This window comes from Thalassospira sp. SN3W, from assembly GCF_038070535.1.
GTDB lineage: Bacteria > Pseudomonadota > Alphaproteobacteria > Rhodospirillales > Thalassospiraceae > Thalassospira > Thalassospira xiamenensis.
In genome coordinates, this window is sequence record NZ_CP121124.1 from 3,671,322 (window position 1) to 3,728,992 (window position 57,671).

General features: G+C 54.8%; 51 protein-coding genes (2 of these 51 cut by a window edge). 24 read left to right on the forward strand and 27 right to left on the reverse strand.

Translation table 11 applies throughout. The annotated features are described in order from the left end of the window. Together P8T57_RS16815 and P8T57_RS16820 are read right to left on the reverse strand one after the other, a co-directional pair. Window positions 1-110: the start of an HlyD family efflux transporter periplasmic adaptor subunit gene (locus P8T57_RS16815; RefSeq protein WP_341363748.1), read on the reverse strand. 904 nt of this gene lie to the left of the window's left edge; only the first 110 of its 1,014 coding nucleotides appear in the window; it begins with the start codon at window positions 108-110; the stop codon falls past the left edge of the window. 198 nt (window positions 111-308) lie between these two features. Continuing rightward, window positions 309-1,451: an endonuclease/exonuclease/phosphatase family protein gene (locus tag P8T57_RS16820; RefSeq protein ID WP_341363749.1), complete on the reverse strand. Its 1,143-nt coding sequence runs from the start codon at window positions 1,449-1,451 to the stop codon at window positions 309-311. Between the two features lie 248 nt (window positions 1,452-1,699). On the opposite strand from P8T57_RS16820, the gene P8T57_RS16825 reads away from it, so the two are divergent. After that, on the forward strand, window positions 1,700-2,869 hold the full coding sequence (locus P8T57_RS16825; protein WP_341363750.1) for an EAL domain-containing protein: 1,170 nt from the start codon (window positions 1,700-1,702) through the stop codon (window positions 2,867-2,869). A gap of 35 nt (window positions 2,870-2,904) precedes the next feature. Here the strand turns inward: P8T57_RS16825 and P8T57_RS16830 are convergent, their stop codons facing one another. Beyond that, window positions 2,905-3,213: a Dabb family protein gene (locus P8T57_RS16830; RefSeq protein ID WP_065702192.1), complete on the reverse strand. Its 309-nt coding sequence runs from the start codon at window positions 3,211-3,213 to the stop codon at window positions 2,905-2,907. Between the two features lie 265 nt (window positions 3,214-3,478). Here P8T57_RS16830 and P8T57_RS16835 point away from each other — a divergent pair, with 265 nt between their 5' ends. Beyond that, window positions 3,479-4,966, forward strand: a complete 1,488-nt coding sequence (locus P8T57_RS16835; RefSeq protein ID WP_114095284.1) for a PAS domain-containing methyl-accepting chemotaxis protein — start codon at window positions 3,479-3,481, stop codon at window positions 4,964-4,966. An 83-nt stretch (window positions 4,967-5,049) separates the two neighbouring features. Here P8T57_RS16835 and P8T57_RS16840 read toward each other — a convergent pair whose 3' ends face one another. Next, window positions 5,050-6,369: an aspartate aminotransferase family protein gene (locus P8T57_RS16840; protein ID WP_341363751.1), complete on the reverse strand. Its 1,320-nt coding sequence runs from the start codon at window positions 6,367-6,369 to the stop codon at window positions 5,050-5,052. 124 nt (window positions 6,370-6,493) lie between these two features. Between P8T57_RS16840 and P8T57_RS16845 the strand changes: the two genes are divergently transcribed. Continuing rightward, window positions 6,494-7,390: a LysR family transcriptional regulator gene (locus P8T57_RS16845; protein ID WP_341363752.1), complete on the forward strand. Its 897-nt coding sequence runs from the start codon at window positions 6,494-6,496 to the stop codon at window positions 7,388-7,390. A 532-nt stretch (window positions 7,391-7,922) separates the two neighbouring features. Here the strand turns inward: P8T57_RS16845 and P8T57_RS16850 are convergent. From P8T57_RS16850 to P8T57_RS16870, 5 genes are all read right to left on the reverse strand, one after another. After that, window positions 7,923-9,518 (reverse strand): hypothetical protein, encoded by a 1,596-nt coding sequence (locus P8T57_RS16850; RefSeq protein WP_341363753.1) that lies wholly within the window; start codon window positions 9,516-9,518, stop codon window positions 7,923-7,925. A gap of 4 nt (window positions 9,519-9,522) precedes the next feature. Then, the gene (locus tag P8T57_RS16855) at window positions 9,523-9,861 is read right to left on the reverse strand and encodes a hypothetical protein (RefSeq protein WP_341363754.1); all 339 of its coding nucleotides are present in this window, start codon (window positions 9,859-9,861) and stop codon (window positions 9,523-9,525) included. A 602-nt stretch (window positions 9,862-10,463) separates the two neighbouring features. Then, on the reverse strand, window positions 10,464-10,670 hold the full coding sequence (locus P8T57_RS16860; protein WP_341365380.1) for a Dabb family protein: 207 nt from the start codon (window positions 10,668-10,670) through the stop codon (window positions 10,464-10,466). A gap of 61 nt (window positions 10,671-10,731) precedes the next feature. Beyond that, window positions 10,732-13,821, reverse strand: a complete 3,090-nt coding sequence (locus tag P8T57_RS16865; protein WP_341363755.1) for an FAD-binding and (Fe-S)-binding domain-containing protein — start codon at window positions 13,819-13,821, stop codon at window positions 10,732-10,734. A 713-nt stretch (window positions 13,822-14,534) separates the two neighbouring features. Further along, window positions 14,535-15,833 (reverse strand): pentapeptide repeat-containing protein, encoded by a 1,299-nt coding sequence (locus P8T57_RS16870; protein ID WP_341363756.1) that lies wholly within the window; start codon window positions 15,831-15,833, stop codon window positions 14,535-14,537. A gap of 328 nt (window positions 15,834-16,161) precedes the next feature. On the opposite strand from P8T57_RS16870, the gene P8T57_RS16875 reads away from it, so the two are divergent. Continuing rightward, window positions 16,162-17,364: a LysR family transcriptional regulator gene (locus tag P8T57_RS16875; protein ID WP_341363757.1), complete on the forward strand. Its 1,203-nt coding sequence runs from the start codon at window positions 16,162-16,164 to the stop codon at window positions 17,362-17,364. An 86-nt stretch (window positions 17,365-17,450) separates the two neighbouring features. On the opposite strand, the gene P8T57_RS16880 is transcribed toward P8T57_RS16875, so the two are convergent. Next, window positions 17,451-18,218, reverse strand: coding sequence for an outer membrane beta-barrel protein (locus P8T57_RS16880; RefSeq protein ID WP_341363758.1), 768 nt, complete (start codon window positions 18,216-18,218; stop codon window positions 17,451-17,453). Window positions 18,219-18,504: 286 nt separating this feature from the next. Here P8T57_RS16880 and P8T57_RS16885 point away from each other — a divergent pair, with 286 nt between their 5' ends. From P8T57_RS16885 to P8T57_RS16895, 3 genes are all read left to right on the forward strand, one after another. Beyond that, on the forward strand, window positions 18,505-19,620 hold the full coding sequence (locus P8T57_RS16885; protein WP_341363759.1) for a patatin-like phospholipase family protein: 1,116 nt from the start codon (window positions 18,505-18,507) through the stop codon (window positions 19,618-19,620). A 124-nt stretch (window positions 19,621-19,744) separates the two neighbouring features. Beyond that, window positions 19,745-20,215: a hypothetical protein gene (locus P8T57_RS16890; RefSeq protein ID WP_341363760.1), complete on the forward strand. Its 471-nt coding sequence runs from the start codon at window positions 19,745-19,747 to the stop codon at window positions 20,213-20,215. Window positions 20,216-20,393: 178 nt separating this feature from the next. Then, entirely contained in the window at window positions 20,394-20,954 is a 561-nt protein-coding gene (locus P8T57_RS16895; protein WP_341363761.1) for a sugar O-acetyltransferase, read from the forward strand. Between the two features lie 133 nt (window positions 20,955-21,087). On the opposite strand, the gene P8T57_RS16900 is transcribed toward P8T57_RS16895, so the two are convergent. Beyond that, window positions 21,088-21,621, reverse strand: coding sequence for a cytochrome b/b6 domain-containing protein (locus P8T57_RS16900; RefSeq protein WP_341363762.1), 534 nt, complete (start codon window positions 21,619-21,621; stop codon window positions 21,088-21,090). A 127-nt stretch (window positions 21,622-21,748) separates the two neighbouring features. Continuing rightward, window positions 21,749-22,054 (reverse strand): PepSY domain-containing protein, encoded by a 306-nt coding sequence (locus tag P8T57_RS16905; protein ID WP_341363763.1) that lies wholly within the window; start codon window positions 22,052-22,054, stop codon window positions 21,749-21,751. A 187-nt stretch (window positions 22,055-22,241) separates the two neighbouring features. Here P8T57_RS16905 and P8T57_RS16910 point away from each other — a divergent pair, with 187 nt between their 5' ends. Together P8T57_RS16910 and P8T57_RS16915 are read left to right on the forward strand one after the other, a co-directional pair. Further along, on the forward strand, window positions 22,242-22,913 hold the full coding sequence (locus P8T57_RS16910) for a response regulator transcription factor (protein ID WP_071239865.1): 672 nt from the start codon (window positions 22,242-22,244) through the stop codon (window positions 22,911-22,913). A gap of 9 nt (window positions 22,914-22,922) precedes the next feature. Next, on the forward strand, window positions 22,923-24,323 hold the full coding sequence (locus P8T57_RS16915) for an ATP-binding protein (protein WP_007091808.1): 1,401 nt from the start codon (window positions 22,923-22,925) through the stop codon (window positions 24,321-24,323). A 32-nt stretch (window positions 24,324-24,355) separates the two neighbouring features. On the opposite strand, the gene P8T57_RS16920 is transcribed toward P8T57_RS16915, so the two are convergent. From P8T57_RS16920 to P8T57_RS16930, 3 genes are read right to left on the reverse strand one after another with little or no spacing between them, the layout of a single operon-like run. Beyond that, window positions 24,356-25,576, reverse strand: coding sequence for a GIY-YIG nuclease family protein (locus tag P8T57_RS16920; RefSeq protein WP_341363764.1), 1,221 nt, complete (start codon window positions 25,574-25,576; stop codon window positions 24,356-24,358). Continuing rightward, window positions 25,563-27,626 carry a DEAD/DEAH box helicase gene (locus P8T57_RS16925; protein WP_341363765.1) on the reverse strand — a complete coding sequence of 688 codons (2,064 nt, stop codon included), beginning with the start codon at window positions 27,624-27,626 and terminating at the stop codon, window positions 25,563-25,565. The genes P8T57_RS16920 and P8T57_RS16925 overlap by 14 nt, the downstream gene beginning before the upstream one ends. 2 nt (window positions 27,627-27,628) lie before the next feature. Further along, window positions 27,629-30,424 (reverse strand): DNA methyltransferase, encoded by a 2,796-nt coding sequence (locus P8T57_RS16930; RefSeq protein ID WP_341363766.1) that lies wholly within the window; start codon window positions 30,422-30,424, stop codon window positions 27,629-27,631. Window positions 30,425-30,833: 409 nt separating this feature from the next. Here P8T57_RS16930 and P8T57_RS16935 point away from each other — a divergent pair, with 409 nt between their 5' ends. The 6 genes from P8T57_RS16935 to P8T57_RS16960 are packed head-to-tail and all read left to right on the forward strand — an operon-like array spanning window position 30,834 to window position 36,569. Further along, window positions 30,834-31,874 carry a LacI family DNA-binding transcriptional regulator gene (locus tag P8T57_RS16935; protein ID WP_341363767.1) on the forward strand — a complete coding sequence of 347 codons (1,041 nt, stop codon included), beginning with the start codon at window positions 30,834-30,836 and terminating at the stop codon, window positions 31,872-31,874. Between the two features lie 11 nt (window positions 31,875-31,885). Beyond that, window positions 31,886-32,890: an ABC transporter substrate-binding protein gene (locus P8T57_RS16940; protein WP_341363768.1), complete on the forward strand. Its 1,005-nt coding sequence runs from the start codon at window positions 31,886-31,888 to the stop codon at window positions 32,888-32,890. Then, window positions 32,891-33,820 carry an ABC transporter permease gene (locus tag P8T57_RS16945; protein WP_341363769.1) on the forward strand — a complete coding sequence of 310 codons (930 nt, stop codon included), beginning with the start codon at window positions 32,891-32,893 and terminating at the stop codon, window positions 33,818-33,820. Window positions 33,821-33,822: 2 nt separating this feature from the next. Further along, a complete protein-coding gene (locus P8T57_RS16950; RefSeq protein WP_341363770.1) occupies window positions 33,823-34,641 on the forward strand; it encodes an ABC transporter permease subunit in 819 nt (272 codons plus the stop codon). Next, window positions 34,638-35,714 (forward strand): ABC transporter ATP-binding protein, encoded by a 1,077-nt coding sequence (locus P8T57_RS16955; protein WP_341363771.1) that lies wholly within the window; start codon window positions 34,638-34,640, stop codon window positions 35,712-35,714. Before P8T57_RS16950 ends, P8T57_RS16955 begins: the two co-directional genes overlap by 4 nt. 24 nt (window positions 35,715-35,738) lie before the next feature. Continuing rightward, on the forward strand, window positions 35,739-36,569 hold the full coding sequence (locus tag P8T57_RS16960) for a phosphodiesterase (protein WP_341363772.1): 831 nt from the start codon (window positions 35,739-35,741) through the stop codon (window positions 36,567-36,569). Between the two features lie 29 nt (window positions 36,570-36,598). Here the strand turns inward: P8T57_RS16960 and P8T57_RS16965 are convergent, their stop codons facing one another. Then, entirely contained in the window at window positions 36,599-37,789 is a 1,191-nt protein-coding gene (locus P8T57_RS16965; protein ID WP_341363773.1) for an FAD-dependent oxidoreductase, read from the reverse strand. A gap of 232 nt (window positions 37,790-38,021) precedes the next feature. On the opposite strand from P8T57_RS16965, the gene P8T57_RS16970 reads away from it, so the two are divergent. The 4 genes from P8T57_RS16970 (at window position 38,022) to P8T57_RS16985 (ending at window position 39,601) form a co-directional block, all read left to right on the forward strand. Then, a complete protein-coding gene (locus tag P8T57_RS16970) occupies window positions 38,022-38,348 on the forward strand; it encodes a multidrug efflux SMR transporter (RefSeq protein WP_341363774.1) in 327 nt (108 codons plus the stop codon). A gap of 150 nt (window positions 38,349-38,498) precedes the next feature. After that, entirely contained in the window at window positions 38,499-38,945 is a 447-nt protein-coding gene (locus tag P8T57_RS16975; protein WP_341363775.1) for a hypothetical protein, read from the forward strand. A 68-nt stretch (window positions 38,946-39,013) separates the two neighbouring features. After that, window positions 39,014-39,370: a hypothetical protein gene (locus P8T57_RS16980; RefSeq protein ID WP_037987943.1), complete on the forward strand. Its 357-nt coding sequence runs from the start codon at window positions 39,014-39,016 to the stop codon at window positions 39,368-39,370. A gap of 63 nt (window positions 39,371-39,433) precedes the next feature. After that, on the forward strand, window positions 39,434-39,601 hold the full coding sequence (locus P8T57_RS16985; protein WP_071239857.1) for a DUF3309 family protein: 168 nt from the start codon (window positions 39,434-39,436) through the stop codon (window positions 39,599-39,601). Between the two features lie 14 nt (window positions 39,602-39,615). On the opposite strand, the gene P8T57_RS16990 is transcribed toward P8T57_RS16985, so the two are convergent. Continuing rightward, complete coding sequence (locus P8T57_RS16990) at window positions 39,616-40,575, reverse strand: NAD-dependent epimerase/dehydratase family protein (RefSeq protein ID WP_341363776.1); 960 nt, start codon at window positions 40,573-40,575, stop codon at window positions 39,616-39,618. A gap of 181 nt (window positions 40,576-40,756) precedes the next feature. On the opposite strand from P8T57_RS16990, the gene P8T57_RS16995 reads away from it, so the two are divergent. After that, a complete protein-coding gene (locus P8T57_RS16995; protein ID WP_341363777.1) occupies window positions 40,757-41,518 on the forward strand; it encodes an alpha/beta hydrolase in 762 nt (253 codons plus the stop codon). 43 nt (window positions 41,519-41,561) lie between these two features. Here P8T57_RS16995 and P8T57_RS17000 read toward each other — a convergent pair whose 3' ends face one another. Further along, a complete protein-coding gene (locus P8T57_RS17000) occupies window positions 41,562-42,026 on the reverse strand; it encodes a RidA family protein (RefSeq protein ID WP_341363778.1) in 465 nt (154 codons plus the stop codon). Window positions 42,027-42,252: 226 nt separating this feature from the next. Between P8T57_RS17000 and P8T57_RS17005 the strand changes: the two genes are divergently transcribed. The 4 genes from P8T57_RS17005 (at window position 42,253) to P8T57_RS17020 (ending at window position 47,300) form a co-directional block, all read left to right on the forward strand. Continuing rightward, window positions 42,253-43,158 (forward strand): DMT family transporter, encoded by a 906-nt coding sequence (locus P8T57_RS17005; RefSeq protein ID WP_341363779.1) that lies wholly within the window; start codon window positions 42,253-42,255, stop codon window positions 43,156-43,158. Between the two features lie 191 nt (window positions 43,159-43,349). Further along, entirely contained in the window at window positions 43,350-45,068 is a 1,719-nt protein-coding gene (locus tag P8T57_RS17010; RefSeq protein ID WP_341363780.1) for a phosphoethanolamine--lipid A transferase, read from the forward strand. Between the two features lie 67 nt (window positions 45,069-45,135). Then, a complete protein-coding gene (locus P8T57_RS17015) occupies window positions 45,136-45,768 on the forward strand; it encodes a TetR/AcrR family transcriptional regulator (RefSeq protein ID WP_085646254.1) in 633 nt (210 codons plus the stop codon). A gap of 173 nt (window positions 45,769-45,941) precedes the next feature. Beyond that, the gene (locus P8T57_RS17020) at window positions 45,942-47,300 is read left to right on the forward strand and encodes a P-loop NTPase fold protein (RefSeq protein ID WP_341363781.1); all 1,359 of its coding nucleotides are present in this window, start codon (window positions 45,942-45,944) and stop codon (window positions 47,298-47,300) included. Between the two features lie 17 nt (window positions 47,301-47,317). Here P8T57_RS17020 and P8T57_RS17025 read toward each other — a convergent pair whose 3' ends face one another. The 9 genes from P8T57_RS17025 to P8T57_RS17065 form a co-directional block, all read right to left on the reverse strand. Continuing rightward, entirely contained in the window at window positions 47,318-47,740 is a 423-nt protein-coding gene (locus P8T57_RS17025; RefSeq protein WP_341363782.1) for a secondary thiamine-phosphate synthase enzyme YjbQ, read from the reverse strand. Window positions 47,741-47,782: 42 nt separating this feature from the next. Beyond that, on the reverse strand, window positions 47,783-48,616 hold the full coding sequence (locus P8T57_RS17030) for a class III extradiol ring-cleavage dioxygenase (RefSeq protein ID WP_341363783.1): 834 nt from the start codon (window positions 48,614-48,616) through the stop codon (window positions 47,783-47,785). Window positions 48,617-48,765: 149 nt separating this feature from the next. Beyond that, entirely contained in the window at window positions 48,766-48,978 is a 213-nt protein-coding gene (locus tag P8T57_RS17035; protein ID WP_063093359.1) for a DUF3185 family protein, read from the reverse strand. Window positions 48,979-49,161: 183 nt separating this feature from the next. Next, window positions 49,162-50,796: an autotransporter outer membrane beta-barrel domain-containing protein gene (locus P8T57_RS17040; protein ID WP_341363784.1), complete on the reverse strand. Its 1,635-nt coding sequence runs from the start codon at window positions 50,794-50,796 to the stop codon at window positions 49,162-49,164. A gap of 399 nt (window positions 50,797-51,195) precedes the next feature. Then, window positions 51,196-52,833, reverse strand: coding sequence for an autotransporter outer membrane beta-barrel domain-containing protein (locus tag P8T57_RS17045; RefSeq protein WP_341363785.1), 1,638 nt, complete (start codon window positions 52,831-52,833; stop codon window positions 51,196-51,198). 371 nt (window positions 52,834-53,204) lie between these two features. Continuing rightward, window positions 53,205-53,534, reverse strand: coding sequence for an isochorismatase family protein (locus P8T57_RS17050; RefSeq protein ID WP_341363786.1), 330 nt, complete (start codon window positions 53,532-53,534; stop codon window positions 53,205-53,207). 42 nt (window positions 53,535-53,576) lie between these two features. Further along, complete coding sequence (locus tag P8T57_RS17055) at window positions 53,577-55,424, reverse strand: autotransporter outer membrane beta-barrel domain-containing protein (protein ID WP_341363787.1); 1,848 nt, start codon at window positions 55,422-55,424, stop codon at window positions 53,577-53,579. A 178-nt stretch (window positions 55,425-55,602) separates the two neighbouring features. Further along, window positions 55,603-56,187 (reverse strand): isochorismatase family protein, encoded by a 585-nt coding sequence (locus P8T57_RS17060; RefSeq protein ID WP_341363788.1) that lies wholly within the window; start codon window positions 56,185-56,187, stop codon window positions 55,603-55,605. Between the two features lie 97 nt (window positions 56,188-56,284). Then, window positions 56,285-57,671, reverse strand: the 3' end of a protein-coding gene (locus P8T57_RS17065; protein WP_341363789.1) for a vitamin B12-dependent ribonucleotide reductase. The gene runs 2,327 nt beyond the window's last position; only the last 1,387 of its 3,714 coding nucleotides appear in the window; the start codon falls outside the window, past its right edge — the gene reads right to left on this strand; its stop codon occupies window positions 56,285-56,287.

Genomic DNA, 57,671 nt, shown 5'->3' on the forward strand with positions numbered 1-57,671 from the left:
GCGATGAATTCGGGAAGGGTTTCCTGATTTTGCTGCCAGTAATAGTAACCGCCCCCGGTAATCGCGATGATCACGACAAGGATCGCCAAAGGCACGCGCAGTTTGCTCATTCCGCCCTCCAAGACAGGATTGCCGGGTTTGTGGCAACGGATGTGCCATCGGCGTATAGGGGTTATCGCAAGCAGGTTATAGCTTTAACGCGATAAAGTTTGGGATGATCCTGACCTGAACGGCAAGGTAAATCTTTGATCTTACGCAATTTAGAAAAGTATCAGGAAGGTCGCGAAAGGTATTGTGGTCCAACGCGCTTAGATATCGATATCAGCCCAGATCAGGTGATGATCCGATGCTGCCTGATGTTTCCTGATCAGGTCGGGATAGGTTTCCCAACGCTGCGGGCGTGATCCTGGCCAGATGCCCTTGCGGTAAATGCCGCCCTTGGTGACGCGGTCAAACAGGGCAGGCGATAACAAAAGATAATCGATTTTATCATCATCATTGCCAAGGCCATGCGTGCCGGTCCCGCGGTCGCCATTCCCGGCATTGAATTCGAACTCGGTAAAGCTCGGGTGGGCCGACACATCCCGAAGGGCCGTACCATGCAGCAACGGATCAAGCTCCGGACTGTCGGGGGTATCGTTAAGATCGCCCAGAACCACGATATTTTCGAACCCCTCGGCGATCAGACGATTGTAATAGGCGGCAACCGCCAATGATTGCGCCAGTCGCTTGGCGCGGCTTGCCGGGTCATTGCCGCCATATTTGCTTTTGAAATGGTTGGGCAGAACCATGATCTGCGCGCCCGATGGTGTGATGATTTCATATTCCGGGCAATCGCGGCTGAAAATCGGGGCACCGTCGGGTTTCAGGTCATCGACGTGGCTGCGCATTTCGCCAATCGGGTAACCTTCGTGGGTAGCAAGGCCGACATCAATGCCGCGCCCGTCATTGCCATCAATGATCATCATATGGCGATAGGGCACCGGCAAAACGCCCTTTTCGCGCATGAAATCCTGAAACGCCAACAATACCGGGCGACTTTCGATCTCGACCAGTGCCAGAACATCTGCCCCGATATCACCGATCATGCGCGCGGTGTTGAGCATCGCGGCCTCGTCCACCGACCCCATGCGAAGTTCACACCAGCCAACCCAATCATCGCGGCCATCGGCCTTGATATAAGGTTGTTTTGGCGGGCGCGGGCGTGAAATCAGCTGGCCACGGATTTTGCGAATGCGGGTAAAGGGGCCTTCGTCGCCGCGCAACATGCCCAGTTTTGTTATCAGCGTTAACATCCGTGCCCTGTCGGCATCGCTGTAAACCAGCTTTTCGAACAGCTTGTTCAGTTCTGCATGGGCATCCAGCACATCGCGATGGGCTTCGGGGTTTTCATCGTTAAAGACTTTTGCCCGGTCAAACAGGTTTTCGACGTTAAACGCAGCAATCCGCATGACGTGCCCCGATGCTCATGTCGCCGTGGCGTGGTGAAGGATGAAATTCTACCACAGGTATTATGCGGGCGTGGCGTCAAATATGAAGTGTCATGTTTGTGACGATATCGGGAAGGACGGGCGATTTAGTCCCCATATGGGGATGTTTTGAAATCCCGACCCGCCATAGGGTCCGGCATGTAACGGGCGATCGGTTGTGTGAAGCACTGCGGGATCGCGTTCTGCTTCATCGGGAAGGCTTTGCAAATATGAACAACGTTAACCCCTTCAAACCGACCGTCGTTTTTGTCGATGATGACGAAAATCTGCTGCGTGGCGTTGCGCGGGCCCTGGGGCAGCGTTACAACGTGGTTTCCTTCTCCGATCCGGTCGAGGCTCTTTCATGGCTGCGCGATAATCATCGAAAAGTTGACGTGATTGTTTCGGATCTGGCCATGCCGGGCTTTTCCGGCATGCGGTTGTTACGCGAAATGGTCAGTATTGCGCCGAATATCCCGCGTGTTCTGCTATCGGGGCATCTTGATAATTCTGCAATGAACAAGGCCATCAACACGGCTTTTGTATCGTGCATATTATCCAAGCCCGCATCGATTGAACTGATCCGCAAATCCATCGAACAGGCGCTGAGTTCGCGGGCGATTGATCTGGCCGGGACCCTGATTACACCGGGGCTGGTCATGCGGGCGATCAAAAATAACGGTTATTCGATTGTCTTTCAGCCGCGCATCGAGACAAAGACCGGCCTGGCCTGCGGGTTTGAAGTCCTGATCCGTTTTCCGAACCTTCAGAAACGTTTCCTTCTTGAGGAAATCATTCTGGCCTGCGAAGGGCATCCGGCCATCAACCTGCTGACCACAGCGGTGATGAATGAAGTGCGCAGGCAGGCCAAGGATATCCGGTCCCGGTTCGATTTTTCGCCGACCGTCTCGATCAACTGTTCGCCCTATTCCATTCGCAATAATTGCTTTCTCGAAGAAATCCTTCATTTCCGAAGCGATATGCTGCTTCGCGATATCAGGATCGAAGTCGAAATCACCGAACATAGTGACATCGTCAAAGATCCGGCATTTCTTGCCAATGCCAAAATGCTTAAAAACCGGGGTGTTGCGATTTACATTGATGACTTCGGCTCGGGCAGCAATTCGGTGGAGCTTCTGGAAACCGGTGTTTTCGCCGGGGTCAAGATTGATCGCGAATTCATCGCAACAGCAAACGGGGATTGTCTCAAATCATCATTTGCCGCGTGGGTTGTGAAAGCTTCGCATGATCTGGGCCTGCGCGTTGTCGCCGAAGGTGTCGAAGACGCCAATGTCGCGCAAAGGATGCAGGCGCTTGGTGTTGAAGAAATGCAGGGTTTCTTTTTCGCAAGGCCGGCAGCGCTTGATAAAATACCGACCGGTGCTTTTGCCCTTTGCTGAAAGCTGTTTTACCTTTGAACGGCTAAAGCTGCTTCTTACATCTCCAGATCAAACACGATCAGCCCGGAAATCTCGCCATCGGCGGCTTTGACCAGTTCGGCACCCAGCGCCTGATGTGCCGGATGCACGAGATAGGCATCGCGCGCCCTGGCATCGTCAAAATCGATGCAGAAACCATGCGTGAAACCCTGTTCGAGTTTTTCCGGGCTGACCGATACGCCGCCATCAAATCCGCGCATGCCTGCGATCTGGTTGCCAAGTTCTGCCAGTGCATCAAACAGGCTGTCAATCACGGCCTCCTCAATACCGGGTTTGAATTTGATCAGGACGATATGACGGATCATGGCGGGGCCTTTCATTTGGCGACGGAAACGCTTGATTGAACCGGTATATCGCGTTGGGTGTCAATAGAGGGGATCAGGCTATTATGCGTAATGGCATAATGGTTTATCCAAAAGTTGTGGTTGAAAAAATGTGCCATACCGCACTTCTGTGAATTTTTCCTCTTGAAATATAGTATCAAATACATACTTTAGGATAGGTTTGGTTGCGCGGTATAGGTGTTTTTCCCTTGCGCAGTCGTAATCGGGTGAAAAGGGGATAGGTGCAATGGCTTTCAATATTTTCGGGAACAATGGATCTTCACAAGGACAGCAGATCTATGAAGCCCTTGGCAGATCGATGGCGGTGATCGAATTTTCGCTGGATGGCAAAATCCTGACGGCCAATGCCAATTTCCTTTCGACGATGGGCTATGAGCTTGGCGATATCGTCGGCAAGCAGCATGCCATTTTCGTCACTGCCGATTACGCAAAAAGCCCGGAATACAAGCAGTTCTGGAAAACCCTTTCGGATGGAAAATTCGTCGCCGATGCATTCCAGCGTGTGCGCAAGGATGGGGATACAGTCTGGCTTGAAGCGACCTATAACCCGATCCTGAATGCGGCAGGAAAGCCGGTAAAGGTCATCAAATTTGCGACCGATATCACCGCACGTCGCAAGGAACGGGCGCTTAACGACGGCGTTCTGACCGCGATTGACCGATCCCAGGCGATGATCGAATTTGATCTGACGGGCAAAATCCTTAAGGCCAATGCGAACTTCCTGAAAACCATGGGCTATTCCGAAGGGGAGGTTGTCGGCAAGCATCACAGCATGTTTGTCGCCCCGGGCTATGCCCAATCAACCGAGTATAAGGATTTCTGGGCCAGCCTGCGTCGGGGTGATGTGCAGGCCGCACAGTTCAAGCGACTTGCAAAAGGCGGCAGGGAAGTCTGGCTTGAGGCGACCTATAATCCGATTTTTGATCAGAATGGCAAACCTGAACGGGTGATCAAGCTCGCTACCGATATTACCGAGCAGGTGCAGCTTCTGATCGACCTGAAAGCGATGATTGACAACAATTTCACCGAAATTGACAGCAATATCGCAAGCCTTGACGAGGCCGCCCTGAGCGGCACATCCGCCGCGGCGCAAAGCTCCAACTCGGTCCAGACCGTTGCCGCCAGTGCCGAGGAACTCTCGGCATCAATTGCCGAAATCTCGCGCAGCATGGCGCAAAGCCGCGATGAAACCGAACGTGCGTTCTCGCAAACCGTCAGCGCCAACCAGTCGACCCAGAAAATGGCCGATGTGGTCGCCGCAATGACCGGCATTGTCGAAGTCATTCAGGGCATCGCCGGGCAGATCAACCTGCTGGCGCTTAACGCAACCATTGAGTCCGCTCGCGCGGGCGAGGCTGGCAAAGGCTTTGCCGTGGTCGCCAACGAGGTCAAAAACCTTGCCAATCAGGCGGCCAAGGCCACCGATCAGATTTCAGCCGAAATCAGCGGGGTTCAGGAAATTTCAAACGAAGTTGTCAGCTCGCTTGAAACCATTCGCGGTTCCATCGAAACGGCGCGCGATAGCGTGACCAGCATTTCGTCCTCGGTCGAAGAACAGAGTGCGGTGACCGAAAGCGTGTCGCAAAACATGCAGACAATGGCCGTATCGGTCGATGAGCTTGTCCGGCGGCTTGACGAAATCCGCACGATTTCAAGCGGGGTTGGCGGATCGGTCAAACGTACCCGCGAAGCTGCCGAAGTTCTGACGCGCTAGGTCCGACGATATCCGATACGATAAAAGCCCGGCTGGTTATGGGATCAGCCGGGCTTTTGTTTTGAGGAACGAGGAAGGGGCGATTAGCGGCCCGACAACGCGCCTTCAATCGATTTGCCAATGATCGACAGGCCAAGGTCGAGCTCCGCGTCGCTAATCGTCAGCGGCGGGGCAATGCGGAACACACCGCCCATGCCGGGCAGCTTGACGATATTCATGCTAAGCCCGTTTCTGAACGCCTCGGTCGCAATCGCGGCCCCCAGATCATGATCGGGTTCCCGAAACTGTCCATCCGCGCCACGTTTGACGATCTCCACCCCCAGCATAAGCCCGCGCCCGCGCACATCACCGATACAGTCAAAGCGGTCTTTGAGCTTTGACAATCCATCAAACAGCTTCTGACCCGATATCCGGGCGCGGTCGACCAGTTTCTCGTCGCGCACCACGTCAAGCACCGTCACACCGACCGCGGTGGGCAGGGGATCGGACACGTGGGTGGTGTAAAACAGGAATCCCTTTTCATGGGCGGCATCCTCGATCTCGGCGGTGGTCATGACGGCGGCAAGCGGCAGGCCGGCACCGATGGTTTTCGATAACGTCATGATATCGGGTGTCACGCCATCGCGTTCAAAGGCAAACATATCGCCGGTACGGCCCACGCCCGTCTGGGCCTCGTCCAGGATCAGCAGCATGCCGCGTTCAACGCATTTCTGTTTAAGGGCGGCCAAGTATCCCTTGGGCAGCGGCAACATGCCGCCCGATGACAGGATCGGCTCGGCAATAAAGGCGGCAAGATTGCCGGTCGACTGGCTGTCGACCAGATTGAAGGCGTCATCAAGCTCCGTCTGCCAGTCAAGCGACCCGTCGGCATGTTTGAAACGCGGGCGAAAGGCATTGGGCGCGGGAATGGCGAATGATCCGACCGCGGCTGGGCCATATCCCTTGCGCCCGGCACTATAGGTTGCCGATGCGGCAACGCCGGTCATGCCGTGCCAGCTTTTGGAAAAGGCGACGATTTCATGCTTGCCGGTGACAAGCTTTGCCATGCGGATCGCGGCCTCGTTGGACTCTGCCCCGGTCGATAGCAACAAAACCCGATCCAGCCCCGGTGCCAGTTCCGCCAGGCGTTCCGCCAATGTCACCACCGGGCGGGACAACATGCCGCTAAACAGATGGGCGACCTTTTCGACCTGGCTTTGCACGGTTTCGACGATCTTCGGATGGCCGTGGCCCAGAAGGGCGCTCATCTGACCGGATGTGAAATCCAGTATGGGGCGGTCATCGGTGTCATAAACGAACGATCCCTTGGCGCGTTCGATGATGGCCGGTTCGAACGTGCCGCCATAGCGGATCAGGTGTTTTTTGGCGGCGTCCCAGAATTTCGGATCGGCGTTGCGTGACATGATGGGCTCCCTGCAAGCATGTGTCTTTTGGCTGATCCTCATCGTATCTGCTGGCGCGCCACCCGTAAAATTGATAGTTATGGCATTCTGGTATTGGAAAAATTGATATAGTGCTGGTGCGGCCATGCAGACCCTGCTTGATCTCAAACTGCTTGCGACCTTCGTGCGGGCCGCGCATTCCGGCACGCTCAGTGCCACGGCCATTCAGGTGGGCCGCACCCAGTCAACCGTGACGATGCAGATCCAGCGGCTTGAAGAAACGCTCGGCCAAAGCCTGTTTCACCGAAGCGGCAGCGGGGTGAGCCTGACCGGGGCGGGGGAGCGGTTTCTGGGGTATGCCGAGCGGATATTGCGCCTGCATGACGAGGCCGTTTCGGCCTTTTCCGACAAGGGGCTGCATGGCTCGATGGTGTTTGGCTGTCCCGAGGATTACCTGATCACGTTTTTCCCGGCCCTGCTTAAAAGCTTTGGCACCATCCACCCGGATGTCGAGATCAAGGTGGTATCGGCCCCGACGCCGGAACTCCATAAAATGCTGCGCGCCCACCAGATCGATCTGGCCCTGACCTCGGTCGCCGATCTCGATGCCCCTGACATCATCCGCACCGAACAACTCGCCTGGGTCGGTGCAAAGCCAACCCTTGATCTGCATGATTTCGGAACAGGAAGCGGGGAGGGGGCCAGTGACAGCCCGACACCCGCTCGCACCATCCTGCTGGCGCTTCCCGCCTCAAACGCGCTCGATCACAAAGCCGCCTGCGACGCGATGAACGCAGCCCTTATCCCCTACAAGATTTCCTATGCGAGTAGCAGTCTGACTGGCCTGATCGCGGTCGCCCGTTCCGGCCTTACCATCAGTGTGATGATGCAAGAGGCCGTGCCCAATGACCTTTACATCCTCAAGGCCCCGCTACCGGCCTTGCCCAAGCTGGGCCTGAAAGTCACCGCAGGCGAGGGCACCAAAAACCCCGCCACAACCGCCTTCGCCGATCATGTCAAAAACATGCTGCCGTTTTTGTGATTTTCTTCCGGAAAGGTGGTCGGGAAACCGGCCTGCCAATCCTGTTTTCCGACGGCGTGCAAAAAGAGCCCTATCGACCTCAACTGCTTTGTCGCTCTCACATCCACCAACCACATCAAGCTGTATGGCATGTACCCGCAAAAGGACACGATTACGATTGGCTTGGACGCCGATCTAGCCCTTTGGGACCCAAATAAAAACGTTAGCATCACCAACGACATCCTGTAACAGGGCTGCGTTGGCAGCCCCAATGACGGCCTCGAAGTCAAAGGCTGGCCCGTGCACACCATCGTGCGCGGCAAAACTGTGGTGAAGGATGGGGAGGTTACGGGGCAAAAGGGCGACGGCAAATACCTGCCAAGGCAGAAATCAAACTTGGTGACGTCAAGGCCCAACTGACTAAACGGGCTCAATCTGCCCCATCATGAACAGTCATTGGCACAAAGGAGGGAAACTCTAACCTCCTCAAACAAAAAGAGAAGGCAGTTCCTGAAGTCGGCGCTCTACTTTTTTTTTGATGTAGAATGTTATTTCATTTTCTTTTTTTTATTTTTCGCGATTTATATTTTCTTGAGGGGTGTGCCTTGAATAATTTATCTTCTTCGGCGTCAGGTAGTGTTTGTGCTCTAGAGATGATGCGGGATACTCTAGCCATAGCAAGGTTGTGTTCAGTGTTGTTTAGTTCTAAATTCTCTTGTGTTATGCCATACTTGTTATTCGTCTCCATAGGAGAAATTAAGCAGTATGAAATTATCTTGCATGAGTTTCCAAAGCCGATTTGATGGCTCATTTCAAAATTTTTGGGGTTGTTCTCTTTAGGTTTCCATTTTATCATTTCTCGTTGATTGACAATGTAGCTTGGTACATTCCAAGCTCTGAGTGTTTGATCGTAAATATTATTTAGAATAAATTGACCCGACTGTTTTTTTATTGATTCAATTTCTTTGCGTAGCCAGTCAAACTTTTTTAGCGTGCTAGATTTTGTCTCTTTCAAGGATTCTAGTAAAGCACGTTCTAGTGTTAAAGAGCTTCGAGATAAACCGTTTATGATTCTATCGGCTTCAAATGGGGTGTTCTCTAATGGAGAAAGGTATTCCCGAAATTCTTTAGGGGCGGATACTTCTCCAATTGCGATTCTATACATCATATCGGTTAGTATGGCGATTCTTGCTGGGGTTTTGGAGTGCTTTAGAGTCACTAATTTTCGCTCTCGCGAAACCGACAGGTCTTCAGTGAAGTGTCTTAAAAGTCTTAGTTGTTCTATTCCTTCAAATATTGAAAATAGGGACATAATTAGTTCCCCAAGTGTAATTTTGAAATTGATGCATTGTTCAATGCAAGCGTATAATCCAATTAAGTCTGAAAAAGATTCTTCAATTATTTGTTCTTTTAATTGATTGAATATTTTTATGTATCGGCTTTGTCTTGTCGCCGTGGTGTGTAGCTTGTCTTTGTATATAGTGTACTCCATATCAAGGCCGAAGTGGTGGCTGAACCAGATGTTTGGTTCATCATCAGAGGACCGTGTTTTCTCTGTTCGCTCATATGAATCTCTAATGGCGGAAATAATACGTTCATGGTTATCTCCGTAAATATGGTGTCCAAATTCGTGGCCAAAAATAAAAGAAGGGATGACGTGTTTTATTATTGGGAGTGAAGCCTCCAGGCCTTCGACAGAAAATGGTCGAGGAAATGTTGTGTTATTCCCATGATGTTCCGCATATTTGCGCAAGTGCGAAATAGTAACCTGCGAAAGCCTGATAGCTGCTTTTGTTCTATTTTGTCCTAGCAGAAGCTCGGAGGCCCTTATGTTAAACTCCACAAAATGGAAGATAGGGGCTTCTAATCTGATGCGCTGCAAGAAAAGAAAATTTACGGCGTTTATTTGTTCGAAATCGATGATGATAATTCGCGAATTTCCAGACGTTCGGTATTCGCTGGTCCAGTCAGTGGAGCTAATAGGTAAAACCTTTAGCTGTTCTGTATCATTTGGAAAGTATTTGTGTGCAAATTCAATTTGGCGCCTAATAGAATTTCGATTATCAAGTGACAACTTAAAGGCAGTTTTCCTGCCCATTCGTGCCGCAGTACTGCGCCGTAGTGATGGCCCTAGTTGCCATTTCAGCATGACCTTAATCCGTCTTGTCTCTGCGTGCGTGATCTTTCAGCACTTCGACAATCTTCTGAATATCTTCGGCTGACATGTTTTTAAACTTGTACTTTCCGACTTCTACCTCACCTTTTCGTGCCACCAAGTAACCCAGAACGGCGGCAATCAGGGTGCTGCTGTGCTCGTACAGTGGTATGACCCATTCAGTTAGAGCGTTTGCATCAAATCGCTCACTTTGCTCAGGATTAACTAAATCTGTTTGCAGGTTATATCCGGAAGAAATCCGGATTTCTTTCCAAAATTGTTCGAATTCATGAGTGTGCTCTGATGGAATGCGAACTATTGCAAATAAATCACTCATTGTGCGTCCCTAACTATGCAGTGGATAATTAAGAAGAGAAGTGTCAAAAGTATATGTATAAAGGTCTATTTGTCGATGCTCCTGATGAATCTGCCTTGGCGCTGGTTGTCATTTATTTATAAAATGTCCTTGGCATTTTTCTTTCATTTATTTATTGCCGAAATTTTTCTGTTATGATCCTGTTTGAGCTTAGGCTGGTAGGGTATTGCCCTATTTTCACAAACTATTATTTGTAACAAAAGAGCGGCATGATTCTCAGTTCGCGAGTGATTAGGAATGTCTCTCGTCTAACCCTGCTATTTATATGTTTGTGGTTGTGCCTAGTACCTCAGGTACATTTTCTCAAAATTTGTTTTATGAAGTCGTAAGTGGTTCGCGTAAAAAGTGTATAACGTGCTTGAAAGTATGCCCACGTTTTTTTTCAATTTTCGGTAATTTGGTTGAAAAAATGCTGCTTCAGGAAAAATAAGCGCACAGCCCCTTCTCTGAGCAGTCAGTTTTTTCTGACGGAACGTGAAATACGCAAATTGAGGTTGAAATTGCGCGATTACGAAGACCCACCGACAACCAGATCAAACACCACCAACCCGCCCACGCCACCTTCAAACAACGAGACCAACTGACCGCCCATGGCCTTTTGCTCGGGCCAGATAGGCATCGCATGCCGCCGCATCGTCAAAATCAATTGAAAATCCATGCCGGAAGCCTTGTTCCAGCCCCTCTGGGCTGACGGAAACGCCGCCATCAAAGCCGTGCATGCCGGGGATGTGGCCTTGAAGGTCCGCCAGTTTGGCAGACAGGCTGTCGATTTCGGCCTTTGTGGCTTAGGCCTTGAATTTGGTCAGAACGATGTGACGGATTATAGGGTTCCTATACGACAAGCTTCGCCAGATACTCCACCGGATGCCTAGGCTTCACCCCTTCAAACCGGGCGACCTGACAGCGGCAGGAATAGCCGGTGACGAGCATGTTATCCAGGCCCCTCGCATCGACTTTCTTTTTCCAGCTTTGGTCATAAAGCGCGCGGGATGTTTCCTGATGGCGGGTTTCGTGGCCGTAAATGCCGGCCATGCCGCAACATCCGGTTTTCTCGGTCGCGAGTTTGATGCCGAAGGCCTCGAAAATCTTTTGCCATTTGACGCTGACATCGGGGATCGATGTTTTTTCAGTGCAATGCGGGAAGAGGGTTGCCGGTGCCGCAACCTCTGCATTCCCGGTGCTTGCGGGCAGGGTAAGGCGGTTTTCCGTGATCTCGGCGGCCAGCCATTCATGGAACAGATGCACGCGGTAATCAGGACGGTCCGTGCCAAGGCGCTGGGCGTATTCCTGCCGATAGGTGAGCGTCACACTGGCCTCGATCCCGATCAGGGGGACGCCGGTTTTCGCCAGTCGGCCATAGACGATATCGTTTTGCCGCGCTTGATAATCAAAGCGTTTGAGGAAGCCCTTTACATGCAATGCCTTGCCATTCGGGCGATAGGGCGGCACGAAAACGCGGTAGCCAAGCTTTTGCAGAAGGTCGATATGGGCGATGAAAACATCGATGTCATAGTGGCTGGTGAAGCAATCCTGCAAAAGCACCACGGATTTGGCGCGATCGGCATCGGAGAGTGCCTCAAACTCGGCCAGTTTGAACGGGCCGATGCCGCGTTTGCGCAGGGCCGAACGCACGCTTTGGCGGCTGAGTTTCGGTAAATCGGTCAGGCCGATCAGGCTTTTGAAAATCCACGGCAGCGGCGGAATTGACTGTAAAGCATTGAAAAGTAACGGGGCCTTTGCCATCAGGGGCGCGATGCTTTCAAGCTGTGCAATCACATAGTCCTTTACCGGCCGTTTGTAGCGGGTGTGATAGGCCTCCAGGAACCGCGATTTCATTTCCGGGATATCAACTTTGACCGGGCATTGCCCCGCACAGGCCTTGCACGACAGGCAACCGGCCATCGCATCATAGACATCGTGCGAGAAATCCCGCGCATTGATCACGGCAAGATCCTGATTACGCGGATCGGTGCCGACCGAAAGCTGCCGGATCCATTCACGGACCAGGCCCGCCCGGCCCTTGGGCGAATGAACGCGGTCGCGCGTGACCTTGTAGGACGGGCACATCGCATCCATCAGGTCCCAGTTAAAGCAGGCACCGTTGCCGTTGCACCGCGTCGCGTTGAGGTATTCATCGCGCAGCCTGTCTTCGATCTGGCGGTCAAGCTGGCCGCGCATCGGGGCCGCGTCAATCGCGGTGATCTGGGTGTTTTTCGAATAGGGGGAGGCGATCTTGCCGGGGTTTAATTGTCCTTCCGGATCAAAGGCTTCCTTGATGCGCTTGAGGACATCATAAAGCTCCGGCCCGAAATAGGTTGGCGAATATTCACCGCGGAAACCCTTGCCATGTTCGCCCCAGATCAGGCCGTTATATTTTTTGGTCAGGTCAACGACCCTGTCGGACACACGGCGCAGGCGCGCTTCGTCCTGCTCGTCACACATATCAAGCAACGGGCGGACATGCAGACAGCCGACATCGACATGGCCAAACATGCCGTAATCAAGGCCTTCGGCGTCGAGCAAAGCGCGGAATTCCGCGATAAAATCGGCAAGGTTTTCGGGCGGGACGGCGGTATCTTCGACAAAGGGGGTCGCGCGGCGCTTGCCCTCCAGATTGCCAAGCAGGCCAACCGATTTCGCCCGGATTGACCAGATGGCGGCGATTTGCGTGGGGTCGGTTGCCTGCACAAAGCCGATGGGGGCGTGATCTGCATCCGGATGGGCGTCAAGATGGGCGCGAAGTTCGGCCTGTTTGCCCGCGACGTCTTCGGGGGTTTCGCCAATGAATTCAACGACATTGAAGCCGCGTGTCGGCACGGTGCTATCCTCGGTCCCGAGCAGTTTGCCCAGCAGATGCCAGCTTTCATCCTGCTTTGCCAGTTCCATGACCTTGTCATCGATGCTCTCAATCGCGACCGGGTCAAACTGCACGAGGGTGCCGACATGGCGAAGCGCACTGTCGAAGCTGTCATAACGCACCACCGTGACCGCCTTGTGCTTTGGCAGGGGAATGACACGCAGCGTGATTTCCTTGACCATGCCAAGGCTGCCCTCCGCCCCGGCGATCAGGAAGCTTAAATTCATATCCCCTTGATCCGAAACGGCTTCCTTGAGGTTATAGCCCGTAAGCCCCCGGTTCATTTCCGGGAAAATCGCGTTGATCTGATCGCGGCGCGGCATGATTTCGTCGTGGATTTTGCGATAAAGCCGACCGGTGCGGTCATCGCGGTTCATGATTTCGGCGGCGTCCGTGGCACTCATCGCGTGGGTGCGGAAATCGGTGCCGTCGATCAGAACTGTGGTCATGTCATTGATATAATGGCTTGTTTTGCCATAAATCCGCGATCCCTTGCCGGAGCTATCGGACCCGATCATGCCGCCAATGGTTGCCCGGCTGGCGGTGGAAACGGCGGGCGGGAAGAAGAAACCGTGCGGTTTGAGCCAAGCATTGAGCTGATCAAGCACCACGCCGGGTTCGACATGGACCAGCCCCTTTTCGGCATCAAAACCCAGTATGTTATTGAGATGCTTGGATGTATCGAGCGTGATGGTGGTGTTGAGAGACTGGCCATTGGTGCCCGTCCCGCCGCCGCGCGGGGTGATTTTGACCTCGCTGAATTCCTCGCGCCCGGCCAGTTCCATCACAATGTTGATATCATTGCGGTTTCTGGGCTGCAGGACGGCGGTTGGCATCACCTGATAGACGCTGTTGTCGGTGGCATTGATCAGGCGGGACGGGAAATCGGCATGGATTTCACCGGCAAATTTGCCTTCTTTTTCAAGGGTTTTGAGGAAACCAAGTGTCAGACTGTCAAGCGACCGATCCGGGGTCAGAACCGGCAGGCGGTTGAAGCGCGAAAAGCTGCGGGGGGCGGGTGTCGGCTTGGCGGTCGGCTTGGCGATTGGGGCGGGCGCGGTCATGATGTCTCTCTGGGCTTTTGCGGCGCGGGCGGCGTTATTTTCCCCATTTGACAGGAGGTGGATTAAATAGACAAATTTAAAATTCCGAAGGATTATTCATTTTAGTGAATAATCCGATTTTTCAACCCGGTCGGCAACCGCATGCCGACCGTGCCGAGGGGCAAAAAGGGCTTCGGCGTCGGTTTTGTTAAAGTCGTATTATATGATTATAATGAATTTTGTATAAATTATACCGCTGTGTTGGCATGCAGAATGGTAACGATCCATCAGGAAACCGGCGGTGTTCAGAGCATTAAGGCGCCGTCGGTGCGGGAAATTATAAAAGTATTATCATATGATTTTTGTTGATACTGTTTGAGCCACATTTCCGCCCCTGATTCTGGCCTCGACCTGTCCCCGGCTTGGGTCCCGGTTCAGGTCCCGAACCGGTCACGGCCTGACATTGCCACAAGACGAAATTGGATGCCTGTGGTGCGATGGCGACCGGGCCTGTGCCCGGAAGGGCGGGTGGGGTGAACCGGAACCGGGGCGGCGAAGCACCGACATGATCGCTTGTGCCAGCTATCGCGGCCGCTTCCTCGTTCCGCCCCTCCCGCATCGGCGGGAGTTCGTGGGGCTGCGGGCTCGGTGGCGATTTTAGTCGATGCGGCACAAAGGACGGGATTCCCGCCTTCGCGGGAATGACGGGGTGGGGCGATTGACCGTGCCGCGCTTTACAGGCGGAACCGGTTGCGCAGGCCAAGGCCGATCAGGAACAGGAAGACGAAACTGAGTACGCCTTGGGTGATCATGAGGGCGTCTACGTATGAGCTGGAATCTGTGTCGTATAGGGCTTTTAGGGCACCTGTACGTAATTCGCGCGATTGCGGCAGGAAGGGCAGGCTGTTGCTGGCCGAGAGCAGGGCAGCTTGCACCCAATCCGCCCAGCCATCGGTTGCGAGCTTTGGTATCTGCTTGGCTTTGTAGGCATACATGCTTAGGGCAAAGATGACGCCAAGCCAGAAAGAAGGTCGCAATATGCTTTGGCCGTAATTGCTGAACGCGCTAAAGGCCATATCGAGAACCGAGCCAAACCACGAGGTTTCAATCCAGCGTTTCGCCCGGTTTTCGTCGGCGGAAAAACGTAACGCGGCCTGATGATCCTTGTTGGTTTCGGCGATTTCTTTGAGGCGGCGTAATTTTGGACCATCTTGTGGGTCTTGTGCCACTTGGGAGAGTTTCAGCGGCCAGCCAAGTTTTGGTGATATGCGCGGGAGTTTGACTTTCAGGTCGCTGAGTTCGACCTGATGGGAGTATCGGGTAGCGCGAAAGTCCGGGATGATGTTGAGGTTGCCTTTAAGCGTCAGTGGGCCGTCAAAAGATGCGCTCAGCAGTTTAAAAGATTTTAAGGCGCTTGCAGACTGGGGCAGATCGAAAATGGCTCTGCCTGTTATTGATAATCCCTCGGCTTCGAAATAACAGGATCCAATGGCTTTAGGCTTAAAGTACAAGTCTTTGATGCGGGTTTTAGCGAAGTTTAGGTGGATTTTGTCAAAAGTGGATTCAGTGAAATCAACGTCGCCATCGCCCAAATTGGTTCCAGAGAAGAACACCTCACCTTTGCCGAAAGTTACTCTTGTGAAGAACACGTCACCTTTGCCAAAAGTGGCTAAATGGAAGTATAGGTTGCCATTGCCAAAAGTGGCATTGGAGAAGTTTAAGTCGCCGTCGCCGAACGTAATTTTAGAGAAGTCGATGCTGCCGTCACCAAAAATAGCATTGCTGAAGTCCACGTCGCCGTTGCCGAACGTGGTTTCAGAGAAGTCTATATTGCCTCGTCCGAAATGATATCCCGCGAAGGAGAGTACTCCATCAGAAGTCCATTCCGTTGAGAAATCAACACCCCTGAAACTGATGTCCCAACCTGGATGCTGATCAACCCAACTGTTCCAAGCCTCTCGCCCCTGACGCCAAAGGTCGAGAGCTGCTTTACCTTCCAGTATTCGTATTGTCGGTGTTACTTCTTCCGTCATATCCCTGAATTCATTCTCTGTTTTGTGCGGGTGTGATTGCGCGTCAGAATGCCCTTTAAAGTAGCGTTTGGCGATATAAAACCGGTGGGGGCGGGAGAGGTTTTGTCGTCGGCAAGCTCATCCCCTATCCGTCATTCCGGGCGAAGACCCGGAATCCATCTTGCCACGGGCACGGTTTTTGACATGACCGGATGAAGTGGATGCGGCGCGTGAGGTGGGCTTTGGGCGCGGTTTGTCGCGGGGTGAGCGGGCGCATGCAGGAATAGCTGCACAATCGGCGCGTTACCCGTTAGTGTTGCAGTCCGGTCAACCAGTTAGCGGATGAAACATGCTGTCTTCCATCAGTTTGCGCCATATGCGGGTTTTTGTGGCGGTCGCCGATCATGGCACCTTTACCGCCGCGGCGGAGGTTCTGGGGCTGACGCCGTCGGGATTGACGGCGACGATCCGGCAGTTCGAGGATGTGGCGGGCACGCCGCTTTTTGATCGCACGACGCGGCAGGTGACGTTAAGCGCCACGGGCGCACGGTTTTTACCCACGGCGCGTCGGTTGATCAGCGAGTTTGAAGAGGCGCTTGGCGATCTTGATGCGCTGTCCAAGGGGATTGGCGGGACGATCCGCATTGCCGCCGCGCCCTCGGTCCTGACGCGTATTCTGCCCGGCGTGATCAGCCGGTTTGTCGATGAACATCCCGATGCGCGGCTTCGCCTGGACGAGTTGAACGCGGGCGAGGTGCATGAGGCAGTCGCGCGCAACGAGGCGGATTTTGGCATTGCCGGGGAATGGCATGCCCTGCCCGATATTGCGTTCAGCCCGCTGTTTTCCGACCGGTTCGGAGTGCTGTGCCGGTCAACCCATGCCTTTGCCACGCGCCGCGCGATTGCGTGGTCGGAACTGGCCGATCAGGCCTTTGTCGGGCTGGGCCCGGAATCGGGCACGCGCGCGATGATGGCGGCACAGGGAAGCTTCGCCGGTGGTGCTGGTGGTGCCGGTGGTACTGGTGGGGGTGGCGCGGGAGAGGTGCCGGTGGACCCGGCGGAGGTCGCGGCCTCCGACGTGCTGAAACGCGCCGCGGCCCTTGGCCTGCCCGAGGCGCAAACGGCCCTGCGTCGGGCGAATGCCAGCGAACGGGCGATTGAGCGGGTGGCGAAAATGGCGAAACCCCGACAATCGGATGCGGTCCAGAACGGCGGCGGCGGCGGGGCCAAGGACGGGCCGGGCAGTGCGATGATCGATCCGGTCGCGCAATTGCGCCCGATTGTCGAAACATCCAATACGCTGACACTGGCCGCGATGGTGGCCGAAGGGGTGGGGATCACGGTCCTGCCGGAACTGGCCGCGCGGGTTGCCGACCTTGCCGCACCGGGAAAACTGGCCTTCGTGCCGCTGTGCGACCCCATCCGCAAACGCCCGATTGGCATCATCACGCGGCAAAGCAGAAGCCTGTCGCCGATTGCGCGGATCTTCCTTGCGATGGTGATGGAACAGGCTCCGAAAATGGATTTGCCTGCGGCGATTGAGTGGGGGTGAGGGGCGGTGTTACTCGCAAAGAGAATGCCGCACCAGAAGGCGGGCGTGGTGTGGCCTTCTGGTGCGTTTTGACTTTGGCGCGTGCTCTAGAAGCGTTTGATCAGGCCAATGCGGATATTATGGGATTGGAAATCCGAGTCATATTTGAAATCGTCGGTGTTTGCATTGTCCAGATTGTCGCTGCCATCGGTGATGTCCGGATAGTAGCTGAAGACATAATCGCCGCGCAGGGCCCAGCCATCATCAAGCATATAACCCGCACCGATCGCCGATGAAACGCCGATGGCGGTTTTCGTATCGGTGAAGGTCATGCTGTTCGGGGCTGCGTCGCTGAACCGGTGTGTGGTTTTAAAACGGCTGATGGAAGGGCCCAAAGAGGCGTAAAGCTGGACCCTGTCCTGCACATATCCGATTTTTGGCCGCAGGCTTAGCGAGAAGTTTGTTTCAATGGTTGTGCTGCTGCTAAACGCGTTGCCATTTGTGTTGTAGTTTCCGCTGAAATTCTCGGTTTCAGAGAAATCCATCACGCTGACATCGCCTTCAAGCCCGTAGGTGATGTTGCCAGTTTGCCAGTCATACCCTGCCAGTAACGAGCCGGTGACATCCCATCCGTCGATCTTCCGTTGCAGCAACGGGTCAAGCTGTGTCTTGTCCCCCGCGAAGAAATAGGGCGACACGATAGCGTTTGAGTCCGGATTTGCGGCACTATAGGCACCGCCCAGTGCCAGACCGCCATAGAGGCCCTGCCAGTTCTGCGCGGATTTTGCATCTTCGGCAAATGCCGGAGTGATCCCCGAAATCATTACCGTCATTGTGCCAAGCATCAAGGCCGCAGCCATTCTGCGTGTGTTCATTTCCCCACCCCTATATGTGAATATCGCACTGAAACTGTTCCTGAACTTTTGGGGAAAATCGTTGAGGGAAGCAAGCATATTCGTGTTTTTATATATTTGAAAAAACGCGGTAAATTGACAGTGGGATGTATCTGGCGGTGTGCCATTGGTTTGCACCGCGTGGGGTGGAGGGCAAACTGATCCGGTTCCTGGCCAATTTTAACCCTTCCAAACTGGCAATTCTTCGCATGTGCAACATATCATGAGGGTGGGCGTGGCCCGCGTGTGAGATGGCGCAGGAGTTGGCATGAGCGAGAGTGCGAAGAAACCGACGGCGAAGAGCAAGGTGAACGGGCGCGGGAGCGCGAACGGCAAAACCAACGGCAAAACCAATGGCAACGGCAAGGCCAAAAAGCCGCGCAAGCATATCAGTCTGGCGTTGCAGGGTGGCGGGTCGCATGGGGCGTTTACGTGGGGGGTGCTTGACCGGTTGCTGGAGGATGAGGAAATCACGGTTGAGGCGATTTCGGGCACCTCGGCTGGGGCGATGAATGCCGCGGTGGTGACGTCGGGCTTTGCCAAGGGCGGCTATGAGGGGGCCAGAATGGACCTTGAGACTTTCTGGCGTGCGGTATCGGAAGCCGCCCGGTTCAGCCCGCTTCAGCGCAGCCCGATTGATATCCTGTTTGGCAACTGGTCGCTTGAAAATTCGCTGGCTTATATGTGGCTTGATATGAGTGCGAAGATGTTTTCGCCCTATGATCTGAACCCGGCGGGGGATAATCCGCTGGCGGCGATTTTGAACGAGGTTGTCGATTTCAGGGCGATCAATGAAAGCCCGGCCAAGCTTTTTGTCACCGCGACCAATGTTGAAACCGGGCAGGGGCGGGTGTTTCGCAACCCGGATATCACGGTGGATGTGCTGTTGGCATCGGCCTGTCTGCCGACGATTTACAAGGCGATCGAGATTGACGGGGTGCCGTACTGGGACGGTGGATATTCCGGCAATCCGAGCCTTGGGCCGCTGGTGCGCGAATGCGGATCGGATGATACGGTTCTGGTGCAGATCAACCCGGTCAAACGGCCCGGTGTGCCGAAAACATCACGCGATATTGCCAATCGGCTCAACGAGGTATCGTTCAATAGCAGCCTGATGAAGGAATTGCGGATGATTGCGATCCTGCGCCACGATGCGCCGACCCATGCGTGCGAGGCCAGCAAATGGGGGGCGATGCGGATGCATTGCATCGCAAGCGATGTGATGCTGGAGCTTGATCAATCCTCCAAACTCAATGCCGAATGGGATTTCATGACCATGCTGCGCGACAAGGGGCGCGAGGCGGCGGCGAAGTTTTTGCGCAAACATCGCGGCGATATTGGCGAGCGGCCGACACTGGACCTTGATCTGTTTGCGCCGGATTGACGGGAATTTGGCGGGTTTTGAAGGGACCTCTCGCGCGGCTCTCCAAGCTGTGATCGGGGCTTGATTTCCGGTTTCGGGCAAAGGCGGGTACACCGGATGGAAAGATCAATCCGGAGAGAAGCAGATGTTGAAATCGGTTGTTATGGGTGGCGGGATTGCGATGGTGATGCTGGCAGGGTTTGCCGCCCCGTCGCAGGCCGCCCCAAAGGTTATCGAAATCACGCAGGTGCCCTGCCAGTTTCTGGAGCCAGAGGGCACCAACCATCATTACACCAGCACCAAGAAAGCCGATTGCGTTGCGATCAACAAGGAAAGCGGTGATCAGCGTGTGGCAAAGGCCGGTGAAATGACGCTGCCGCCCGGTGATTACATTTTCCGGGTCGCCAACGATGGCGTGCCCTATGAGGTCGGTTTCTGGCTGCGTGACAAGGATTACGACTGGACCGACAAGATATTGAGCAAGAAGATTTCGGTGTCGGGCGGCGGATTGCTTAAGGGCAAGACCAAGGATTACGCGGTGACGCTTGAGCCCGGTGAGTATCTGTATAGCTGCCCGCTTAATACCACGCCGAATTACAGGCTTGTGGTGAAGTAAGCTTTTTTCTGCCGCCTCCCTGACGACCCGACTGGCAGGTTTGAAGACGTCTCCCCCCTGATCTGACCTGCCGTAAAACCCGCATATGCCCCCACATATGCGGGTTTCTTTTGTTTGCGCGAGGTGCGGGCGGGGCGTAGTCTGGGCCCCGCCATCATCAACAACGCCCCGGATCGAGATGCCCCAAAGCGAGCTTGAAAAAATGAAGGCAGGGCAGTGGTATAGCTGCCTTGACCCGGAACTTGATGCCATGCGCGCACGGGCCCATGAGGCGGTGCATGAACACAGCACCCTGCCGCCATCTGATCGTGGCAATATCGCGCCGAAGCTGCGCGCGCTGTTTGCGCAATGTGCTGAAGACGCGCGGATCGAAACGCGGTTTCATTGTGCATACGGGGTCAATATCCGCCTTGGGCGTGATGTGTTCATCAATGTCGGCTGCACGATCCTTGATACCGCTTCGGTGATCATTGGTGATCATTCAATGCTGGGCCCGAATGTGCAGATTTATTGCGCGCAGCATCACAAGGACCCGGAGCTTCGAAAGCAGCATCTTGAAATCGCGCTGCCGGTGACGATTGGCAGGAATGTCTGGATCGGCGGCGGGGCGATCATCCTGGCCGGGGTCAGTATCGGCGATGATGCGATTGTCGGGGCCGGTGCGGTGGTGACCAAGAATGTCGCACCCGGTGTCACGGTGGTCGGCAATCCGGCACGCGTGATGGGCGATAGGGCGTAACACGCCCAGCGTCGGCGCACAAAAAACGGGCGGGGATAAACCCGCCCGCAAGGTTCGGCTTCGTATCCGGCAAGAAATTCGAGGGAAAATTTCAAAGGATTTTTCAGGCCGCTTGGGAGATCGCGTTCGTCGATCAGGAAATATCGTCAGACCCGGCAACCCGTTTGCGGCCATTGATCATGGCGCGGACAAGGTTTTCGTGGTGGCGCAGGCTTGCCAGCAGCACCCCGCCCATATGGACCAGCACAAGGGCAAGCAGCGCATTGGCAAGGAATTCGTGGGTTTCTTCGACCCAGTCCACCCCCCAGAAGGCGTCGGTTGTGTACATCCAGCCCGTAAGCGCACAGCCGATCACGCCGATGATCAGGGCGACAATCATCGCCGCCCCGGCCGGGTTATGGCCGATATAGCGGTTTTCGCGGCCGGTGATGATATCGCCAAGATAGGCCATCACGACCGACGGGCGGCGGATGAATTGCGAAAAACGGGCATAGCGCGACCCGATAAGCCCCCAGATCAGGCGAAAGGCAATCAGGCCGCCGGCGGCATAACCGGCCCAGTGATGCAGGGCATCCCATTCATCGGCGGTGATCCAGGCGAGGGCGAAACTTGCCGCCAGGCCCCAGTGAAAAATACGGACCAGCGGGTCCCAGACTTTAACCTGCATTGATCGGGTTCCTTTTTGGCGGGGTGCCCCGGGGTGCCCCGGTGATCTTCGGGGTGGGGAGCATCATGATCACCGGAGCGGGGGCAACGGGGTGCGGTTCGAGAAGATCGGATTGGAAAGAGTGGGATCAGTCTTCTTTGGTTTTGACGGCTTCGAAGGTTTTCGGGTTGAAATAGGCTTCGACCCGCTTGCCATCCGGGGTTTGGGCGTAAACTTCGTAGCAGCCGTCTTCGGTTTTGATTTTCTTGACGGCCCAGCCATCGGCCGTCAGCTTGGCCTCAAGGTTTTCCATCGGCTGCCATTCGGCTTTGGGGACGTTGCACAGATCATCGCTGGCGCGTGCCGGGGCGGATTGCAGGGTCAGGGCGGCACCCGCCAGAAGGGCGAAAGTCAGTGCCGCAGCAGAGGCCGTCGGGAAAAGCGTTCTTTTCATTGTCGGGGTCCTTTAAGATCAATTTGAAACAGTCAAGGTTGGCGTATCGAATGGGGTGATCCTGACGCGGTTTGCTGACAGGAAGCTGAACGGGGTTTGGTCCGGCCTTCAGGTTGTTGTCAGCTTTGCACGGCATATCTGCCGGTTTGGGATCGTATTCGAACGGGAAACGGGGACGCGGGGCGCGATGCGGATTTTGCTGGTGGAAGATGAACGTTATCTGGCCGAGGCGGTGCGAGACCATTTGCTGGCGTCGGGGGATGCGGTTGACATGACCGAAAGTGTGGTCGAGGCCGAGATCATGTTGCGCGGCACACCTTATGATGTGCTATTGCTTGACCTGAACCTGCCCGATGGCAAGGGGATTGATCTTTTGCGCGCCCTGCGGCGGGCGGGCAGTGTGACGCCGTGCATCATCCTGACCGCGCAGGACCAGATTTCAGACCGGATTGCCGGGCTGAATGCCGGGGCGGATGATTATCTGGTCAAGCCGTTTGATTTGCATGAGCTGTCGGCACGGTTGCTTGCCGTCGCCCGGCGGTATTCGGGCAACCCGAACCCGTTGATCCGGCTTTCGGGGGATAACGGCGGTGCGATCGAGGTTGATCTTGCCAGCCGGTCGGTTGTGATTGACGGGCAGCAGACCGATCTGACATCGCGGGAATGGGCGTTGCTGGATCAATTGCTGCGCCGTCCGGGCGCGACATTATCCAAGGCACAGCTTGAAGAAGCGCTTTATGAATTTGGCGCGGAAATCGAAAGCAATACGGTCGAGGTTTATGTCAGCCGCCTGCGGCGCAAGCTGGGCAAGGCGGTGATCCATACCGTGCGCGGCGTTGGTTATCGCATTGAAGGATGATCCGAGCTTATGAGCAAGATGGCCAAAAACAGCCTGCAATTCATGCTCGCCCGGCGATTGACGGTGACGGTCAGTGTTTTCTGGCTGACGGGGTCGGTTCTGGCCGGTTACAGCATGTATCACGAAATGCAGGAAGCGTTCGATAACAGCCTTGTCACCACGGCCTATCGCTATGCGCCGCTGATTGATGATTATCTGCAACGCCATGACGGCGGCAGTGCGCAGGAAGTGCTGCCAAGCCCGGCCAAGGGCGAAATCCGCACCGAGGACCACGGGGATGGCGACGGGGACGAGGAACTTGGCGAGGATTACCTGATGTATCAGGTGCGCGAGGGCGGGGGCGGGCTTTTGCTCCGGTCCTATAACGCGCAGGAAAATCCGTTTGAAGCGCCCCTGATCGAAGGATTTTATAACGAGCAGGATTTCCGCATTTATACCGCCGTCCTTCTGGGGGGCACGCGGATCATTCAGGTGGCAGAGCCGCTTGAACACCGGCGCGAGGCGCTTTTTGAAAGCGTGATGGCGCAGTTCCTGCCGATTGTGCTGCTGATCCCGGCGGTGATTATCGGGGTGATCGTAGCACTCCGGCGGGGGTTGAGCCCGGTGTTGCGCGTCCGCGATGCGATCGAGGAACGCGGCGAGGGTAATTTGCAACCCCTTGAACTCGACGATGCGCCCGAGGAAATCAGCACCATCGTCACCGCCGTCAACCGGCTGATGGAAAAGCTTGATGCGGCATTGAGTGCCGAGCGGACCTTTACCGCGCATAGCGCGCATGAATTGCGCACCCCGATTGCCGCGGCATTGGCGCAGACGCAAAGGCTTGTGCTCGAACTGCCCGAAGACCATCCGGGGCGCATCCGGGCCCGGCAGACCGAGGAAAGCCTTAAACGGTTGTCGCGGCTATCAGAAAAGCTTTTGCAACTGGCGCGCGCCGAGGCCGGGGTCGGCACCAGCCCGACCGGGGAAAACCAGAAACTGGGCGCGACACTGGGGCTTGTGATTGATGATCTGGAACGGGTGGCCGATGGCGCGGGGCGCATCGCCTTTGACGCCAGATCGGCAACCGCGCTTTCGGCCAATATCGATCACGATGCCTTTGCGATCTGCATGCGCAACCTGATTGAAAACGCGCTTAAACATGGCAGCGATCAGGAAAAGGTGATGGTGGAAGTGATTGGCAGCGACACGGTCAGGGTTTCGAACGCGGGCGATGCGGTGCGGCCCGAAGACCTTGATGACCTGACATCGCGGTTCAAACGATCCAATACCAAGGCCAGCGGGGCGGGGCTTGGCCTTTCGATTGTCAAAACCATCGTTGGCAATATCAATGGGGAATTAACGCTCCATTCCCCGCGCCCCGGCAAGCCGGATGGTTTTATGGCGGAGTTGCGGTTGCATCAGAGTTGAGGGGGGGGCGGTATAGGCGGGTTACAAATGCTTTACGCCATAACCAGTTTTGCCTGCTTAGGATCGTATATCAGGTCGGTAATTGTGCCATCCTGAATGCGTTCGACAGCCTCATCAATAACGAAACCGGGTACGAGATACCATTCTTTGGGGCGCACCGGATTTCCAAAGCGATCCTTGATTGCAATGTCAAAACGTGCCGGTTCAAAAACCCGATGCAGGATGCGTTCAAGTTTGGTGCGGTTAATGTTGTAGAGGTCATACACCGCAACGATCTCGACATCAGCCATTAAATAGGTCGGGTCCTTGCGTGCATTGGCGATGCGCTTTTTTACATCGCCAGTCGTGACGCCGATTTTATGGATCACAGTGCGGTTTTCTGCAATTTCCGGCAAATCAGATTTGCTTTGCAGGACATAGATTTTACCAGACGAGGTTTCATCTTCTTCCGGGGCATCGCGACTGAAAAGAGGACCTGCATCTGCATCGGTTATACGACGGCCTGTTTCATCCTTATAAAGAGCACGTTGCAGGGAGCGCAGCAAAAGATTGCTCTCTGTTCCATTGGAATAGATGACGCGCAATCGGGCATCCGTCTCGCCATTCGGGGCCTTGGTCCGTTCGCCCACATTGGCAACATAGGCAACTTGCCCCCCAAGGATAAAGAACTGTCCTTGTTTAATGTCAGCCTTGAGGAAACCGGCATCTCTGACAAACGGACGTGTTGTTCGGGTTTCGTTATCAAGGTCTTCCTGAACTTGCTTGAAAAGTGGTTTGAACTTCTCAAAATCCTCGCATTTCTCGCGGTTGGCGATTTCTTCGGCGGCGCGTTTTTCCGCCTGCGACTTTACGTGCGTCAGTTTGGTGATGTCGCTTTCGCTGCCATCAACAGATAGACCAAGCGATTCAAGTAGTTCTATATCGTCAAGATCGTCGGTATCTTTGCCGGTTTCTTGGGCTGTGTCATGATCTTCATTCAACAGGCCCTGATGATCCATATCGCGCAACACATCGCGGCATTCGGCCTGCTTGCGGATTTGATCCAGTCGCACCGCATAGATGCGTTCGAAAATGTCGCGGTCTGCACCCTGCATCGGTTCATGACCATTTTCTTCGACAAAGCGTTGAATTTCTTCGAAGCCAGCGATGATACGTTCCTGACGTGGCGTGAGTGTAGCCTTTTGTTCCGGCTCGGTACTTAGGCCCAGTTCTTCGAGCAGGGCCAAATCACTTTCAAGGTTACTGGTTGGCATTTTTGGCCTCCATCACCTTACTGCGAAACGCGGCAAGCCCCTTTGCCAGTTCGCGTTCCCATGGATCACTTGAGGTCATTTCTGGCAGTCTTCCACGTTCCTGCATGAATTTTTTGGCGCGCGCCGCGTATTCGCGGGCCTCGTCGAGGGAAAGGCTCATTTTTTTGCTGGTAATGATGGCTTCAATTTCTTTGAGCCGTTCGGCATTCATGGCCTTGGACAGGATTGCGTAAGCTTCGCTAAACGGGTTTATCTGATCAATCAGATCAATGTCGAGTTCGCGCACATGCAAAGCAAATCGACGTGCGCCGTCAATCAGGGCCGTATTACCAGATTTTTCCGGGTTTTCTTCATCCATTGCGACGGCATGTTTTTTCGCCTGTTGGGTGAAGTTCAAAGCGGCAATCGCATGCTGGCGGATTGCTTCCTGATCACTTTCATCAAGGTCAGGATATTTTTCACGAATAATACGACCGACCCGGATTTGGGTGATTTCTTCGGGAACCATTTCGGTATCAAAAAGCCCGCGTTCAAGGGCTGTTTTATCCTGAACAATGGCGGTGACGACTTCGTTCAAATCTTCGCGGCAAATGCGTTTTGCGACGTCGCTTTGCGGTTCGATCAATCCTTTTATTTCAATCTGGAATTGACCGGTTTCTTCGTTAAAGCCTATGTTTTCGCGGTTTTGATCATAGCCACCTTCGCCGTAATCATAACCCTCGGACGGAACATTATCCTTGTTTTTGGGAACGAAATTAAATTTCGGGACCAAAACCTGTTCCATCAAAAGGCTGGCGGCAATCGCCTTTAGGGTATCGTTGACTGCTTCTGTCACCAGTTCTGATGATGCATCGGGTTCGGCGATAAGGTTGGTAAAGCGTGCATGAGTTTTCCCAACCGCATCGCGGGTGGCGCGGCCAATAATCTGAATGATTTCGGTCAGGCTGGCGCGATAACCAATTGTCAGCGCATGCTCGCACCAAATCCAGTCAAAACCTTCCTTGGCCATACCAAGGGCAATGATCATATCGACATGGTCGCGGTTGGCGTTGGCTTCTGGCCGTTTGAGTGCAGAAGCAACTTTTTCGCGCTTTGAGGAATCAGGATCAACCAGATCGGCTATTTTAAGCAGTTTCCCATCCGCTGTGCGCACAAGCTGAAATCCGGTATCGGGATCTGTTCCTTCCCAAGTGCCGAGTGATCCAATGATATGTTCGACTTCGCGGAATTTGTCCTTGGTGCTTTCGCGTGAATTCACGCTTGGAATATGGATGATGGTTTTTTCATCGGGATCAAGAACCCCCATAATGTCATCAGCATATGAATCCGAATAAAAATAATAGCCGATATCAAGGGTTTTCAGGTGTTCATAGCCGTTGAGTTGTTCGTAATAGGTATAGGTGACTGTGTCGAATTTTGCTTCGTCTTCTGGCGACAGAACGGCCTCTGCATCGCCGCGAAAATAGGACCCGGTCATCGCAATGATATGGACCTGATTTCGGGCAATGAAGGCCGTCAACTGGCTGCCTAGGATATTGTCGGGGTTTGCGCTGACATGGTGAAATTCGTCAATCGCAATCAGGCGGTTGTCAAACGCAGCCGTGCCGAACCTTTCAACTGCGAAGCGCAGGGTGGCATGGGTACAAACCAGAATTTGATCATTGCTATCAAGGAATGCCTTGACCGAATTGACTTTGCCACCATCTTCGCCCGGTGCGTTGCACAGGTTCCATTTCGGTTCGACAATCCAGTCGGCCCAAAAACCGTGATTTGAAAGTGGCGTGCTGTTGAAGCTTGATCCGATGGATTTTTCAGGAACGGCAATAATCGCCTGCTTCAAGCCCTGATTATGCAGTTTGTCGAGGGCGACAAACATCAAAGCACGACTTTTACCCGATGCCGGGGGCGATTTGATCAAAAGATATTGTTCGCCGCGCTTTTCAAAGGCGCGTTCCTGCATGACGCGCATGCCCAGTTCATTCGATGATTTGGATCGTCCGGTTTGGTTATATTTCACCGAAACCGATGGAACGGATTTGGGGGCTGTCATGATCAGGATGCCTTTTGTTTTTTGGCTTTCGCTTTGATTTTTTGGGCTTCTTCTTTGGCAATCATTTTTGAATAAAGATCAAACAGCTTTTCGAGCCGTTCGGTATCATTTTTAAATCGGCGACCAATATAAATGCGTTCCAGAACTTCGTCATTGGCGTCGTGCGCCTTGCGCAGATTTTCCGGCATGGTTTCGGGATCATAAAGGTCGGCAATGGAAGCAGGAAAATGAATTTCTCGCGCCAAAAGAATATTCTCTGCGCAACGGGACAAATCTTCTTTGTGCTTTTCAGTTAATGTTGGAAGCGGGAAGGTATTCCAGCCGAGCGTATTTGAGTAGCGAAAATCGGTTTTCATTTTTCCACAGACTGTCGAAATCCATACCAAATGTAATCGGGAGGCTATCAAAGCCATATTCCAGATTGGGGCATCATATAATGCAAATGCGAGATTGGTAATTGTTGAGCGATTATCCAATAATCCAACAGGCAGAAAATTGCGATTTTCCGACGAAACACTGGGAAGAACTATTGTATGTTTTAAACCAATATTCATTTCTCGCATCTGATGCGGGCGCTGAGATAACTCATTGGCGCTTTTGTCGCGGCTTTCTAATCGTATTTCCCGAACTCTATCTACGCGTTTCTTAATTTGCGGCAATGAGAGAGCAAATTTTAGATCTTCATCGGTAATCCAAAGGCAATACCGTTCAAGCCCTCGAATAAACTCTGATGATCCAAATATACGCCGGGTAAATCTGTCTTTTTGGTGTTGCGAAAGTTTCAGGTTTTCCATTTCATTTTTAGTAAGTAGAAGATTTCCTCCATCTACGGGTTTATTTCCGAAGCTCATTTGATTTTTATTGTTGAGCGCTCTGGATGATTTTTTTATTATAATATTTTGCCCGGAAACAAGGTAGGCACTAATGCTTTGAGTGCGTTGAATATTGACATCGCCATCATTTGTAGTTGTGTATATATTATTGTTGCTTTTTATATCGGCAGACATCCCAACAATTACAACTGTTACGCCTGCCTTATTACTTGCAAGATTTTCCCATTTAAAACTGGTATGGGCAAAATGAATTTTATTTCCGGTTTTAAAAATTTCGGGCCAAAGAATGGCGACTTGTTGTCCTTGGCAGATCGAGTTCGTTGACACAAAAGCAGCGGCTGCCTTTTGGGAAATATTATAGTCCGCAGCTTTCATGAACCAGCCTGCAACATAATCTAATAATTTCCAGTTTTTCGTTCTTTTGTCGAAGATCTGTTTTAGATCATCCTTTTGTTGCTTAGATTGCCACGTGCTCCCCAAATAAGGTGGATTGCCGCAAATATAGGTTTCAACTTCTAAGTTGGCACTTTGATTGACGCTTTCCAGCGCAAGTCTACCCGTTGGGCCACCAAGGTCGTGTTCTTCGAGCAAAGGTTTGGTCGCCGGAGGGCAAATCTCCAGCCAGTTTTCACGAAGGGCATTGCTGCGTTTTACGCGACCGGTTTTGCGGAGCGGAAGGACAAGGGCGCGGGCTTCCTTTTGGCCGATAAAGCGAACATCGCATTGGAATTCGGCGATCAGAAGGGACAGACGGGCCACTTCGACCGCGAAATCCTTGATTTCTATGCCATAGAAGTTTTCAAGCTTGATCCAAGAACGGTCGTGGGTTTCTTTGCGGCGTTTAAGAATTTCGGCCTCTATCTCGCGCAATTGGATATAGGCGATGACAAGGAAATTTCCCGATCCGCAGGCCGGGTCAAACACGCGGATATTGGCGATGCGTTTGCGCAGGTTTAAAAGTTTGCGCGGATTGTCGCCTGCTTCTTCAAGCTTTTCACGCAGATCATCCAAGAATAGCGGGTTTAAGACCTTCAGGATGTTTGGGACGCTGGTGTAATGCATACCCAGCTCGCCGCGTTCACCATCATCGGCGACGGCCTGAATCATTGAGCCGAAAATATCGGGATTGATATCCTGCCAATCGAGTTTCCCGACGCGCAGCAAATAGGATCGTGCGATGTTGGAAAACTTCGGGATTGGGCAGCTTTCATCAAACATGCCACCATTGACATAGGGGAAGGCGTCAGCCCACGGGCGCAAATTGGCAGCGGCCCGGTTTTCAATCGGTGTGGCCATGGCGCGGAATAATTCGGCGAGTACCTGATCGGTGTTGCCAGATTTTGCGTCGCTCATTTGTTCGAGTGTGGCGGTGAACAAATCATCGCCGTTGAAGATGCCTGTGTCTTCGGCGAAGAAGCAAAAGATCAGGCGCGCCATGAACTGGTTCATATCATGGCGGCGTTCTTCGGTGGTCCAGCCTTCATTGGTTTTCAAAAGTTCGACATAAAGCCGGTTGAGGCGGTTGCTGGCCTGAATATCGATCTTGCTGTTGGTGATTTCCCGAACGGTGGTTATGCCCGCCAAGGGCAGGAAAAAGGGGAAGTTTCCCGCGAAATCCGGATAATTGCAGGCAAGAATATCGCCAGTGACAAGATATTCTGCACTGAAGCTAATGCCGTCGGTTGCGATAATGTATTTAACCTTCGCCGAGGCGGTTTTCGGGCTTTGGCGCAGGGCATTCAGGGTTTGCTCAACCATGCCCTCGTCACAGGTGGCGAGGTGAAGGTGAAGGCGTTGCAAAATACCGTTTTCAACATCCGATGCGTTGGTGTTGCCACTACGTAGCCGTTTGATCGTGGTTTCCTTGTTACCGAAGGCCTCCAGAAACGCGAAGGGAAATTCTTCGCGGTCAAAGGGGGCGTCGGCAAGGTCTGCAAGGGCTTGTTCGATTTCGACGGCGTTCATTCTTGGAAACCTGTTCTTGGCGTATGCAGGAATTAATTGATCGGAATGTCGTGATCAGGTGGCGGACAATTTAGGACATTGGGTGCGGCGCACGCAATGTCCTTTAAAGAATAGCAGTGCAAAAGGGGATTGCATTTTAGATTCCGGCTCACGCGAGGGGCGCGTCGTGGGCGGGGCGAAGGTTGGCTGTGTGCGACGGGCGGGATATTCGGGCGGTGGCTGGCGGGGAAAAACAAGGGGCGGGGCCATGCCGGGGCTTGGGATGTCGGGTTTTGGGGTAGGTCGTGATTTTGTGAAATCGCGGTTTTCTGCCGATGTAAACGTTTCAAATGTTCATAAAACGGCAACAAATGCGTTATCAGACTGACTTGTAACTTGCCTATGGTGGGGGCGTTACAGGAGTTCTGGTATGTCGTCAAAACCCACCATGCGCGATGTGGCGCGCAAGTCCGGTCTGTCGATTGCGACGGTATCGCGGGTGATCAATTTCCCCGGCGAGGTTCCGGCGGAGACCGCCGAAATCGTGACTGCGGCGATGCGGTATCTGAATTACCGGCCCAACATCAATGGCCGCCGGTTGAAGATGAGCCAGACCCGCACGGTCGGCGTTCTGGTGCCGACCCTTGCCAACCCGGTATTTGCGACATCGGTGCAGGGGATCGAGCAGGAAGCCAATGAAGAGGGCCTTACGGTTCTTCTGACATCATCGAATTATGATCCCGAACGCGAAATGGGGGCGGTTTCAGCGCTTTTGAACAATCGCGTCGATGGGTTGATCTTAACGCTCGCCAATGCCGATAACAATCCGGTGGTGGATTTGCTGCTGGCCGAGAAAATCCCGTTCGTGTTGCTGTTTAACCAACCGGAACGCGCCGATATCGCCGCGATCAGTGTTGATAACGCAAAGTCGGCCTTTGACATCACCAACGCGATGATTGCCAAGGGGCACCGGTCGCTTGTGATGGTGGCCGGCCAGTTTGAAAGTTCGGACCGGTCGCGCCAGCGCTATGACGGGTTTTGCCGGGCGCTGGATCAGGCCGGGATCGAGAAAAAGCATCTGGTGCAGGTGCGGTTTGGTGAGACCGATCTGGTGGAGCCATTACGTGATTTGCTGTTGGGGCCGGATCAGGTCACGGGGATTGTCTGTTCGACCGACATGCTGGCGATTGCGGCGATCAGCGCGTGCCGGGCGCATGGGTTATCGGTGCCCGGTGATGTTTCGGTTGGCGGTATTGACGGAATTTCGGTGGGTGGGCTGATCACGCCAAAGCTGTGTTCGGCAGTTCAACCCACCCAGGAGATGGGCCGGCAGGCGCTTGCATTCCTGCGCGGCCTGATCAAGGGGCAGACAAACCCGCAGAGTTTGTTGCTGCCTCATCATCTAAGCGACGGGGACTCCATTGGAGCATTCCGAGGGGATTCCCGACGCCGTTCATCAACCCGAGTATAGGAAGATCAAAAGTGCGTTTCAAACAACTTGTCATGGGTGCGGCGTTTGCTGTTGCGGCTGCGCAGCCTGCCTTCGCCGAAGATGTTGCGATTTGCTATAACTGTCCGCCGGAATGGGCTGATTGGGGCGGGCAGCTTAAAAACATTGCCCGCGACCTTAAGATCGATGTGCCGCAGGATAACAAGAATTCCGGTCAGACTTTGTCGCAGCTTCTGGCGGAAAAGGACAATCCGGTTGCCGATGTTGCCTATTACGGGGTTTCGTTTGGCATCAAGGCCAAAGAGGAAGGCGTTGTTGCCGATTACAAACCGGCCAATTTCGACAAGATCCCGGCGGGCCTGAAAGATGAAAACGGTGCGTGGTTTGCCATTCATTCCGGCACAATCGGGCTTTTTGTCAATACCGAGGCCCTTGGCGGGGCACCGGTTCCGCAAAGCTGGTCGGACCTTCTGAAGCCGGAATACAAGGGCATGGTGGGCTATCTTGACCCGTCAAGCGCGTTTGTCGGTTATGCCGGTGCGGTTGCGATCAACCGGGCGATGGGTGGATCGCTTGACGATTTCACGCCGGGGATCGAGTTTTTCAAAAAACTGAAAGCAAACGACCCGATCGTGCCGAAACAGACCGCCTATGCGCGGGTTCTGTCGGGCGAAATTCCGATCCTGATCGATTATGATTTCAATGCGTATCGGGCGAAATACAAGGACGAGGCGAGTGTTGCCTTCGTCATCCCGACCGAGGGTACGGTTGCCGTTCCCTATGTCATGAGCCTGGTGAAGAACGGGCCGCATGCGGACAATGGCAAAAAGGTTCTGGATTATGTGATGTCAGACGCGGGGCAGGCCCATTGGGCCAATGCGTTCCTGCGCCCGGTGATTGCATCGGCGATGTCGCCGGAAGCCTCCGAAAAGTTCCTGCCGGCCGCGGAATATGAGCGTTCCCAGCCGGTGGATTACGCCAAAATGGCCGAAGTTCAGGCCGGTTTTGGCGAGCGTTATCTGTCCGAGGTGCGGTAAGTGTCGTCGGTTGAACATATCAAAGAGGGGCGTTCGCGCCCTTCTTTCCCATGGGCTTTATCGTCTTTATTATCCCGTGTTTTGGGGCGGGCAACACCGGGGGCGGGAAGCCCGGCCATTCTGGCATTGTTGATGTTGCCCGGCCTGATCATTGTCGCGGCGTTTTTCATCATTCCGATGGCGCTGGTGGCGATGCGGGTGGCGGATGGGCCGGATGGGCTTGCGACCTATTTCGTGATCCTGACAAATGATCGGTATCTGGCAAGCCTGATCCAGACGCTTGTGATGTCGGCGGGCGTGACGGTGACGGCCCTTGTGCTGTGCGGGATTTGCGGGCTGTTTCTGGTGCGCAACCGGTTTGCCGGGCGCAATGTGATTACTGCCCTTTTGACATTGCCGCTGTCGTTTCCGGGCACGGTGGTTGGGTTCATGGTGATCATGCTGGCCGGGCGGCAGGGCGTGATCGGGTCGGTCACGGACGCGCTTTGGGGCGAGAAGATTGTTTTTGCCTATGAGATCACCGGGTTGTTTGTCGGCTATCTTTATTTTTCGATCCCGCGGGTGATCCTGGCCGTGATGGCATCGGCCGAGAAGCTTGATCCGCAGCTTGAAGAAGCGGCCCGGTCACTGGGCGCGCCGACATGGCGGGTGGTCCGGGATGTGATCCTGCCGGGGCTTATGCCCGGTCTTGTGTCGTCGGGTGCGATCTGTTTTGCGACCGCGATGGGGGCGTTTGGCACGGCCTTTACGCTGGCAACCGATATCGATGTGCTGCCGATGGTGATCTATACCGAATTTACCCGAAACGCCAATATCGCGGTGGCAGCGGCGCTCAGCATTGCGTTGGGTGCGATGACATGGGCGGTTCTGGCCGCGGTGCGTGTTTTCGTTGGCAATGGTGCGACATCGGGCACCGGTGGGGGAGCGTGATCATGCGGCGTGACTGGAAATTTTACAGCCAGCTTGGCCTGACGATTGTGCTGTGCCTGTTTATCGTGGTGCCGGTGGTGATGTCGGCGCTTGCCGGGGTGACGGTCAATGTGTTCAAGGGGCTATCGTCGGGATTGACGTTGCGCTGGGTGTTCGAGGTCTGGGACCTTTATGCGCAAAGCATCCTGTTATCACTTGGCATTGCGATGGCGTGTCTTGTGGTGACATTGGTGGCCGGTGTGCCGCTGGCCTATGTGCTGGTGCGACGACCCAGCCGGATGATGCGGCTGTTTGAGGAATTGCTGACGCTGCCGGTAGCCATACCGGGGCTGGCATTGGCGCTGGCGTTGCTGATTACCTATGGCGGGGTTAGCGGGTATCGGTCGAGCTGGCTTTTCATCCTGACCGGGCATGTTTTGTTTACCCTGCCATTCATGGTGCGCTCTGTCGCGGCGGTGATGGCGGCGATGGATATGAAGATGCTGGAAGAAGGGGCGGCAAGCCTTGGGGCAGGGTTCTGGCGGCGGTTCTTTGGCGTCATCGTGCCCAATGCCAAGCCGGGTATTCTGGCAGGTGCGCTTATGGTGGTGACGCTTTCCATCGGGGAATTCAACCTGACCTGGATGCTGCATACGCCGTTAACCAAGACATTGCCGGTCGGTCTTGCGGATGCCTATGCATCCATGCGCCTTGAGATCGGCAGTGCCTATACCCTGATTTTCTTTGTTTTGATCATGCCGTTGCTGATTGCGATGCAGGCGCTTGCCAACCGGGGCAAGGGCGCATCGAAGCGCATCGATACGGCGGAGGATACGTTATGAGTACGCAGATCAGACTTCGCAATTGTGCGAAAACCTTTGCCGATGGCACACGCGCCCTGGCCCCCTTTGACCTGACGATTGAGGGCGGGGAAACGATTGTTCTGCTGGGTCCGTCGGGATGCGGCAAGACGACGATTTTACGCATGATTGCCGGGCTTGAATTCCCTGATGCGGGTGGTGTGATCAGCTTTGACGGGGATGATGTCACCCGCCAGTCGATTGAAAAACGCCGGGTTGGCATGGTGTTTCAGTCCTATGCGCTGTTTCCCAATATGACGGTGGCGGAAAACGTTGCCTATGGGCTTAAGGTACATGGGGTGCCGGGCAAAGAACGCGATGCGCGCGTCGATGCGATGCTGGAAATGATGCATATCGATATGCTGGCGGATCGTGCGATTGATCAGCTTTCGGGCGGGCAGCGCCAGCGCGTGGCTTTGGCGCGCGCGATTGCGGTGCAGCCGCGTGTCCTGTTGCTTGACGAGCCATTGACCGCGCTGGATGCGAAACTGCGCGTAAGGTTGCGGACCGAGATCAATGCGCTTCTGCGCAAGCTTGGCATTACCGCGGTTTACGTCACCCATGATCAGGAAGAAGCCATGGCGCTGGGGGATCGGATCGTCGTGATGCAAAAGGGCGAGATCGCGCAGATCGGCACCCCGCGCGAGATTTACCGCAAGCCGCAAAACCCGTTTGTTGCCGATTTCGTCGGGGCGGCCAACCGGATGACAGGGCAGATGCGCGACGGGCGGCTGCATATCGGGGCCCATGTTTTTGATGCGGTCGATGCGTTTGATCCGCGCCACGGGGCGATTATCGATCAGGGCCCGGTGGAGCTTTATTTCCGGGCGGACGGGCTTTCGCCCTGTGACCTGAGCGAGGCGCATTTTACCGGCCGGGTCGAGGCAGTATCCTACCTCGGCGAACGGTTGCGTTTGACCGTGTCGGGGATTGGCCCGCAGGCGATCACGATGGATACCCATGCCGATGACGTGATTGAAGCCGGGGCCGATGTGCATTGCCGGGTCAATGCCGACCGGCTGACGGTTTTTCCCGCTGTTGCGGCCCAGTCATAAAACAAAAGAAAGAAATCAAAGAAAATGCTGATTGCTCAATTGACCGACCTGCATATCGGGGCGGGCCGCAGGCTTGCCTATCGCAAGGTGGATACCGCAGGCGCGCTTGAAAAGGCGGTTGCCCATGTGATGGCGATGGTGCCGCGCCCGGATGTGGTGCTGTTTACCGGCGATATTGGGGATCTTGGTGCGCCGGACGAGTATGCGCTGGTCGCCGAAATCCTTGCCAAATTGACGATCCCCTATTTCATGGTGCCGGGCAATCATGACCGACGCCAACCGCTGCGGGCAGCCTTTCCCGATGCCTCCCCGGTTGGGGCCGATACCGGATTTGTGAATTATGTGGTCGATGATTTTCCGCTTCGCCTGATTGCGCTGGATACGCTTGATGAAGGCAAACCGGGTGGCGTTTTGGGCCCCGAACAGCTTGACTGGCTGCGCGATGTGCTTCTGGACGGGGATGGCCGGGATTGCGCGATTTTCATGCATCATCCGCCGATCCGGACCGGGATTGCGCATATGGATGCGCAAAATCTGGGCGAAGGGGCAGAAGAACTCGCGGCAATCGTTTCGGTGCATCGCGACCGGATCAAGGCGATTTTCTGTGGCCATGTGCATCGCCCGATTCATACGATCTGGGCCGGGGTGCCGTTGATGATCGGCCCGTCGGTCGCCCATCAGGTGGCGTTTGATTTACGCGCCGATGGACCATCGGCCTTTGTCATGGAACCGCCCGCGATGCATCTGCATGTGTGGGATGCTGGGCAGCATAATTTGATGACGCATCTGGCCTATCTTGACCGGTATGACGGACCACATCCGTTTTTCGGGCCGGATGGGAAGCTGATTGTTTGACTGTTTTGGCGGAACCGGGTGGGGCTAAGTTATTTCCCCACCCCGACCTTGATCGCGAGTTTACGCAGCGGGCCGATGCGGTTGATGGCGGTGAGACCCGCATAGCGCAGATCGCGCAGTGTTCTGGGTTCGAACATGGAGGCGCGATTGAGCAGATCAATGCCGCCAACGCGCGCCAGCGTTTTGGGAAGCTGTTTGCGTTCGTAGGATTTAAGCAACGTGGTGGCCCCGATATCCTCGCCCCTAAGCTTGGCCTTTGCCATCAGGTCGGCCAGGGTTTCGATGTCATGCAGGCTCATGTTAAGCCCCTGCGCGCCAATCGGCGGGACGACGTGGGCGGCTTCGGCCACCAAGGCCAAACGGGCCGAAATCAGGCGTGACGGGACTTGCGAGATCATCGGCCAGATCGCGCGCGGGCTTGCGACCGTAAGCGGGCCGAACATCGACATGGTGTCACGGGTGATTTCAGCCGAAAGGGTGGCGTCATCCATGTTGTAAAGCTGTCGGGCGCGGTCGGCCGGTGTCATCCAGACGACGGATGAACATGGTTTGCCATTGAGATCGGGCATCGGCACCAGGGTCAACGGCCCGCCGGTGCGGTGGATTTCGGTCGAGATATTGTCGTGCGGTTTGTCGTGGGTGACGACAAAGACCAGCGCACTTTGATCATAGGCCCAGCGGCGATGTTTGATCCCGGCAAATTCGCGAAGCGATGAATTGCGGCCGTCCGCCGCCACGACCAGCTTGGCGCGCACGGTTTCACCGCCAGACAGGGTGGCTTCGCCGTAGCGTGACGTGCCGGTAAAGCCGGTGACGGTTGTGGAAAAGCGGAAATCGACATTGGGCAGCGTTTCAAGTTTCGCCATCAGCGAAACACGGGCGGCCTTGTTCGAGACATTCCAGCCAAAGAAGCCCTGATTGGTTTCGGCCCCGTCAAAATCGGCGGTTTCGCGCGGGGTCATTTCATTGCCCCCGGCATCGACGATGCGCATGACGCGAAGTTCGGCACCCGTCGGTTTGATCGCGTCCCAGACACCGGCCTTTTTAAGGGTTTCGATACCGGGTTGCAGGAAGGCGGTGGTGCGAAGGTCCGTCCCCTCGCCAATGTCGGCGGGGGCAGGATCGACAATCATGATCCTGTGGCCGTCGGCGGCAAAGCGGGCCGCCGCACTCATGCCGGCGATGCCGCCGCCTGCAATCAGAATATCGGTTTCGATCATGTTTTTATCCCTGTTTTATTCGGGCTTCAAATCCGGGCGCAGTGTCGCATGTTGGTGGCCGGGCCGCAATGTGCCCGCAATGTGCCTTGGCGTGCAGTTATACGCAATGGCTTTGGCAGGTGGTTTGATGCAGATCGGGGCAGGTCGAAAATTATCGCGACGGATGGCTTGCCCCGCGCGTTGGTTTTGGCCATTTTGGGCGCACAAATCTTTGACCGTGAAGGGGTTGGTTATGCGGGCATGGGTTTATCTGTTGGGCGCGATCTGCCTTGAAGTGGTCGGGACGGTGTCGCTTAAATTTTCCAACGGTTTTACCGATTGGCGCTTTGCGGTTTTGAGCCTGTCGCTTTACGGGGTCAGTTTCTGGGTGCTGTCATTGACGTTGCGCACGATCCCGGTCAGCACAGCCTATGCGGTGTGGTCGGGGCTTGGCACGGCGGCGGTGGCGGTGATCGGGATGATGTTTTTCAAGGAACCGATGAGCGTATTAAAGGCGGTTTTCCTGTTGATGATCATTGGCGGGGTGGTCGGGCTTAACGCGATTAGCGGCAAGCATTAGGATTTCAGCACGATTTTCAACAACAACCCTAACCTGCATCAGTCCTGAAAATACAATTGGCGACTACAATATCCGACAGGTGTTTCTTTTCCAGCCCCAGAGTATTTCGGGGGAACACTTCGGGATCGGTCTGTCTGGCCGAGCCGAACCGTGCTGGTCAAGGGGCTTGTTGTGGCGCATTATTCCTCGTCTATCGGTCTTGACACAAAATACGACCAGTTCCTGCAAATGCCGGTTGGTGATGACAGCAAAGGGACCAGTGTTACGGTTCTGTCGATGCTGGCACGGCTTGGTGTTGATCCGTGGCAGGAGGCATCCGACCTTGCGGCGCTGCCGAAAAAATCCGCGTGGGAACGGCTTGACGGGCTTGTTGCGCGCTTTACCGATGTGCCATCGGTGATTGCCGAACGTGCCGACGCGGTAAGCCGAATGATCGCATCCCTGCCTGGCGGGGAGCTGGCGGATCGTACGCGTCAGGCAAGCGCAAGCAGAGGCACAGGCACAATACTGCCCGATATCCTTGGCAACCGGCTTTATCTGATGGTCGCGATTGCGTTTCTGGTGATTCAGGTCGCCGTTTTCTGGTTCGGCAAATAGAAACCCCAGCCGCCAGACCGATCTTTGTATCCCGGATTTATTCCCAAATTGTGCGCAAAGGCCAATTGATGACAGACAAAGACGATCTATGGGTGCTTGAAAAGAAGTTCTGGACCGAAGGGGCGGATGGTGTTCATCACCTGACGGCCAAGGGGGCGATTGCGGTTTTGCCCTATCCGGCGGGTATTCTGGTGGATGAGGCGATCTGGCGCAACAACGCGGTCGCCCAAAGATGGCGGACGGTGGCATTCAGCGATCTTGCGATCACGCGCAAGGGCGATGTTGCGGTTCTGGCCTATTGCGTCTCGGCGGAACGGGCCGAAGACCCGATTTACGAAGCACTTTGTACCTCGACCTATCTGAACGATGACGGTGTGTGGCTGCGGTTGTCGCATCAGCAAACGCCGTCCGGCCCGCATGATTAAAGGCGGTCGCGATGGGGCTGATTTGCCTTTCAGATTATTTTCAACATAGCAGGAGACGACCAAATGTCGTTAGTCGGTACCATTCTTGTCGTATTACTCGTGATTTTCCTGCTGGGCGGGTTTAGCGGCCGCTTTGGCGGGTATGGCTATGGTTTTGGTCACACCAGCATCGGTTTGCTGGGCGTCGTGCTGATTATCGTGGTCGCGCTGGTATTGCTTGGCCGGATTTGATGGGGGGCTGATCCCTAGGCTGCTGCGGAAACCCCGCAGCAGCTTTGCAGGTCACGCGCGATATCGGTATGGCGCGGTTGCCAGCCGAGTTCGCGGATTGCCTTCTGGCTGGTCATGCGGTGGCTATGCGCAAGGCCACGCGCCCATTGCCCGTATTCGCGGGCGATGTCATCGGGGCTGATATGCTCGATCTCGCAATCGGCCCGGCCAAAGGTTTGCGCGATCTGACGGGCAAGATCGCCGGTCGCGATACCTTCGATGCCAACCCCGATATAGCTTTGACCGCGTTCGCCGTTTTCAAGCACCAGCCGATAAAGATCGGCCAGATCATCGGCATGGATCAGCGGCCAGACGACTTCATCCCCCGGCCCATCGCCAACAATCCGAACGCGGTTTTCATCGCGCGCCCTGCGGGCCATGTCATGAAGCGCCCCGCCCGGCAAGGTCGGGCGGGTGCGAGACGGCGGATCGGTGCGATAGACGGTGGCGGGATGGATCACCATGCCATGCAGGGCCGGATCGGACAGGATTTTGGTGAGCCCTGCGACCATCCATTCAAAACCCGGCACCGGGGCAAAGGGCGTTTTTTCATCATGAATGTCGTCAGAAGATTTCATCGCGGGGTAAAGCCAGCTTCCGCCGGTATAGATGAAGCGTGGCAGGGCGGGGGCCTTTGGCCCGGACTGGCGATGCAGAACGTGCAGCAATTCGATCAGCATCCCGGCATCAACCGCGCCCATATCGGCGGAAAAATCACATGCGGCATGGATGACGGCATCGACAACGGGCAGTTTATCGCACCACGGGCCGGGATTGTGAATGTCGCCGCGGATCGGCCATGCGCCCATGACGGCAAGATGGGCGGCACTGTTTTCGTTGCGTGCCAGGGCAAAGACATGATGCCCGGCCGAAACCAGATTGCGCACAATCGCCGCCCCGATCAGGCCGCTACCACCCAGAATAAAAACACGCATCGCCATTCTCCTGAATTCGTGATGCGTTTGTTCATAGAACCTCAAGTAAGGGTAAGGTCAAGGGGGAATTTTGGTTGTGGCTGAACAATGAAATCGCCGGGCAAGATTCTGTTTTGGGTTGTAGTCTGTTTGTGGTCTGGGCATCCTTGATTGTGGTGTTCTCTAAAACAGGAACGGTAGAATGAAGCTCGCGATTGTAAGACGGCTTATCCCGGATTGGGGGACGACCTACGGCCCGGCAGGCGACGGGCCGTTTCCTGCGGTTATGTTGCTGCATGGGTCGGAGGGTGGTTATTCGGGCTGGAGCCATCGCAATGCTGTCATGTTGGCCGCGCACGGTTTTCTGGCATTTCCGTTTCCCTATTCCAATGGCGGGAACGCGTGGAACGCAGGCAGCATCATCGATGTGCCACTGGAGCGGACAATGGAAGCATTCCGCGCGTTGCGTGCATTTGCGTTTTCGGACGCGAAAGTCGGGCTGTTTGGTGTGTCGCGCGGGGCAGAACATGCGTTGCTTGTCACCTCGCTTATGGTGCGCGATGGCGAAAGCGGCCTTCCTGATGCGGTTGCGGCTCTGGCGCCGCCGGATGTGATTTGCGGGGCGTTTGATGCGCGACGTTTTCGCGATTCAGGCGATCCGGGGTTTCAGGAATGGGACCCTGCGGAGCGGGCCTGGACGTGGAAGGGGGCGTCGGACTGTTTGCTGCCGACCACACCGATTGCGATAGAGGATTACGACGGGCCGCTTTTTCTGGCGCATGGCAAAAAGGATAAGGTTTGGTCATCGCACATGACCGAAAGATTGACTGCGCGGCTTCGGTCTGCGGGGCGTGCACCGGAGGTGCATCTTTATGAAGGGCAGGGGCATGTCCCCGATAGCGCGGGCGAGAATGTTTTCAATGCCGATCTGATCGGATTTTTTGAGCGGAATCTTGGCCAATAAGCCGGGCATGTGCCCGGCTTTTGGATGTTTGCGAAGGGCGTATTTACGCGACTTCGAAGATGCCGTCGATTTCGACCGCAACGCCGAGCGGCAGGGACGCGACGCCAACCGCAGAACGCGCATGTTTGCCGACCTCGCCAAAGATTTCGACCATGGTGTCGGATGCGCCATTAACAACCTTGGGCTGATCGGTGAAGGCGGGGTCGGAATTGACGAACGCATTCAGTTTGACGACGCGTTTGACGTTATCAAGATCACCGATGGCAGCCCGGACCTGTGCAATCAGGTTGAGCGCGCAAAGCCGGGCGGCTTTCTGGCCGTCTTCGACCTGATAATCGCGGCCAAGTTTGCCGATGAATTTCAGTTCGCCGTTTTCCATGGTGATCTGACCCGAGACATGCACAAGATTGCCGGAACGGACATAGGGCACGTAATTGGCAACCGGGGCGTTTGCCTGGGGCAGGGTGATGCCGAGTTCGGCAAGGCGGGCGTCGATTTTTCCGGCCATGGATTTGATCCTCTTGATTGGGTGTGGCGAAAACGGTTCCAACTTATCGGCCTTGGCGCGCAAACAAAACCATTTCTTTTGTGTGAAATGGTGCGGTGGGGGAGGCTTGCATCAGCAATGCTGATCGATTGATGAGAAATTTGGATTTGTCATATACCCCAATCCGTCGCACAAGAAAGCCAAGCCGTAAACGGATGGCATAAAACAATCAGGGGACGCGGACGAAATGGGATCAGGACGGTTTAAAATTGCCGATTTGCACGGTGCGTGGCTTGTGCTGATCGGGGTTCTGATCATCAGTCCCGATGCGCTTCTGGTCAGGCTGGTCAAGGCCGATGACATGACAACCGCGTTCTGGCGGTTGCTGATTCTTGGGTCGACGCTTGCCCTTATCGCGTTCTGGCGCGGGATGCGCCGCCGTCAGTCATTGCGCCATGCGATGATGCCGACCCGCGATGAAATGCTGGCCGGGCTGTTTTATGGCGGGACAAGTGCGTGTTTCATCCTGTCGATCCGCAATACCGATGCGGCCAATACATTGGTGATCATTGCCGCGACCCCGTTATTATCCGCCCTGATTGCGGTATTTGTGTTCAAGCGCGTTCTGGCCGCGCGGACATGGATTGCGTCCGTCGTGGTGTTTGTCTCGCTTGCGGCGATTGTCGGGGCAGGGTTTGGCGGGGCCAATACGCTTGGCGATGTTCTTGCGCTTGGGACGGCGATCTGCATGGCGTGTTATTTCAATGTGGTCGGTACGCGCATTCATATCGATGCGGTGCGTGCGATGATGGTGGGGGCGTTTCTGGCGACATTGGTGATGGTGCCAAGTGCCAGCCCGCTGGCGCTTGAGCCACTTGATCCGATTTGGCTGATCCTGCTGGGCTGTGTGGTGTTGCCGCTATCGTTTCTGTTCATTACCGCCGGGGCCAAGAAAATCCCGGCGGCCGAGGCCGGCCTGATCATGCTGAACGAGGCGATTTTCGGATCGCTTCTGGTGTGGCTGGTGATTGACGAGGTGCCCAGCCGCACGACGCTTATTTGCGGATCAATCGTGATCGTCACACTGGCGACGCACAGTTACCTTGGACTTCGGCAAAGCAGACTGCGCAAGCGGGCAGCCAAAACCGCCTGACCCCTTTTCCAAAGGCAGGAAAGCACCGTTCAGGTTGCTGTCAGTTTCGATTGATAGCAATCGGGGGCCGGTTGGTTTGACCGGTTGCCCCACGTGATCGGGTTGATCCCGGCATTGTTGGTCCGGTTGCCAAACGCGGACACATATTGCAGCGCAGACGTGGGGCATTTGCCCCTTTTGTGCGAGTGCCGATGTCCCGTTTCAGCCTTCCTGTTCGCTTTTTTAACCGGATGCGATTGCGTTTTTCCCCGATTGATTATCGTTTTGTCATTGTCGGGCTGGCGGTTTATTTCGCGCTTGTCCTGAACTGGAAGGTTCTGGGGCATTTTTATCAAATTCTCGGGCAGCTTGAGGCCTATGACCTTGGCTTTGCGGCCAGTGCGCCGTTTGTTTTGCTGCTGGGGTCTATCGTTTTATTTACGCCGTTTTCGTTCAGATACCTTTTGAAGCCGTTTTTTGCCCTGCTGATTTTGACCGGTGCGCTTGCGAATTATGCGATGGTCAAATACGGCATCGTGTTTGACCGCGGCATGATTGAAAATGTGGTCGAAACCAATTCCGCCGAAGCGTTTTCGTATCTGAATATGCAATCGGCGATCTGGTTTATCGGGACCGGGATCGTGCCGGTGATTTTGCTGTTCCTGCTGCCGGTGCGCTATCCGCGCAGTGTTTTGCGCGGGTTTGTGCAACGGGTGGCGATGATGGCGGTGCCGCTGGTGCTTTTTGGCGGGATTGCCGGGCTTTATTTCAAGGATTACGCATCGGTCGGGCGCAATCACAAGGTGCTGGGCAAGGAAGTTTCGCCGGTCAATTACGTGACGGGCAGTATTCAGTATGTCAAACGGCGCTATGTATCGTCATCGATGCCATTCCAGACGGTCGGCAATGACGCCCATCAGGTGGTGAAGGTCGCGGGCAACGGCAAGCCGACCTTGATGTTCCTGGTGATCGGGGAAACCGCACGGGCGCAAAGTGTGCAGGCCAATGGCTATGCCCGCCCGACATCAGAATTCACCCAGAAAATACCGGGGATGCTGGCGTTTCAGGATGTGCGGTCCTGCGGGACGGCAACGGCGGTTTCGGTGCCGTGCATTTTTTCGAGCATGGATCATGCCAATTACAATGGCGAGGTCGCCAGCCATAGCGAAAGCCTGATGGATGTGGTGGCGAAGGCCGGTGTTTCGGTGTTCTGGAAGGAAAATGACGAAGGCTGCAAAGGGGCGTGTGACCGCATCCCCAATGTTGACATCAAACCCGAAGATTTCCCGCAATATTGCGGCAATGGCACCTGCCATGACGAGGTGATGCTGGACGGTCTTGACGAACAGATTGCCGCGATGACGGGCGACCGGCTGGTGACCCTGCATCTGATGGGCAGCCACGGGCCGACCTATTATAAACGTTATCCCGATGAACATCGCTTTTTCACGCCCGACTGCCCGCGCAGCGATATTGAAAACTGCACGCAGCAGGAGCTGATCAATACCTATGACAATACCATCCGCTATACCGATTTTGTGATTTCAAGGCTGGTGGAACGGTTGCAGTCCTATCAGGACCGATACAATACCGTGCTGCTGTATGTGTCCGATCATGGGGAATCGCTTGGCGAAAGCGGCATGTATCTTCATGGCGCGCCATACATGTTTGCCCCGGACGAACAGACGCGGGTGCCGATGTTTGTCTGGGCGTCGGACGGGTTTGTCGCCGATCACGGGATCAATCGCGTCTGTCTTAGCGATCAGGCCAGAACCGGCAGCTTTTCGCATGACAATGTGTTTTCAACCGTACTGGGCGTGATGGGGGTTGAAACATCGGTCTATCGCAAGGGGCAGGATATCTTTGCTCCTTGCGAAAACGCCACCTATCAGGCCGAGCTTGAAACACATCCCGAAATGACAGGCAATTGACAGCGGCAGGCATCAGGTTTAATTGAGTATGCTCATTGAGTGTGCTCAGTTAAACAGGGGATGTCTTATGCAGACCGGTGTGAACCGCCGTGCGACCAAACGCGAACAGACGCGTGAAAACATCCTGATCGCGGCGCGCAAATGTTTCAACGCGCAGGGTTATGACGGGACATCCACGCGCGAAATCGCAAGGGAAGCCGGTGTTGCCGAAGGCACGATTTTCAGCCATTTCCCGACCAAGGAAGAATTACTGATTTCCAGTGTGGGTGACCATCTGGCTGATGCGATCAAGCAGGGGCTGCATACGATGGAGCCCGAATGGTGCTTTGTCGACAAACTGATGCATATCGCATCCTATCGCTTTGCGCAGATCGCGTTGCAGCCGGGACTTTGGCAGGTGATTTTGCAGCAATTGGTGTTTTCACCGCGCAAGGGGGCGGTCAAGGAACTGATGCGCGGTAGCGGCCTGATTGATGCGGTGATGCGCCTGATCGAGGATGCGCAGCTTGACGGGGAGCTGAACCCGGCAATCGAACCTGCAGCAATCCACAAAACCGTTATCGCGCTGTTTTTATTCACCATCCATGAACATGTCGGGGCGGAGAATTACGATTGCGAAGACATGTGCGCGACATTGCGCGACCTGCTTGATACCCAGATCAGGGGCATCTGGCTGCGTCGGCCGGAAATGGCGGCGTGAACCAAGTTTTTTGCTATTGTTTTGACTGTTTTTTCAGGAAACGGCCTATTTGAAGCGTGCCAACGAAGTTGAATGAATGTCTATCTAGATTAGTTTTATTTGTTTTATGATCCAAAGCAGATGCTAAGATAATTTCTATCTTACGTTGTTGTTTCTGCTTAAAAGGTAGCCCCATGCGCTTGAAGCTGGATCAGATTCCTGACGAAATTGGGTTCAGTGATGGTGCTGACCTCTTTGGGTACGAGGAATTCAGCAAAAGATTAACTCGAGTCATAGAAAAACTAGAGCATCCAACGACTTGGGTTTTGGACGGTCCGTGGGGGAGTGGGAAATCAACATTCTTGCGTCAATGGCGCGCCGAACTGAAGGTATCGCAGCATCCAGTAATATTTTTCGATGCATTTGCGAACGATTTTTTTGACGAAGCTTTTGTGCCTCTTTCTGCAGAGATAATCCGTCTGACGCAAGAGAATATCGCAGTTTCACATACTGTAATGGAAACAGTAAAGAACAGTGCGGAGAAAGCATTTCTCACTCTTGCGCCTGCTTTGGCTAAAGCCGCTGTTCGTGCAGTCTCCTTTGGCGTTATTGACTATGCTGACGTCAAGGACGGAACTGAAAAGGTATACGACGCCATTTCAAACGCTTTTGAGGATGTTGCAGAAACTGCTGCTCGTGAAGTCTTAGATCGGGCTTTGCAAAGCGGAGCAGTTTTTCAGAAGTTTCATGACGACCTAGAGGCATTGATAGAGCTTTATCGTAAGAATAGGCTTGAAGCCGGGTTACCTGATTGTCCAGTCATTTTTGTAATTGACGAACTTGACAGATGTAAACCGACCTTTGCCTTGAATTTGGTCGAGCGAATAAAGCATCTGTTTGCTATTGAAGGGGTTGTATTTTTACTTGTCACTAACCTGGAACAACTAGAGGCCGCAGTCTGTAGCGCATATGGAGACAGGACGGATGCGACAACTTATTTGGAAAAATTTTATGATTTGAGGTTGTCGCTACCCGTTGTTGACGGAAAAGATCAAGTCGTCGAGTACGTTCAACATTTGAAAAATAATCTGAGTATTGTGAACGGTGAAAGTGAATTTAATGAGAGCGTTAACTCTATCTTGGTGGAGTTTTTACGCCACCAGAATGTGAAGCTGAGAACGATAGAGAAAATATATTCTCATATAGTAATTAATATAGCTTCTCTAGGTGAGGGAACAACTCGCCCTGAACCTATGATTGTGGGCTTGTGTATTCTTCGTCATCTCCGGCCTGACTTGTTCCAAAAGGCTAGAATGAAGAAGTTAACTTGGGAGGAAGCTTCAGATTTCTTCAAGTTTGCAGATTGGATTGAAGAAAAAGATTGGACGCCATTTTGTCGAGATTCTTGGAGATATTTGACTCAAGAGTCAATTGATCGCCGCGAGGAATGGGCCTTTGATATTTCTCAATATTTTAGACGTTTTGGGGCTCATAAACCTCAAGATTTTCTGGCCCGAGGGGCGCAAAAAATTGCTGAGTTTGATATTCAGTAATTCTAATGAGACTAGTTCTATTCTCCGATCAGATGCAGGGTGATCTGGCGGTGATGCGGGGCGTGGCGATGTTCGAACAGATAGATGCCCTGCCAGGTGCCCAGAACCGCACGACCGTTTGTGACCGGGATGGTCAGTGATACATCGGTCAGCGCAGCCCGGATGTGGGCCGGCATATCGTCCGGCCCCTCGGCGGTGTGGCGATAGAGGCTGGGGTTTTCTTCGACAAGTCTTGCAAAGAAGGTTTCAAGATCAAGCACGACATCGGGATCGGCGTTTTCCTGGATCGTCAGACTGGCCGAGGTATGGCGGCAATAGATTGTGACCTGACCGGTTTTGATGCCGGTTTGCTGTATCCAAGACTGGACCTGATCGGTGAATTCAAGCAGGCCCTGTCCGGTGGTGCTGATTTCAAGGGTGGTCTGATCCTGCGTAAGCATGGCATCCCGCTTTGTTTCGGGCGGCCCGTATGATCGGTGTGATCAGGCCGCCGCCGTTGCGCTTTGGGGATCGTAAAAGCGCAGGGCCGTCATGGCAAGGTTGCCGAATTCAAAACTGTCATGCAGGGTTTTGGGCATGAAACCCTCGTCCGCCGCACCGAGTGCCACATAAAACGGCATCAGGTGATCGTCTTCGGGGTGGGCCATGGCGGCGTGCGGGGCCTGTGCGCGGTAATCGAGCAGGGCATCGATATCACGGGTGGCCAGTTTGCCCAGCATCCAGTTGGTGAATTCCTGCGCCCACGGATCAATCGGGCCTTCGTTGCGGTCAAGGGCGCGCAGATTATGGGTCATGGCACCACTGCCGATCACCAGAACGCCCAGATCGCGCAAGCCGCGCAGCTTTTTACCCAGTTCATAATGATCCGCCGGGCTGCCATGGGCCAGCATGGAGAGCTGAAATACCGGGATATCGGCGCCGGGGCGGGCGATGATCAATGGCATCCATGCACCGTGATCAAGGCCGCGCGCGGCATCGGTGGCGGCCCCGATCAGGCTGGCGATTTCGGATGCCAGTGCGGGATCGCCCGCAACATCGTAATGCAGGTCATAAAGCGGTTTGGGAAAGCCGTAAAAATCGTGGATGGTGTCCGGGCGGGCTGCGGTCGAGATGGTCGGCGTGGCGGTCTGCCAATGGGCCGAGACGATCAGGAGGGCGCGTGCGCCGTTGAACAGATCACCAAGATCGCGGGCAAAGAAATCAAAGGCCGGGGTGCTTTGGCGCGCGACCAGCATCGGTGATCCGTGCGAGATGAAGATCGGCGCAAGATTGCCCTGCGGGGCGGCAGAAACAGAGGGGGCAACGGGACTGGTCATGGTGGGGCACCTCGACATTCAAACAACATTGATTGCGAATATGTGCCTGTTTGGTCCACCTGACCAGTCACCGTTCGTCAACAGTGTGTTGCCATCACCCGCGAAAGGGCGTTTTGGGGAAACAATGACAACAGCCGGATCGGGAAGGATCAGCGGGCCTTGGCACCAAACATCATCATGATGAAGCCCCCGACTGCGGCGGCACCACCAGCAATCAGATACCAGAGCGTTTCATCGGTGTAGCTGCCGAGGAAGGTTTCGGAGAGCTGATCGGCGGCACTATCGGATGCGTTGAGACCAACGATCAAAAGGGCAATGCCGATGACGCAGATGACGATGCCGGCAATACGACTGATGGGCATTGGGGGCTCCTGTTATTTTTGTTTGCGTTTGCGCGTGTCCCGAAATCGGGACTTGTGTAACTGAGATCACAACGCGGCTTTTGCGCAGTTGTTCCCGCGGGTAAATAATTGATCTGGCTGGATGTATGGTGAAACGCAAAACCCCCGGCCTGTAGCCGGGGGCTTCTGGTTGCGTGCCTGCGATCAGAAAGGCAATGACATGCTGATTTCGACCCTGCTGGTGTCGGTATCGTCATCTTCATTGGCAACCGACATCATGTGGCTGAGTGCAAGTTCGCTACTAAGCCTGCCGGTATCAAAACCAAGTCCGGTGCGGATGCGCTGATTGCCATATTCGTTGAGGTTGCTGGCAAAGAACGGTTTGACGATCCCGATGGAGCGGCCATCATCGCTAACAAGTTCAAAGCCATAAATGAGCGTGCCGCCGATGGTGTATTCGGTGTAGTCCGAACGACCGGCAAGATAGTTGCCTTCAAGGGCGGCACTCAGACCGGTAACAGAGTCAGACAGTCGGACACCACCACCAATTTCAAACGCGGTTTTGTCATTGTTGATTTCATCGGTGAAGTCATGAACCAGACCGGTTTCGATGAAAGGCGTCACGGTCAGGGTCGGGGTTGGCGCAAGATCGTAAGCGGCTTCGATGGCTGGTCTGATCTGCCGGGTGTTCGAGGTTGTGCCGGCAACGGCGGTGTTGTTGCTTTCGGTGTAACCATCAACCGTTTTGCGTGCGGCAATAAAGGCAACGGACGGTGTCAGAGAGAGTGGCACGGTTTCGTGCGGGCGGATCATGTAGGAAGTATTGAGCTGGGCGTACCAGATGTCTGATTCCGTGTTGCCGGAAGCCGCATTGTTATCGCGCGTCACATCAATGTCGCCCATGCCAAAGCCTGCCTGGCCGGAAATGGTCAGTCCGTTGACGGGGGTGTAGATCGCATAGGGTGAAACAACCCATCCCTCTTCCTGATAGGAGCCGTTATTGAAGGATGTGGTCAGGTCGGTATCGTTATAGCCAAGCGACAGACCCGCCGTCAGGCTTTCGGCAAACCGGTAATCCAGCCCGACATTGTAGCCCCAGACATCACCGTCATAGCGGCTGTCGGTAGTGCCATTGACATGGTCGTTATCGACCGAGGTAAAGGAGCCATGCCCCCAAACCGTAAAGGGGGATGTGGTGGCGAAGGCCGCACGTCCGTCAACACCACTGGCACCGCCTTTATTGCCCTGATCTGTCGGGCCAAGGCCCAGCATGTGCATGCCTTCACCGGTCGAGCTATCAAAGCTTCCCATCATGGCGATGCGGCGCAGGGCGTTATCATCGTCGGTCAGGTTGGTGGCGCTGCGGTGGTAGACCGGGTCATAGACAAGATTGGCATTTTTATCATTGTCATTACTGTTTCCGGCGCTACCGCTTCCGGTGCCAATCCCGCCGCCGGAGGTCGATCCGCCCGTTGCGGCGCCAGCCGGGGTGCCAACAACGGAGAGCCGGGCACCAATATTCTGTGAGATCACGGTCGTTTGGGAGCGTGACACAGATGATACGACGGTCGAAGATGTTGTGGACTGGTTTTTTTCGCTTGATCCGGAAGTTGGCGCTACCGCTTCGGCGCAGGATATGTCCAATAAGAGGGACGGAACGACACCGTTATTGATCAGCACGCTTAACCGACCGCCGGTCGTGTCGCGTGGGATGGTAATCGTTTCGGTCACTGTATCGCTGGCATTGACTGTGCCGCTTCGCGTGATCACCTGGTTGCCGTTGGCGCTGTCTGTATAGGTAAAGACATAAGGTATACCGACGCCATTGTTGTTTGTCATTGTGACCTTTGGCGTTTCGTTTACTTCGAACGCCGAAGTCGAACCACTTACGCCGTTTGTGCTGCCGTTAAACGTCCACGCCGTACAGCCTGCACTTTTTGCATACGCTTCAGTGGAAATAATTGATGCCGCGCCTATCAGTGCCATCCCCAGCACGACTGGTCTCTTTAAAAGAGATACTTTCCGTTTGCCCATATATGCCCCCTTGGAATCGTCTTTCGCTGGTTTTAGAAAACAGAGAATGACGCGCATGGGTTGATTTATAAGTAGAAAATTCACTTAATTGCAAGATGTTACGTACACGATGTTAAAGTAGGCGTAAGCGAGGCTTTGGCCAATCAGTTGCCAGCGAGGTAATGAGCGGGCAATGTCGGGTTTGACCGCGTCGCCCGCCAGAGATCAGAAAGGCATCGATATCTGGATTTCGAGCCTGCTGGTGTCGGTATCATCATCATCGTTGGCAATCGACATCATGTGGCTGAGTGCAAGTTCGCTACTAAGCCTGCCGGTATCAAAACCAAGTCCGGTCCGGATACGCTGACTGCCATATTCGTTGAGGTTGCTGGCAAAGAACGGTTTGACGATCCCGATGGAGCGGCCATCATCGCCCATCAGGTCAAAGCCATAGGTGATTGTGCCGCCGATGGTGTATTCGGTGTAATCCGCACGCCCGGCAAGATAGTTGCCTTCAAGGGCGGCATTCAACCCCGTGAGGCTGTCAGACATTCGAACCCCGCCGCCGATATTGAACGCGGTTTTGTCATTGTTGATTTCATCGGTGAAATCATGGATCAGGCCGGTTTCAAGGAAGGGCGAGATGGTCAGGCTTTGGGTCGGGGTGAAGTCATAGGCGGCCTCGATCGCCGGTCTGATCTGCCGGGTGTTGGATCGGGTGGTGGCATTGGCGGTGCCGTCGCTTTCACGATAGGCATCGACCGTCTTGCGCGCGGCGATAAAGGCCAGCGACGGGGTGAGGGACACGGGCAGGGTATCAATCGGGCGGACCCGATAAGAGGTGGTCAGTGCGGCATACCACATGTCAGATTCCGTATTGCCCGATACGGCACCATTGTCGCGGGTGACATCAATATCGCCCATGCCATATCCGGCTTCGCCCGCGATGGTCAGGTTTTCCATCGGGCGGTAGATGACATAGGGCGATGCGACCCAGCCGGTTTCCTGATAGCTGCCATTGTTAAACGATGTTGTCAGGTCGGTGTCGTTATAGCCAAGCGACAGACCGGCAATCAGGGCATCGGCAAAACGGTAATCCAGCCCGACATTGTAGCCCCAGACATCACCGTCATAGCGGCTGTCGGTAGTGCCATTGACATGGTCGTTATCGACCGAGGTAAAGGAGCCATGCCCCCAAACCGTAAAGGGGGATGTGGTGGCGAAGGCCGCACGTCCATCAATGCCGCTGGCACCGCCAACATCGCCCTGATCTGTCGGGCCAAGGCCCAGCAGGTTCATGCCCTGTCCGGTGGAGCTATCGAAGCTTCCCATCATCGCCATGCGGCGCAGTGCGTCATCGCGGTCGGTGATGCTGCTTTTGCGGTTTTTGGGGTGCATGCCTACAAGATTGGTATTATCGGTCTCGGTCGTGCCGGGGCCGCCTATGCCGGAATTGCCCAAGCCCGTGTTCGCGGTATTGTCGCTTAGAGACGCGATACGTGCCGCAATATTTTGCTGGATAACGGTGGTTTGTGCCTTTGAAACAGCATTGATAACGGCGGACGACGTGCTGGCGGAGGATGACGCGGCCGGTTCTGCTTTGAGAGCGCAGGCACCTGTCATGATATATGTCGCGCCGACGCCTTCAAAGCGAAGGACGCCGTCTGTGGTATCTTCTGGGATCTCGAAGGACAGGGTGATGGTGTCGCCTTTTTCAGAACTGCCGTTCGTGATCGTCTGATTGTTACCGGTGTTAATATTGTCCTTATAGGTAAAGGTATAGTTGATTGTCGCAGCGGGATTATCATGTGTGAAGGTAACTTTGGCGACCTCGTTCGCATTAAAGACGCTGGAGATCTGCAAGCCATTCGAGGTTCCTGAGAAAATGTTTAACTGGCTGCAGCCTGCGCTAAGTGCGAATGCACTGTTGGCAAAGGGTAGCGATAACCCCGTCAGGGCCAGCGCATAAAGCCCTTTTTTTAAGACAGATTTGCACCCGGCGAGGTGTGAACGATCAGATCGTTCCTTTTTGAAGGTGCTTCTGATCTTATTCATTATTTGCCATGCCCACATCCCTTTTGCCCGGTGCCGATGCATCGGTCCGTTGCAAGAGCTTTAAGGCGCACGTATGGGAAGGGCTATTCTTAAAGTGAGGATTGTGTCGTTTCTTGACACTAAGTGGATAGTTGTTGCGCAAAGTGGATAGAGGGCCCGGTTTTCGGGCCGCATTATCGTTATGCGGGCAGGGCTGCGATCACATCATCCGTTGTCGAAAGCGTGCAATATTCCGATCCCAGAACCGCAGCAAACAGGTCAAACACGGTTTGCGCATCGTGACGGACACCCTTGGCGTCGGTCACGTCAATCGCGGTGGTGGCATCGAGCGGCAGGATGACATCAAAGCCCAGACAGTGGGCGACCCGGATCGAGGCATCCATCGAATTGTGGATCACGACACCGGTAAAGATCAGACGCGTAATGCCATGATCGTGCAGGTATTTTTCAAGATCGGTGGCGAAGAAGTCGTAAGCGAGGCTTTGTCCAATCAGTTGCCAGCAAGGCAATGGGCGGGCAACGTCAGGTTTGACCGCGTCGCCCGCCAGAGATCAGAACGGCATCGATATTTGGATTTCTAGCCTGCTGGTATCGGTGTTGTCATCGTCGTCATTGGCAATCGACATCATGTGGCTGAGTGCAAGTTCGCTGGTAAGCGGACCGGTATCAAAGCCAAATCCGGTGCGGATGCGCTGATTGCCATATTCGTTGAGGTTGCTGGCAAAGAATGGCGTGACGATCCCAAGGGATCGGCCATCATCCCCGGTCAGGATAAAGCCATAAGTCACCGTGCCGCCGATGGTGTATTCGGTGTAATCCGCACGCCCGGCAAGATAGTTGCCTTCAAGGGCAGCGTTCAGCCCCGTGAGGCTGTCGGACAATCGAACACCGCCGCCGATATTGAGCGCGGTTTTGTCATTGTTGATTTCATCGGTGAAATCATGGATCAGGCCGGTTTCAAGGAAGGGCGAGATGGTCAGGCTTTGGGTCGGGGCGAAGTCATAGGCGGCCTCGATCGCCGGTCTGATCTGCCGGGTGTTGGATCGGGTGGTGGCATTGGTTGTGCCGTCGCTTTCACGATAGGCATCAACCGTCTTGCGCGCGGCGATAAAGGCCAGTGACGGGGTGAGGGATACCGGCAGGGTTTCAACGGGGCGGACCAGATAAAATGTGGTCAGGGCGGCATACCACATGTCGGATTCCGTGTTGCCCGATACGGCACCATTGTCGCGGGTGACATCGATGTCACCCATGCCATATCCGGCTTCGCCCGCGATGGTCAGGTTTTCAATCGGGCGGTAGATGACATAGGGCGATGCGATCCAGCCGGTTTCCTGATAGCTGCCATTGTTAAACGATGTTGTCAGGTCGGTGTCGTTATAGCCAAGTGACAGACCGGCAATCAGCGCATCGGCAAAGCGGTAATCCAGCCCGACATTATAGCCCCACACATCGCCGTCATAGCGGCTGTCAGTGGTGCCATTGACATGGTTGTTATCGACCGCAGTAAAGGAACCGTGGCCCCAGACGGTAAAGGGCGTGGTGGTGGCAAAGGCCGCACGGCCATCAATGCCGCTGGCACCACCCACATCGCCCTGATCTGTCGGGCCAAGGCCCAGTAGGTTCATGCCCTGTCCGGTGGAGCTGTCGAAGCTGCCCATCATGGCGATGCGGCGCAGGGCATCATCGTGGTTGGTGATGCTGTTGCTGTTGCGATCATCATCGAGCGTTGTGCCGGTCAGGCTGGTGCGATGGGGGCCGGTTTCGACCATTGAGGCGGTTCGGGCGGGTACGTTATCGGTATTGGTATTGTTGGCAGTACTGATCACGGATGAGACCCGCGCGCCGATATTCTGTTGAATGACGGTGGTTTGGGAGCGCGAGACGGCATTGACAACGGCGGAGGTGGTGCTGGCGGAGGATGTTGATGCCGCGACCGGTGCCGATCCGGCAACGCAGGTTGCGGTTATGTTGTACGTCGCGCCAAGGGCCTTTATGAAAAGCTGGCCGTCTGTCGTATCGGCCGGGATTTGCAGGGTGAGGGTGACAGTGTCGCCAATGATGGTGCTGCCGGGCGTGACCGCCCGCGAATTGGCGGCGTTATCGTTGTCGGTATAGGTGAAGGTGTAGTTGTTTGGCGAATTGCCGCTTTGATGTGAGAAGGTGACCTTGGCGACCTCCCACGCGTTATAAGAACCGGTGCCCGCAATGCCATCGTTGGTGCTTGTCAGGTTCCAATCACTGCAACCCAGGCTAATTGCGAGGGCGACGTTGGCGAAGGGCAGCGATAATCCCGTCAGGGCCAGCGCACAAAGCCCTTTTTTCACGACAGATTTGCACCCGGCGAGGTGCGAACGATCAGATCGTTCCGGTTTAAAGGTGCTTCTGATCTTATTCATTGATTGCCATGCCCATACTCTTTTTGATCGGTGCCGATAGATCGGTCCGTTGCAAGAGCTTTAGGGGCGGCGCAGGGGGAGGGCTATTCTTAAAGGGAGGATTGTGTCGTTTCTTGACACTAAGTGGATAGGTTTTGCGCAAAGTGGATAGAGGCCCGGTTTTCGGGCCGCATTATCGTTATGCGGGCAGGGCGGCGATTACATCATCCGTCGTCGAAAGCGTGCAATATTCCGACCCCAGAACCGCGGCAAACAGGTCAAACACGGTTTGCGCATCGTAACGCACCCCTTTGGCGTCGGTCACGTCAATCGCGGTGGTGGCATCAAGCGGCAGGATGACGTCAAAGCCCAGACAATGGGCCACCCGGATCGAGGCATCCATCGAATTGTGGATGACGACGCCGGTAAAGATCAGGCGGGTAATGCCATGATCGTGCAGGTATTTTTCAAGATCGGTGGCGATGAAGGCGCAATTGACGTTTTTGGCAATGACCGGTTCGCCCGGTAGCGGGGCGACTTCGGGTTTGATCGCGTTGCCCTGACCATCGGTGTGATAGGTCGAGGCGGGATTGGGTTCGTCATGGCGGATATGGATCACCGGAAGGCTGGCTGCGCGAAAGGCGGCCAGCAGATCGACGATTTTATCGACATAGCCGGGATTATTTTTTGACGCCCATTTCGGATCGTCGATGGCCTTTTGCACGTCAAGGATGATGAGGGCGGTTTCTTTGCCAAAGGCAGCATTGTTTTCGGGCAGCGGCATTTGGGAGTTCCAATCTCGGATGGTGAAAACAAAACCGGCCGGGAGATGATCCCGGCCGGTTTGTTGATCAGATCAGATTTGAATGGTACCGGTCGGCTTACGAGCAGCCCGTGGTGCTGCCGCAAGAGTCGCATTTCAGGCAGGTGCCGTTGCGCACAAGGGTGAAGTTGCCGCATTCGGGGCAGCCGTCGCCTTCGTAGCCCTTCATGCGGGCTTCGCGGATGCGGTCCAGTTTGGCATCCGTGGCCGACATGACTTCTTCGCTGGCGTTCAGGATCGCGGTTTCGCTGCTGGTCGGGGCAGCGGTGGTTGTTGCGATGCTGGCGGTTTCGGCCTGATGGCTGTGGCCATGCGAGTGGGCATGATCGGTGCCGGTGGCTTTCATGATCACGCGTTCTTCGACCGGGGCGCCGCCATCGACAACGTAAAGGTTGCGACGCACGAAGCCACTGGATGCGACCTTGCGGATGGTTTCAATCGCGCGGTCTTCGGCCTTGGCTTCCTCGCCAAGGTCGCCCTCAGCCACGCCCTTGCCAACGGCGTCCGGCAGAACGTCGGACGGCTGAACATGGGCGAGGTCGTTACGGCCCAGATAGGAAATGGCCAGTTCGCGGAACATGTAATCAAGGATCGAGGTTGCCATTTTGATGGCGTCGTTCCCGGAAACCATGCCGGACGGCTCGAAGCGGGTGAAGGTGAAGGCTTCGACATATTCTTCAAGCGGCACGCCATACTGAAGGCCGATGGAAACCGCGATGGCGAAGTTGTTCATCAGCGAGCGGAAAGCAGCGCCTTCCTTGTGCATATCGATAAAGATTTCGCCCAGTTTGCCGTCTTCGTATTCACCGGTGCGCAGATAGACCTTGTGTCCGCCGACGGTGGCCTTCTGGGTATACCCCTTGCGGCGGGACGGCAGGGAACGACGGTCGCCACGAATGACGCGTTCGATGATTTTTTCGACGATCTGTTCGGAAACAGCGGCGGCCTTGGCGGCCGTCGGCTGATCGGCGTAATCGTCTTCCTCGACCAGCGCCGAGTTCAGCGGCTGGCTGAGTTTCGAGCCATCACGATACAGCGCGTTTGCCTTGAGGCAGAGACGCCAGGACAGCATATAGGCGTCCTTGCAATCCTGGATCGAGGCATTGTTCGGCATGTTGATGGTTTTCGAAATTGCACCGGAGATGAACGGCTGTGCCGCGGCCATCATGCGGATATGGCTTTCAGCCGACAGGTAACGTTTGCCGATACGGCCGCAAGGGTTGGCGCAATCGAAAACGGGCAGGTCTTCGTCACGCAGATGCGGGGCCTGTTCGAGCGTCATCGCGCCGCAAACATAGGTGTTTGCCAGTTCGATCTGCTTTTTGTCGAAGCCAAGGGCGGCCAGCATGTCAAAGTCCATGCTGTTGAGTGCCTTGGCATCAAGGCCAAGCTGCTTGACGCAGTATTCTTCGCCAAAGGTGTATTTGTTAAACACGAATTTGATG

What these genes read in the sequence shown, in the direction of transcription:
- P8T57_RS16820 (WP_341363749.1), bottom strand. Translation starts at nt 1,451, where the DNA reads ATGCGGATTGCTGCGTTTAACGTCGAAAACCTGTTTGACCGGGCAAAA.
- P8T57_RS16825 (WP_341363750.1), top strand. Translation starts at nt 1,700, where the DNA reads ATGAACAACGTTAACCCCTTCAAACCGACCGTCGTTTTTGTCGATGAT.
- P8T57_RS16830 (WP_065702192.1), bottom strand. Translation starts at nt 3,213, where the DNA reads ATGATCCGTCATATCGTCCTGATCAAATTCAAACCCGGTATTGAGGAG.
- P8T57_RS16835 (WP_114095284.1), top strand. Translation starts at nt 3,479, where the DNA reads ATGGCTTTCAATATTTTCGGGAACAATGGATCTTCACAAGGACAGCAG.
- P8T57_RS16840 (WP_341363751.1), bottom strand. Translation starts at nt 6,369, where the DNA reads ATGTCACGCAACGCCGATCCGAAATTCTGGGACGCCGCCAAAAAACAC.
- P8T57_RS16845 (WP_341363752.1), top strand. Translation starts at nt 6,494, where the DNA reads ATGCAGACCCTGCTTGATCTCAAACTGCTTGCGACCTTCGTGCGGGCC.
- P8T57_RS16850 (WP_341363753.1), bottom strand. Translation starts at nt 9,518, where the DNA reads ATGCTGAAATGGCAACTAGGGCCATCACTACGGCGCAGTACTGCGGCA.
- P8T57_RS16855 (WP_341363754.1), bottom strand. Translation starts at nt 9,861, where the DNA reads ATGAGTGATTTATTTGCAATAGTTCGCATTCCATCAGAGCACACTCAT.
- P8T57_RS16865 (WP_341363755.1), bottom strand. Translation starts at nt 13,821, where the DNA reads ATGACCGCGCCCGCCCCAATCGCCAAGCCGACCGCCAAGCCGACACCC.
- P8T57_RS16870 (WP_341363756.1), bottom strand. Translation starts at nt 15,833, where the DNA reads ATGACGGAAGAAGTAACACCGACAATACGAATACTGGAAGGTAAAGCA.
- P8T57_RS16875 (WP_341363757.1), top strand. Translation starts at nt 16,162, where the DNA reads ATGCTGTCTTCCATCAGTTTGCGCCATATGCGGGTTTTTGTGGCGGTC.
- P8T57_RS16880 (WP_341363758.1), bottom strand. Translation starts at nt 18,218, where the DNA reads ATGAACACACGCAGAATGGCTGCGGCCTTGATGCTTGGCACAATGACG.
- P8T57_RS16885 (WP_341363759.1), top strand. Translation starts at nt 18,505, where the DNA reads ATGAGCGAGAGTGCGAAGAAACCGACGGCGAAGAGCAAGGTGAACGGG.
- P8T57_RS16890 (WP_341363760.1), top strand. Translation starts at nt 19,745, where the DNA reads ATGTTGAAATCGGTTGTTATGGGTGGCGGGATTGCGATGGTGATGCTG.
- P8T57_RS16895 (WP_341363761.1), top strand. Translation starts at nt 20,394, where the DNA reads ATGCCCCAAAGCGAGCTTGAAAAAATGAAGGCAGGGCAGTGGTATAGC.
- P8T57_RS16900 (WP_341363762.1), bottom strand. Translation starts at nt 21,621, where the DNA reads ATGCAGGTTAAAGTCTGGGACCCGCTGGTCCGTATTTTTCACTGGGGC.
- P8T57_RS16905 (WP_341363763.1), bottom strand. Translation starts at nt 22,054, where the DNA reads ATGAAAAGAACGCTTTTCCCGACGGCCTCTGCTGCGGCACTGACTTTC.
- P8T57_RS16910 (WP_071239865.1), top strand. Translation starts at nt 22,242, where the DNA reads ATGCGGATTTTGCTGGTGGAAGATGAACGTTATCTGGCCGAGGCGGTG.
- P8T57_RS16915 (WP_007091808.1), top strand. Translation starts at nt 22,923, where the DNA reads ATGAGCAAGATGGCCAAAAACAGCCTGCAATTCATGCTCGCCCGGCGA.
- P8T57_RS16920 (WP_341363764.1), bottom strand. Translation starts at nt 25,576, where the DNA reads ATGCCAACCAGTAACCTTGAAAGTGATTTGGCCCTGCTCGAAGAACTG.
- P8T57_RS16925 (WP_341363765.1), bottom strand. Translation starts at nt 27,626, where the DNA reads ATGACAGCCCCCAAATCCGTTCCATCGGTTTCGGTGAAATATAACCAA.
- P8T57_RS16930 (WP_341363766.1), bottom strand. Translation starts at nt 30,424, where the DNA reads ATGAACGCCGTCGAAATCGAACAAGCCCTTGCAGACCTTGCCGACGCC.
- P8T57_RS16935 (WP_341363767.1), top strand. Translation starts at nt 30,834, where the DNA reads ATGTCGTCAAAACCCACCATGCGCGATGTGGCGCGCAAGTCCGGTCTG.
- P8T57_RS16950 (WP_341363770.1), top strand. Translation starts at nt 33,823, where the DNA reads ATGCGGCGTGACTGGAAATTTTACAGCCAGCTTGGCCTGACGATTGTG.
- P8T57_RS16955 (WP_341363771.1), top strand. Translation starts at nt 34,638, where the DNA reads ATGAGTACGCAGATCAGACTTCGCAATTGTGCGAAAACCTTTGCCGAT.
- P8T57_RS16960 (WP_341363772.1), top strand. Translation starts at nt 35,739, where the DNA reads ATGCTGATTGCTCAATTGACCGACCTGCATATCGGGGCGGGCCGCAGG.
- P8T57_RS16965 (WP_341363773.1), bottom strand. Translation starts at nt 37,789, where the DNA reads ATGATCGAAACCGATATTCTGATTGCAGGCGGCGGCATCGCCGGCATG.
- P8T57_RS16970 (WP_341363774.1), top strand. Translation starts at nt 38,022, where the DNA reads ATGCGGGCATGGGTTTATCTGTTGGGCGCGATCTGCCTTGAAGTGGTC.
- P8T57_RS16980 (WP_037987943.1), top strand. Translation starts at nt 39,014, where the DNA reads ATGACAGACAAAGACGATCTATGGGTGCTTGAAAAGAAGTTCTGGACC.
- P8T57_RS16985 (WP_071239857.1), top strand. Translation starts at nt 39,434, where the DNA reads ATGTCGTTAGTCGGTACCATTCTTGTCGTATTACTCGTGATTTTCCTG.
- P8T57_RS16990 (WP_341363776.1), bottom strand. Translation starts at nt 40,575, where the DNA reads ATGCGTGTTTTTATTCTGGGTGGTAGCGGCCTGATCGGGGCGGCGATT.
- P8T57_RS16995 (WP_341363777.1), top strand. Translation starts at nt 40,757, where the DNA reads ATGAAGCTCGCGATTGTAAGACGGCTTATCCCGGATTGGGGGACGACC.
- P8T57_RS17000 (WP_341363778.1), bottom strand. Translation starts at nt 42,026, where the DNA reads ATGGCCGGAAAAATCGACGCCCGCCTTGCCGAACTCGGCATCACCCTG.
- P8T57_RS17005 (WP_341363779.1), top strand. Translation starts at nt 42,253, where the DNA reads ATGGGATCAGGACGGTTTAAAATTGCCGATTTGCACGGTGCGTGGCTT.
- P8T57_RS17010 (WP_341363780.1), top strand. Translation starts at nt 43,350, where the DNA reads ATGTCCCGTTTCAGCCTTCCTGTTCGCTTTTTTAACCGGATGCGATTG.
- P8T57_RS17015 (WP_085646254.1), top strand. Translation starts at nt 45,136, where the DNA reads ATGCAGACCGGTGTGAACCGCCGTGCGACCAAACGCGAACAGACGCGT.
- P8T57_RS17020 (WP_341363781.1), top strand. Translation starts at nt 45,942, where the DNA reads ATGCGCTTGAAGCTGGATCAGATTCCTGACGAAATTGGGTTCAGTGAT.
- P8T57_RS17025 (WP_341363782.1), bottom strand. Translation starts at nt 47,740, where the DNA reads ATGCTTACGCAGGATCAGACCACCCTTGAAATCAGCACCACCGGACAG.
- P8T57_RS17030 (WP_341363783.1), bottom strand. Translation starts at nt 48,616, where the DNA reads ATGACCAGTCCCGTTGCCCCCTCTGTTTCTGCCGCCCCGCAGGGCAAT.
- P8T57_RS17035 (WP_063093359.1), bottom strand. Translation starts at nt 48,978, where the DNA reads ATGCCCATCAGTCGTATTGCCGGCATCGTCATCTGCGTCATCGGCATT.
- P8T57_RS17040 (WP_341363784.1), bottom strand. Translation starts at nt 50,796, where the DNA reads ATGACAAACAACAATGGCGTCGGTATACCTTATGTCTTTACCTATACA.
- P8T57_RS17055 (WP_341363787.1), bottom strand. Translation starts at nt 55,424, where the DNA reads ATGAATAAGATCAGAAGCACCTTTAAACCGGAACGATCTGATCGTTCG.
- P8T57_RS17060 (WP_341363788.1), bottom strand. Translation starts at nt 56,187, where the DNA reads ATGCCGCTGCCCGAAAACAATGCTGCCTTTGGCAAAGAAACCGCCCTC.